Origin of the sequence: Streptomyces cavernae, assembly GCF_004023625.1 — a bacterium.
GTDB classification, from domain to species: domain Bacteria; phylum Actinomycetota; class Actinomycetes; order Streptomycetales; family Streptomycetaceae; genus Streptomyces; species Streptomyces cavernae.
Window position 1 is genome coordinate 1 of sequence record NZ_ML137714.1, and the last position, 57671, is coordinate 57671.

Sequence of the window (57671 nt, forward strand, 5' to 3'; positions counted from 1 at the left end):
GGAACGGACGCTTCCTTTGTACTCACCCGAGAGACTCTCTCGCGGCTTTCCTCCGGGCGCTTCCCTTCGGTCTTGCGTTTCCGACTCTATCAGATCCTTTCGGACCCGATTCCCAGTCGGCGGGATTCTGTTTCCGAATCCAGGTTGCGCTTTCGCGTTTCCCTTTTTCGGTGGCCCCGACTTTATCAGAACATTTTGGGCCGGACGAACCGGCATCCATTTCTGAATCATCAGGAGGGACTTCCCCGGGATCGAGGCCCCAGGAAGCGAGTAGACATCCATATTAGTCGCCGACGCTGAAGCTTGTCCAGCCGCCCCTATGGGCAACTATGTAAATCTACCTCCCCGTCTGGGCTGTGTCAACAGCTCTTCCGGGGCGAAGTACAGGCTAACAGGTCCCCGGCGGTGCTTGCACATCAGGCGGCAGTGGGCACCGTGGCACTGCGTTCGGCCGCCTCGACGTCACCGGTCTCCCCGGCGCGCGCGGCGCGTCCGCCGAGGACGTACACGTACGCGAGGAAGGCCACCTCCGCGAGGATGCCGATGCCGATGCGGGCCCACGTCGGCAGGCCGGACGGTGTCACGAAGCCCTCGATGGCGCCCGACACGAGGAGGACGGCGGCGAGGCCCACGGCCATGCCCAGGGCGGCCCTGCCCTCTTCGGCCAGGGCCGCCCTGCGCGGCCGGGGTCCCGGGTCGATGAGCGTCCAGCCGAGGCGCAGCCCCGTACCGGCGGCGACGAAGACGGCGGTCAGCTCCAGGAGGCCGTGCGGCAGGATCAGCCCCAGGAAGGTGTCCAGCCGGCCTGCCGAGGACATCAGGCCGATGCCGATGCCCACGTTCAGCATGTTCTGGAAGAGGATCCAGATGACGGGTATCCCCAGGAACACGCCCAGGACCAGACACATCGCGGCGGCCTGGGCGTTGTTCGTCCACACCTGGGCGGCGAAGGAGGCCGCGGGGTTGCTGGAGTAGTAGGTCTCGTACTGGCCACCGGGCCGCGTGAGCTCGCGCAGCTCCGCGGGGGCCGCGATGGAGGACTGCACCTCGGGGTGGGTCCCGATCCACCATCCCACGAGGGCTGCCACAACGGTGGAGAGCAGCGCCGTCGGCACCCACCAGTGGCGGCTTCGGTAGACGGCGGCGGGAAAGCCGTGGGCGAAGAAGCGGGTGACGTCACGCCACGAGGCACGGCGGGTGCCTGTCACCGCACTGCGCGCGCGTGCCACGAGCTGGCTCAGGCGGCCGGTGAGCTGCGGGTCGGGAGCGCTGGACTGGATGAGGGAGAGATGTGTGGCGGCGCGCTGGTAGAGGGCGACGAGTTCATCGGCCTCGGCGCCGGTGAGGCGGCGTTGGCGGCGCAGCAGGGCGTCGAGGCGGTCCCATTCGGCTCTGTGGGCGGACACGAAGACATCGAGGTCCATCGGCAGTGCTGCTCCTCGTCCTCTCGTACTGCGTGTCAGCTTTTCCTACTGCGGCGCGGTGTGCCCTCAGCTTGGCAGACTGGCCGGTGTCGCGGGCAGGTCGGGGAAGGGTGGCGGGCGTGAGTGAGCTGGTGACCGGTGAGGCGGTAGCGCTGGAGTTGAGGCCGGCGAAGCTGCCGAGCCGCGGGTTGGCCGTGTTGATCGACTTGGGGGTGGCCATCGCCGCCTATGTCGCCGTCACGCTGGGTCTGGCCGCCTCCGTTGCGTCCCTCGACACCGCCGCGCAGACCGCGGTGTCCATCGCGGCCTTCATTCTCCTGCTGGTGGGCGTGCCGATCGCCGTGGAGACGCTCAGCCACGGCCGGTCGCTGGGGAAGCTGGCATGCGGGCTGCGGGTCGTCCGGGACGACGGCGGGCCGATCCGGTTCCGGCACGCGCTGGTGCGCGGGGCCGTGGGCGTGGTCGAGATCCTGATGACTGGCGGGGTCGTCGCGTGCATCGCGTCGTTGGCCTCGGCGCGCGGGCGGCGGGTCGGGGACGTCTTCGCGGGGACGCTGGTCGTACGGGAGCGGGTGCCCGCGGGGCGTGCGGGGTTCGTCCCTCCGCCGCCGCCCTGGCTTGCGGGGCGGTTCGCCGGGCTGGACCTGTCGGCCGTGCCGGACGGGTTGTGGCTGGCGATCCGGCAGTACCTGACGCGGATGCAGCAGCTGGATCCGCAGGTGGGCTGGACGATGGCGGAGCGGTTGGCCACGGACCTGGCAGAGCGTACGGGTGCGCCGGTGCCTCCCGGTGTCCCGCCCGCGGCGTTCCTGGCGGCGGTGGTCCACGAGCGGCAGGCGCGCGAGGCCCGGCGGACGTTCGGCGGCGCCGCTACGGGGAACGGCGGACCGACCCCCGCGTTCCAGCCCGGGGCCCCGTCGATCCCCACGTCGCCTACGGGCGCATCGCCCTCGACGACGAGCTGGCCGGCTCCCGTCGCGGGCCGGCCGGGTCCCCCAGCACAGACTCCGGCGCAGCAGCCGGTGGGCGTGCATGTGGAGGCCGAGTCCGCACAGGCGACACGGTGGGCGCCGCCGGCTCCACAGGATCAGACGCCTCGAACGCAGGCACCACCGGCTCATGCTCCACAGGATCAGACGCCTCGGACGCAGGCACCGCCGGCTCAGCAGACCCCTTCGGCCCAGTCGTCGGGGGACCGGCAGGACGAGCGTCCCACCACCGGGTTCGTACCTCCCGCGTAGCCGCCTCGCGCGGTCGTCCTGCGGGCGCGCCCGCGGATGCGTCAGCCGAACGCCGACGGCGGTGTTTCGAGGTCTTCGAGCTCGATGCCCGGGGCCGCGAGCACCACGTCGCCGGAGAGGTGCACGGCGTACTGCTCACCGGTGTCCAGGGCCGTGACCTGGTATTCGTCCACGGTCAGCGGGCCGCTGTCACTGGCGTGTGTTTCTCTTCTCACGAGGGCCCAGGACTGGTCGAGGGTGCGCGGGGCGAGGACCGGGCCCGTGAAGGCGACGAGGCGTACGCGGGTCGCGGGGGAACCAGGGGTGAGGCGCAGCAGGCGAGAGGTCGCGACGAGGAAAGCGGGGGATGTGCCGGTGAAGGCGTGGGCGAGGGCGTTGCCTTCGGTGGCGTGGGTTCCGGTGGGGTCGGTGCGGACCCAGGTGACGCCCTCCAGGGCGGCGCCGCGGACCTGCCAGCTCGCGGCGTGCAGTTCAAGACGGATGGGTCGGCCGAGTTCGTCGACGGCGAGGTCGACGGAGCCCGCGTGATCGCCGGCCGGGGTGGTCAGCTGGGAGACGTAGCGCCAGCCGGAGGGGCCCGGTGCGCAGTGGAAGTGCTCTTCACCGAGGGGGGTGCGATCGTGCGGATCATGGAGCGAATAACGGCCGCGGGGCATGGGGGTCCTGGGTCTTGCGGGGGCGGTCCGGCAGCGGGCAGGCCCCCGGCACCGAGGTGCGGGGGCCTGCCGGGGACCTGCTGCCGACGAGCGCGTCAGTGCACGGGCGCACTCGGCACCGCTCGGGTCAGCAAGGTGGTCAGTAGCGGTAGTGGTCCGGCTTGTAGGGGCCCTCGACCTCGACACCGATGTACGCGGCCTGCTCCGGGCGGAGCGTGGTCAGCTTGACGCCGAGCGCGTCGAGGTGGAGGCGGGCGACCTTCTCGTCGAGGTGCTTGGGGAGCACGTAGACGCCGGTCGGGTACTGGTCGGGCTTGGTGAACAGCTCGATCTGGGCCAGGGTCTGGTCCGCGAAGGAGTTGGACATCACGAACGACGGGTGACCGGTGGCGTTGCCGAGGTTCAGCAGGCGGCCCTCCGACAGGACGATGATCACCTTGCCGTCGGGGAAGGTCCAGGTGTGGACCTGCGGCTTCACCTCGTCCTTGACGATGCCGGGGATCTTGGCGAGGCCGGCCATGTCGATCTCGTTGTCGAAGTGGCCGATGTTGCCGACGATCGCCTGGTGCTTCATCTTGGCCATGTCCGAGGCCATGATGATGTCCTTGTTGCCGGTGGTGGTGATGAAGATGTCGGCCTTGTCGATGACCTCGTCGAGGGTCGTGACCTGGTAGCCGTCCATCGCCGCCTGGAGTGCGCAGATCGGGTCGATCTCGGTGACGATCACGCGGGCGCCCTGTCCGCGAAGGGACTCCGCGCAGCCCTTGCCCACGTCGCCGTAGCCGCAGACGACCGCGGTCTTGCCGCCGATGAGAACGTCGGTGGCACGGTTGATGCCGTCGATCAGGGAGTGGCGGCAACCGTACTTGTTGTCGAACTTCGACTTGGTAACGGCGTCGTTCACGTTGATCGCCGGGAACAGGAGGACGCCATCGCGCTGCATCTCGTACAGGCGGTGGACGCCGGTGGTGGTCTCCTCGGTCACGCCGCGGATCTCGGAGGCGAGCTGGGTCCACTTCTGCGAGCCGTCCGTGATGGTGCGGTGCAGGAGCTCGAGGATGACGCGGTGCTCGTCGTTCTCGGCGGTGTCGACGGCGGGCACCTTGCCGGCCTTCTCGTACTCGACGCCCTTGTGGACGAGGAGGGTGGCGTCGCCGCCGTCGTCGAGGATCATGTTCGGGCCGCCGGTGGGCGAGTCCGGCCACGTCAGGGCCTGCTCCGTGCACCACCAGTACTCCTCCAGCGTCTCGCCCTTCCAGGCGAAGACGGGGATGCCCTGGGGGTTGTCCACCGTGCCGTTCGGGCCGACCGCGATGGCGGCGGCGGCGTGGTCCTGGGTGGAGAAGATGTTGCAGGAGGCCCAGCGGACCTCGGCGCCGAGGGCGGCCAGGGTCTCGATGAGGACGGCGGTCTGCACGGTCATGTGCAGGGAGCCGGTGATCCGGGCACCGGCCAGCGGCTGGGCCTCGGCGTACTCCTTGCGGATCGCCATGAGGCCGGGCATCTCGTGCTCGGCGAGGGTGATCTCCTTGCGGCCGAACTCGGCCAGGGAGAGGTCTGCGACCTTGAAGTCCTGTCGGTTTTCGACAGTGGTCATGGAGAGCTGCTCCTCGTGTTGGGTCGAGGTGGGTACGGCTGGTCTGCGCGGCGAAGGGCACAAGGGTGCCCTAGGAGGACACAGGCATGCCCTGGTGCGCGCAGCGCAGTCCGTCGGAGGCCCTCTCTCCCTCGGTGGTCCGCGATGGGACCGCCCGACCGCCATCAGCAGCGACGTCTGGCTCGGTCCCAAGCTACACCTGTCGGCCCGGCCGTCCCCAGTCCGCCCGCGAACACATCGAGCCATTACCGGAGAGGAACAGGGGCGCACAGGACGGGAAGTGGCGGTCCGTTCCCTCTTTTCGTGGTGCCCCCGTTCACCGGGCGGCGGTGGCTGGCGGCTTTTTGGCTCCTCTGGCCGGTATCGGCGTGACCGGGTGCAGGGCAGCCGACGAAGGCCCGAGCCAAAGGCGGCCGACGGCCGACGGGGCCCGCCGAACAACTCGGCGGGCCCCGACGGCCGTGTCGGAAGGCAGGGACGCCTTTCAGTGCTCGGTGGAATGCTGGGCCGGACCCCCCGGAGTGGCCTCCCGGTCGGCGCCCTTGGCGGCCTCCGCCTCGCTGTAGATGTCCGGCTCGAGGTAGATCACGCGGGCGATCGGGACGGCCTCGCGGATGCGGGCCTCGGCGGCGTTGATCGCGACGGCGACCTCCGCGGCCGTGTCCTCGTGCCGGACGGCGATCTTGGCCGCGACCAGGAGCTCCTCCGGGCCCAGGTGGAGCGTGCGCATGTGGATGATGCCCGTGACGGCGTCACCGTCGACGATCGCGGTCTCGATCTTCTTGGTCTCCTCGGTGCCCGCGGACTCGCCCAGGAGCAGCGACTTCGTCTCGGCGGCGAGGACGGCGGCGATCAGGATGAGCAGGACACCGATGCAGAGGGTGCCGATGCCGTCCCAGACGCCCTCGCCGGTGAGGAGCGCGAGGCCGACACCGCCGAGGGCGAGGATCAGACCGACGAGCGCGCCCAGGTCCTCCAGGAGGACGACCGGCAGCTCGGGGGCCTTGGCGTGGCGGACGAACTCCTTCCAGGACTTCTGGCCGCGCAGTGCGTTGGACTCCTTGATGGCGGTGCGGAAGGAGAACGTCTCGGCGATGATCGCGAAGACGAGGACGCCCACCGGCCAGTACCAGTGCGTCAGCTCGTGCGGGTGCTTGATCTTGTCGTAGCCCTCGTAGAGGGCGAACATGCCGCCGACCGAGAACAGAATGATGGAGACGAGGAAGGCGTAGATGTACCGCTCGCGGCCGTAGCCGAAGGGGTGTTGCGGGGTCGCCTCGCGCTGCGCCTTCTTGCCGCCGACCAGCAGCAGGGCCTGGTTGCCCGAGTCGGCCAGCGAGTGCACGCCCTCGGCGAGCATCGAGGACGAGCCGCTGAAGGCGAACGCCACGAACTTCGACGCCGCGATGGCGAGATTGGCGGCGAGTGCCGCCACGATCGCTTTGGTGCCGCCTGACGCGCTCATGAGTGAGAAGTGTCCCTTCCTACGCCGTCCAGGGCTTTGCCCGCGTTTTGCAGTGGGCCATTGTTGCAGCCCCGTGCGAGGGCGCTGTCTCAGGCCACCACAGTCGCCCGGAAGAGCGTTCCGGCCCCGGATACTTCGGCTTTCTCGCCCGCCGGTACGAAGACGGACCGGCCGGGCCGGAGCTGGTGTTCCCCCGCTGCCACCGTGCCTTCGGTGCACAGCAGGATCTGCGGGGTGGCCCGGGTGAGGTCGCGTGGAGCCGCGCCCTCGGCGAGGACGTGGCGCGACAGCCGGAACTCGTCGATGGGTGTCTCGTAGACCTCTTCGCCGTCCGGTCCGGCCTCGGGTCGCAGCACGCCCGGGCCGCTCGCCTCGAAGCGGACGATGCGCAGTAGTTCGGGAACGTCGACGTGCTTGGGGGTCAGGCCGCAGCGCAGGACGTTGTCTGAGTTCGCCATGATCTCCACTCCGAGGCCGCTCAGGTACGCGTGCGGGACGCCCGCGCCGAGGTACAGGGCCTCGCCCGGCTGGAGCCGGACGTGGTTGAGCAGCATGGCGGCGATGACGCCCGGGTCCCCGGGGTAGTGGCGGGCGATCTCGGCGTACGGGGCGTACTCGCCGCCGAGCCGCTCGCAGGCCGCGGCGGCTTCGGCGACGGTGCCGGCCATGTCCGCCCGGTCCGTGCCCAGGACGGCCGTCAGCACCTCCCTGAGCGCGGCGTCCTCGGGGTGCGCGTGCAGCAGGTCGACGTACGGCTTCAGGGAGTCGACCTCCAGCCCGGCCAGCAGCCGGGCGGACTCCCCGGGGAGGCGGAACCCGCACAGTCCGTCGAACGGAGTGAGGGCACAGATGAGTTCGGGCTTGTGGTTGGCGTCCTTGTAGTTGCGGTGCGGGGCGTCGACGGGGACGCCGCGCCGCTCCTCGTCCTCGTAGCCCTCCTTGGCCTGGGCGAGGTCGGGGTGCACCTGGAGGGAGAGCGGGGCCCCGGCGGCGAGGATCTTCAGCAGGAACGGCAGGCGCGGGCCGAACCGGGCGACGGCGCGGGCGCCGAGTTCGCGTTCCGGGTCCGCGTCGATCACCTCGGTCAGGGTGCCGCGGCCGGTGCGCGAGGGCGCGCCGGGGTGGGCTCCCATCCACATCTCGGCCTGCGGTTCTCCGCTCGGCTGCACGCAGAGGAGCCGGGGGATGGCGGTGGTCGATCCCCAGGCGTAGGGGCGGATGGTGTTGTCGAGGCGGTCCATGGGGTTCTCTCTGCTGTTCTCGTCGCGTGAGGCGCTGTGCCCGTCGCCCACGTCGCGGGTTACGGCGCGTACGAAGGCCGGGGCGGATACGAAGGCGGGGGCGGATACAAGGGCCGGGGCGGATACGAAGGTCAGGGCGTCGGGGCCATGATCAGGCCCCGGAAGCGAGAGCGAGGTAAACGGCGGCGAAATCCGTGATGGCGATCAGCTCGGCGAGCGTTTCCAGGTCGCCGCCGTCCTCGGGCTCGAGTTCGCTGATCGGCGTGTCGTGGCTGAGTGCCAGGTCACGGGCGGCGGGGGCGGCGCTGAGACCGCCGATGGGACGGTCCCGCAGCAACACCACGCGCGCGTGCAGGGTGGGCGGGTCCTCGACGCGGTCGCGGAAGAAATCGTCGGGATCGGCTCCCGCGGCCAGCGAGCCGGACAGCAGGACGCTGTGCGCGGCGAGGGCCTCGGGGAGTTCGGCGGTGAGTGCCGGGCGGCCCGCCAGCTCGGCGAGTGCGGCGGCGAACCTGCGGCCCGCGGGGCCGACGGACGAGCCCTCCGTCCAGATCACCGGGAGGGCCTCGGCCAGTTCGGCGGCGAGCGTCTTGGCAGGGTTGTTGTAGGTGGCGATGGCCGGGCCGCAGCGCTCGGCGACGCGGTCGAGGCGGTCGGCGACCCGCTCCAGGGCCTCGGGCGGTGCCGTCAGCAGGCCGGTGCGGTCCAGGAGGGCGAGCAGCGGGGTGAGCAGGGCCCACAGCACGCCCGGGGCGGACGCGGCCAGGGGTTCGTCCTGTTCGTAGGGCGCGGTCGCCATGGGCACGGTCAGGCCGTGGGCGCCCTCCACCGCTTCGGTGACCGGGGTGTGGGTGGGGGCGACGGCGACGACCGTGCAGCCCCGGCGGTAGGCCTGGTCGACGAGGAGCGCGAGGCCCGGTTCGCTGCCGTCGGGGGTGGCGACGAGGAGCAGGTCGACGGGGCCCGCCCAGCCGGGCAGTTCCCAGCGCAGGGCGCCGGCGGCGGGCGCGACGCCGGTGGGGGTGAGCCGGGTGACGGGGCAGCTGGCTCCGGCGAGCGTGCCGAGCAGTTCGGCTACTCCGGTGGCGGCCATGCCGGGACCCGCGATCAGGACGGCGCGCGGGCGGCCGTCCGGCTTCAGCTCCTGCACCCCGGCTTCGGTGGAGTGGCGGGTTGCGGTGCGGACCCGGGCACCCGCCTCGGCGGCGCCGCGGAGCAGTGCCCGCCGGTCCGCCCGGGAGAGAGCGTCGGGGTCGTCGAGCAGTGTTTCGTCGAACATGGGCGTGGCTCCGATCGCCGATGGGGCGGGGTGCGCTTGCGCTCCTTCTGCGCCGCTCTTTGCTCCTTCCGCGCCGCTTACGCGGGGTGGCGAGCCTCGTCGACGAGCAGTACGGGGATGCCGTCCCGGATGGGGTAGACCAGGCCGCAGCTCTCCCCGGTGCAGATCAGTTCCGACTCCTGCTCCTTGAGGGGGGCATGGCAGGCCGGGCAGGCGAGGATCTCCAGGAGGCCGGCTTCCAGCGGCATGTCTAGGTCCCTTCGGAGGGGCGGAGTTGCACTTGTGTGGCCTGGTCAGGGTACCGCCGTGGAGCCCGGGTGGACGGGGGTGGGGCAGTCGGGTCCGTGGGAGCTATCGGTGCCGGTGGGGACGGCGGGTTTTCGAGGCGTCGGTGCTCATGGGGACGGCGGGTTTTCGAGGCGTCGGGTGCTGGTGGGGACGGCGGTTACCGTCCGCTCCGCCGTCACCCGTCCCGTAGAAAAGCTGCCGCCCCCGGCCCCCCGCAGCCCGCGCGGCCTCGTCCTGAAACCCGGGCGGGCTTCACCGCTCAGACTCTGATGATCGCCAATGCCTCGTCCCGCACCTTCGCCATCGTCGCCTCGTCCTTCGCCTCGGCGTTCAGGCGCAGTAGCGGCTCCGTGTTGGACGCGCGGACGTTGAACCACCAGTCCTCGGCGGTGACGGTCAGGCCGTCGAGTTGGTCGAGGGTGACGCCCTCGCGGCCCTCGTAGGCCTCCTTGATCGCCGCCAGGCGGCCCGCCTGGTCGTCGACCGTGGAGTTGATCTCGCCGGAGCCGGCGTATCGGTCGTATGTCGCGACCAGCTGGGACAGCGGGCCCTGCTGGCCGCCGAGCGCGGCCAGGACGTGGAGCGCGGCGAGCATCCCGGTGTCGGCGTTCCAGAAGTCGGCGAAGTAATAGTGCGCTGAGTGCTCGCCGCCGAAGATCGCGCCCGTGGTCGCCATCTCGGCCTTGATGAAGGAGTGGCCCACACGCGTGCGGATCGGAGTGCCGCCGTTCTCGCGGACCACCTCCGGGACGGACCAGGACGTGATGAGGTTGTGGATCACGGTGCCCTTGCCGCCGTGCTTGGCCAGTTCGCGGGAGGCCACCAGGGCGGTGATGGCGGACGGGGACACCGGGTCGCCGTTCTCGTCGACCACGAAGCAGCGGTCTGCGTCGCCGTCGAAGGCGATGCCGAGGTCGGCGCCCTCCTCGCGGACGCGCCGCTGCAGGTCGACGATGTTCTTCGGGTCGAGCGGGTTCGCCTCGTGGTTGGGGAACGTGCCGTCCAGCTCGAAGTACATCGGGACCAGGTCGAGGGGGAGGCCGGCGAAGACGGTCGGCACGGTGTGCCCGCCCATGCCGTTGCCCGCGTCGACCACCACCTTCAGGGGGCGGATGGCGGTCAGATCGACCAGGCCACGCAGATGCGCCGCGTAGTCCTCCAGCGTGTCACGCTGGGTGATCTTTCCCGGGGTGGCGTCCGCGGTGGCCGGGGCGCCGTCCCCGTCCAGCCAGGACTCGACCAGCTCCCGGATCTCCGCCAGACCACTGTCCTGGCCGACCGGGGCCGCGCCGGAGCGGCACATCTTGATGCCGTTGTACTGCGCGGGGTTGTGCGAGGCGGTGAACATGGCGCCCGGCAGGTTCAGCGCGCCCGACGCGTAGTAGAGCTGGTCGGTGGAGCACAGGCCGATCTCGGTCACGTCGACACCGCGCACCGCCGCTCCCCGCGCGAAGGCCCGGGAAAGGCCCGGTGACGAGGGGCGCATGTCGTGTCCGATCACGATGGCGTCGGCGGCGGTCACCTGTGCGAAAGCCGCGCCGAACAGTTCGGCCAGTGGCTCGTCCCACTGGTCGGGGACCACCCCGCGTACGTCGTACGCCTTCACGACCTGTGACAGATCAGCAGCCACGGCAGGCCTCTCCTGGTGTCTCAGCAATTGACCTCAAACTACCTGCTCATACTGACGGTCGGCGAAGGCCCGGCTGTGACGGATCAAGAGTTCGGCCGGAGTTATGGCCGTATCCGATCCCCCACGGCAGCATGCGGTCAACGACCGGTGACCGCCGTGGCCGGGTGCGCGGTCGGAAGTGCTGCGGTCACCTGGATGTGCCGGCGGTCGCCGCCCGCTCCCCTACCGCCACGCGCGCGTGCGCCCTGGGACGGACGTCGTGCACACCCGGCGAGCACCACGAGCGTGCCGCGTCGAGTACCGCGCCTGCCGGCGGGGTCAGTTGTCCGGTGAGCGCAGCACCCGCAAGTGGCCGCGGCGGGCGACCTCCATCGGGTCCGCTCCACGGGCACCGCCTCCGGCCTCCGCGGCACGCTCCTGGGGACGGGCCGCCTCGCGCACCGCGTTGGCGAGCGCTTCCAGGTCGTCGCCGCTGGGGCGGGCGGGGGCCGAACCGTCGATGAGCCGGACGACCTCCCAGCCGCGCGGGGCGGTGAGGCGCTCGGAATGCTCGGCGCACAGGTCGTAGCAGTGGGGTTCGGCGTAGGTGGCGAGCGGGCCGAGGACCGCGGTCGAGTCGGCGTAGACGTACGTCAGCGTCGCGACGGCGGGACGGCCGCAAGCGGTGCGCGAACAGCGACGTACAGGGCTCACGACGTTGGACGGTACCGCACTCTTGAGCGGGCCGCGACGACTCTGCCCCAGGTCACTCCCCCGTGTCGTGCTGTGAAACCGCCCACACGCGGCCCCGGACGGGCGTCGCTGACCTGCGGGGACATCATCCTTCGAAATACCGGACGCAATCGGAACCGATCATCTCTCGGTGCAAACCACGTCAATTGCCAAGAGCTCGGCGGTCCGGGAGGGATACGGAATCGAGCCCAACCTTGGCTGGAATGGTCATCCGGCGACATGCCGTCGGACGGCGGAAATCCCGCGGCGGCACCCCCGCAGCGGTGATCCACGACCCGCGCGGGCCCGGCTCGGGGACTACGCTTCCTCAGTGATGGACAACCCCGTACAGCCCCGCGCCACCGCCCCCGGGCCCCGCCGTCGCGACCGCCACGGCAGGGGGATGCGGGGTCCCGTCGCGCCACCCCAGGTCCCCCTCGCCGCGAGCCGCGCCGAGGTGTTCGCGGATCTGGTGCAGGACTCGGTGGAGCGCCTGGAGAGGCGCTGGCCGCAGCTCGCCGACATCGACTTCGTGGTGCTCGAGGTGCCGCGCCTGGACCACAAGGACGGCTGGCACGACGAAGCGGTGCCCCTGGGCGGCACGATCGCCGCGCGCGACGGCCGCCCCGCCCGGGTCGTCGTCTACCGCCGCCCGGTCGAGATCCGCACCAAGGGACGTGACGAGCGGGCCGCACTGGTCCACGAAGTGGTCGTCGAACAGGTCGCGGAGCTGCTGGGGCTGACGCCGGAGACGGTGGATCCGCGCTACGGCGAGGACTGAGTCCGCCAAGGGCCCCGCGGCCCTACTTCTGCAGCACGGACAGATCCTGGTCGGCCTCCGGCACGGCCACCGTCCCACGGTCGTCCGGGAGGGTCTGGACCGTGAACATCGGGACGCCGTCCTGGGGCAGTGCGAGCGTGCGTGCCGCGTAGACGGGGCCTCCGGAGGACGGCTCCACGGTCAGCGCGTAAGTCCCCTTCAGGCCGCCGGGCGCCAGTGAGGTGATCTGCTGGGTCGTTCCCGCCTTGATGGTGTACTCCTTCGTCACCGCCGTGCCGCCCTCACTGCCCGCGGAGGCCGTGACCTTCACCGTGGCGGCGCCCTGGGGGGCGGTCAGGTCGAGCGTGGAGCTCTTGGAGCGGTTGTCGGCGACCGTCGCGCGCGTGCCCACGGGGAACGTCGCCGGGATGAACGCGGTCTCCTGCTTGCCGGCCTTGCCGCGGACCACGCGCAACGCGGCCACCAAGGGGACCGACTGGCCGGTGGGCGTCAGCACCAGGGAGCCCGCCTCGCCGCGGGTGACGTCCCCCAGGTCGACGGCGGCCGTCATGCCCGCCTTGACGTGCAGCGTCTCGTTGCCGGCCGGGGTGATCAGGCCGGACGGCGAGGCGAGGCGCACCCTCAGGTCGGCGTCGCTGTCGCCGGGCGCGAAGGCGATCAGGCGGACCGCGGTGGCGTCCTTGGGGATGCCGGGCAGGACCAGGTTGTCCGCCGGGTCCGCGGCGGCGGGCAGCCAGTCCCCGCCGAGCTTGTCGTCCGCGGCCTGGACGGCCGCGGCGACCCGGCCGCTGCGGACGCTGACGTGAACCGTGAGGTCGTTCTCGGCGGCGCTGCTGAGGGTGGACAGCAGCACCGGTTCGGTGGAGTTCGCCGGGACCTGGATCCCCTCCCCCACCTCCGACTTGATGGTGCCGCCCTTTCCGTACAGCTCGATGTCCACGACGGCGGTGGCGTCGTCCGGGTTGGTGAGGTGGACGTAGTCCGTGCGGCTGTCGGCGGTGCTGGCCCCCGGGAACCAGAACTCGGTGTCCGGGGCGGTGCAGTTGACGCCGGAGATTCCGCGTCCGTTGCCGGCCGCGACCTCCGTGGTCTGCTGGACGGTCCAGCCGGGTGCGAACCTGCCGTCCGCGGTGCCGACCAGAGCGGGCGAGTCGGCGCCGGAGACGTCGGCGGTGACGGGTTTGCCGGGTTCCTTCGGCGACAGCACGGGCTTGTTCCCGGCGCCCTTCTTCTCACTGCCCTTCTTGTCGCTCGCCGCGCCGCCCTCCGCCGACCCGCCGTTGGCCGCGGTGAGCGTGGCACTACCGTCGCCGTCCGTGCCCTTGGCTGCGGGAGTGAAGGACGTGTAGACGGTGTCCGCGAGGTCCGAGGTGCTCGGCTGCGGGCAGAGCAGGCTGGTGCGCTCCACGGGCAGTTGGGCGGCGGTCCCAGCGGTGCGGGTGGCAGCGCCGGACGGCTCGTTGAGCGTGGCGAACGCGGTGACGGCGGCGAGCGCGGCGACTCCCGCGATCAGGGACAGGGTGGGGCGGTTCACTGCTGGCTCCCGTCGGGGCGCTCACTGTCGGGGCGGTGCGGCTGCTGCGGGGGCCGGTCGTAGGCGGGGTCGTAGGCGGGGTCGTAGGGCTGCCCTCCGTAGGAGGGGTCGTACGAGCCCGCCGGGGTGCCTCCGTAGGCGTAGGGGTCGTACTGGCCGCCCTGGTACGGGTCTTGGTACTGCTGCTGGTCGTATCCACCCGCCTGGTACTGCTGTTGTTGCCCGTCCTGGTACTGGGTGCCGTAGGAGCCGTATTCGGCGCCCGCGTAACTCGGCTGGTCCCAGTCCCCGTAGGACTGCTGCTGCGGGATGGCGACCGGCGTGCCCGGGGCGCCCTCCGGTGGGGCTGTCTGTTCCTGCGGCGCGTCCTCGGTGGACTGTTCGGCTTCCGCCTGGGCGCGCAGCCTGCGTGCCCTGCGGCCCTCACCGGCGAGGGCCTCGGCGGGCACGGCCGCCTGCTCCTCCTCCGGGAGGTCGTCGTCGACGTCCCGGCGGCGGCCCGGCAGTGCGAGTACCACGAGGACGACGGCGAGCGCGCCCTGTGCCCACAGCCAGCCGGTGTGGCTCATCGGCGCGTCGAAGGTGACGTCCAACCGGCCGCCGGACGCGGGCAGTTCGAAGCCCTGGGCCCAGCCGTCGACGGTGGTCCGGGTGAGCGGCCGGCCGTCCAGGGTGGCCGTCCAGCCCGCGTCGGCGGTGTCGGCAAGGCGCAGGGTCCGGCCCGCGGAGCCGTCCGGAACCGTGGTGTGCAGTTCGACGGGGCCGGCGGCGACGGGCCGCGGCTCGCCGCCCTTCCCGGTGACGATCGCGGCGCGGGAGACCTGCCGGTCCACGCGCCACAGGGCGCTGCCATCCTGCTGGCTGAGCCGGGTCAGGCCCGGGGTGGCGTCCAGGACGCGGCTGACCTGGCGGGGGGCGCCGTCCCGGACGAGGACGTAGCGGACGGCGAAGCCGCCGAGCTGGTCGGCCTGGTCGGCGCCGGAGCCTGCCACGAGGTTGGCGACGACCTTGTCGAGCCGCTGGTTCTCGCCGCCCGCGGCGGCGAGTTCGGCGTCACCGAGCCGGGCTCCGGAGCCGCGGACCAGGGTGTAGTCGACCTCGGCGGGCGATCTGCTGTCGAGGACGAGGGTGCGGGCCTGGTCGCGGGTGCCGCTCTCCTCGGCGACGAACGCGGGCACCTGTACCGGGTCGCGGCGCTCCAGCGGGCCGTCGGCGCCGCGGATCATCCAGCCGGCGGCGACGAGCAGCGGGCCCGCCGCCGCGGCGAAGGCTACGAGCGCGGCCACCGGCTGCCGCCAGCCGAAGTTCTGCTCGGCCACGCGTGCGCGTGCTCCGTCGGCGCCGAGGACGGCGGCGGCCAGGAGGGCGATGCCGTAGACGAGGGTCGCGGGGCCCGCCCAGGCGGACGCGTTCGACAGGACGGCGAAGACGAGCCCCGTCAGGGCGGCGGTCCAGGCGACGCGGATCCCCAACTGGCGCTCCGCGCGCAGGAGTGCGGCCAGCGCGGCGAGAACGATGCCGATGAGCAGCAGCCCGCTGACGGTCCCGGGACCGCCGGGGCTCGCGCCGAGCAGGTCGGCGGCGGAGGCGGTGGCCTCGCCGAACTCGAGACCTGCCTCCTTGAGGAAGCCGAACGGCAGCAGGGTCAGTGACCAGGGCGCGAGAACCAGCAGCGGGGTGCCGAGCTGGGCCAGGAAACGCAGTCCGTAGCCGACGGTCTCCTGGCGGCGCACCACCAGGACGCCGCCGCCGAGGACGAGGGCGATGGGCCACACGATGGGCGTGAAGGCGGTGGCCAGCGTGAGCAGCAGCGCGTACGCCCAGGTGGCGCGCCAGCTGCCGCGTGGCCCGCCCGTGCCGCCCGCGAGCCCGCTCGCGGCGACGCCCGCGCGCGCGATGAGCGGGAGCAGGACGGCGAGGACGGCGGTGCCGATGCGGCCGCCCGCGAGTGCGCCGGCGGTGGCGGGCAGGAAGGCGTACGCCACGGACGCCCAGGCGCGCAGCAGCCGGGACTGGACCAGTGGCCGGGAGGCGAAGTAGGCGGCGAACCCGGCCAGCGGCACGGAGCCGATCAGCAGCGCGGTGACCGCGAGACCGGTCGAGCCGAGCAGCATCGTGGCGAGTGTCGCGAGGACGGCCAGGTACGGCGGCGCCGGCTGGGTGCCGCCGGCGCCGACCGGGTGCCAGCCGTCGGCGTAACGGGCCCACAGGTCGGAGGCGTCCGCGGGGGCGGGGAGCAGTGCTCCGCCCGCGAGCGCCCCACCGCCGAGCAGCGCGCGGCACGCGACGAGCGAGACGAGCAGGAGCGCCGTGAAGAGCACCGGGCCTGGTTTGCGGGCGATGCGCTTGAGGCGGGCGAACTGCTCGATCTCCAGGAAGTCGGCGTCGTCGCCGCCGGGTCCGGACTCGACGGCGCCGCCGTGCCGGCCGGCCGCGCCGATCTCGGGGTCGGAACGGCCCACGAGATTGCTCGCGGCCTGCTCGACGGTGAGCCGCACCGTCGCGCCGGGCGGCGGGAACAGGGGCCGCAGTTCGGCCGCCTCGACGGCCGGCCTGCCGCGCGAGCTGCGGGCGGAGAGGATCCGCCCGGGGCGCAGCAGCACCCCGAGCAGGCCGGTGATCTCGTCGAACGCCTGCCCGGGCACCTTGCCGACGAGGTAGGTGACGGTGCGCAGGAGGGTGCCGACGACGAGCCGCAGCAGCACCCATGCCAGCGCTTTCCCGCGGGTGTTGGCGAGCAGGGTGTAGACGGCGCCCGCCTTGTCGACCTTGTGCGGGGAGGTGGCGGTGCGGCCCACGCAGTCGACGGTGCGCCGCTCGCGGGAGGCGGCCTCGGCGTGCCGTACGACGGCGTCGGGGGCGACGAGGACGCGGTGGCCTGCGGCCTGTGCGCGCCAGCACAGGTCGACGTCGTCACGCATCAGGGGGAGCCGGCGGTCGAACCCGCCGAGTTGTTCGAAGACGTCGCGCCGGATCAGCATGCCCGCTGTGGAGACGGCGAGCACCGGACGTACGTGGTCGTGCTGGCCCTGGTCCTGCTCGCGGCGGTCCAGGCCGGTCCATCGGCGGCCGCTGTTGGCGATGGTGACGCCGACCTCGAGGAGCTGGCGGCGGTCGTACCAGCCGCGCAGTTTGGGGCCGACGACGGCGACGTCCTTGCCCAGTTCGCGTTCGTTCTCCACCACGCGCAGCAGTTGCGCCAGGGCGTCGGGGGCGGGGGCGCAGTCGTCGTGCAGCAGCCACAGCCACTGAACGGGCTCGCCGTACGGCAGCTCAGGCATGTCGTACGCGTCGTCGCGCCAGCTGCGGGTCACCGGGTCCCAGCCGCTGGGGCGCTTCAGATAGGGCAGGTCGTCCGGGGTCAGTACGCCGGCGGTGCGGTTGGCCTCGTCGACCGCCTGGCCGAAAGCGGTACGGCGGGCCAGGTGCAGCACGCGGTCGTCGCCGAGGGCCTCGGTGAGCAGTCGGGCGGAGTCGTCCGCGCTGCCGGTGTCGGCCGCCACGGCGTTCTGCGCGGGGCGCTCCTGGCCGAGCAGCCCGGCGAGCGCGTCGGGGAGCCAGCGGGCGCCGTCATGGGAGACGAGGACCGCGGTCACCACGTGACGCGGGAACTCGGGCGGGCGGGCAGCGTCGTGGTGGGCTGCCCTGTGGCTGTGCACGGACATCGAGGTACGGGCCCCGGTTCGGTGGTCTGAGGTCGACGCCTGTGTCCGGCGGGGACAGCGGGACGTCTCGGACGAGGGCCCACACTAACGGCTGAGCAGCACGGCGGCCCGCCGCCTGTGGACAACCTGCGTGCGACGGGCCGTTCGTTACGTAAGGGATGTGTGCGGTTCGCTCATCGGCACGCATGCGCTCGTGCCGTGGAATTCCGACTGTTGATCTTTGGCGGTGCTCGTCAGCTGTGCTCTTCGGATGCTCGGGCTGCTTCGGCTGTGCTCATTGACTGTGCTCTGCGGCTGTGCTCTTCGGGTGCGGACGGCGGCCTTCCCCGGAGAAGGGTCCTGGGCGGCGGCCCGCTTCGGTCGGACGCCGTCTTCGGTAGGCGGCCTTCTCAGACAGCGGCCTTCTTCAGACGGCGCCGTTCGCGCTCCGACAGGCCGCCCCAGATGCCGAAACGCTCGTCGTTGGCGAGCGCGTATTCGAGGCACTCGGAGCGGACCTCACACGCGAGACAGACCTTCTTGGCCTCGCGGGTGGAGCCGCCCTTCTCGGGGAAGAAGGACTCGGGATCGGTTTGGGCGCACAGCGCGCGCTCCTGCCAGCCGAGTTCCTCATCCGCGTCCTCGACCAGCAGTTGCTGGAACAGCTCGGTCATGTGCGCCCCTCGTCTGTTTTCGAGTCCCCGTGATGCTGCCGTTACCTGTTCCGGCTGAACGACACGAGTGAAATTACAAGTGTGCAGCTCCGGGCGAGTCAAGCCGAGATCTGCTATTGGGCCCCTTATTCACTCTGCGGAACCAAGGCAATGCAGAAAGTGTTCAAATCGGCATAAACAGTGACACACCGCTGGATCGAACCCTGAACTTCCAACCCCTACGAGGAAGGACGTCCGGAAGTTCGATCACGTTCCGAGGTCGACGCGAAGGGAACCGGATCACATTCCGATCACAGGACGGCAACGGGGCCCGACCACCCGGATGTGCGCCATGTGTCCCCAACTCGGCAGGGCAAACCTTTCATCGCGCAGGGCGACCGGATGGGGTGAATCGGCGCCCACATGGCGGACATCAAGTTGACAGAGGAAGTGTGAGCCGATGTCCTTGTGGGCATGCTCGCGAACTTGGCGCCCACTTCGACCCGCATCGCCGGGTCCCTCGGTGCTGCCCGTTCCCGCTGTAGCTGTTGCTGTAGCTGTTGTCGTTCCTGCTGTTGAGCCGTACCGCGCTCCGGCCGCTTCTCCCCCAGCCCGTATCCGGCGAACGCACCGCCCCCACCAGGGCGGACGCCCCTCGACGGGCGACCTGCCCCGTCCGTGACCCGGGCGTCCGCCCCGTTCCCCACGACTCTCCGCCGAGGAACCACCGCACCCCATGAACAGCGACAGCGACCTCCAGATCGCCGGCGACATCCTCGAGGTACCGCACCTGCTCCAGGCGCCGCGCCAACACCCGGTCACCGTGGCCGAGTTCGCCGGTCTCGCGCGCTCCATCGCCGCCGACCGCTCCCAGTGGGAGCACCTCGTCGAGTACGACGCCACCACCCGCTGGTACCACCGGCTGCGCACCGGACCGGGCTACGAGGTGTGGCTGCTGTCATGGGTGCCCGGCCAGGGCAGCGGGCTGCACGACCACGGACGTTCGTCGGGCGTGCTCACCGTCCTCGGTGGCGAACTGACGGAGCGCACCGAGCGGAGTGCGCGGGTGTTGCGCGCCGGAGCACAGCGGGTCTTCGCACCGGGCTACGTGCACGAAGTGGTCAATGACGCGCTGGAACCGGCCATAAGTCTGCACGTCTACTATCCGGGTCTGACCGAAATGACCATGCACGCGGTCAGTTGCGCGGCACGGGGTTCCGAGCGGGGGTCCGCGACCGCAGGGGTCTGAGCGGACCGCACGACGCGCTGTCACAGCCGCCTGCAAGACTGCCCTCATGCGCATTGTGGTTCTGGCAGGCGGCATCGGCGGTGCCCGGTTCCTGCGGGGTCTGAAGCAGGCCGCGCCGGACGCGGACATCACCGTCATCGGCAACACCGGGGACGACATCCACCTCTTCGGGCTGAAGGTCTGCCCGGACCTCGACACGGTGATGTACACGCTCGGCGGCGGCATCAACGAGGAGCAGGGCTGGGGCCGGGACGACGAGACCTTCCACCTCAAGGAGGAGCTAGCGGCGTACGGGGTGGGCCCGGAGTGGTTCGGGCTCGGCGACCGCGACTTCGCGACGCACATCGTGCGGACGCAGATGCTCGGCGCGGGATATCCGTTGAGCGCGGTGACCGAGGCGCTCTGCGACCGCTGGAAGCCGGGCGTCCGGCTCATCCCCATGACGGACGACCGCGTGGAGACGCACGTGGCCGTCACCCTGCCCGACGACGCCTCCGCCGAGGGCCCCGGCGAGCGCAAAGCGATCCACTTCCAGGAGTACTGGGTGCGGCTGCGGGCCTCCGTACCGGCCGAGGCCGTGGTGCCGGTCGGCGCCGAACTCGCCAAGCCCGCGCCCGGGGTCCTGGAGGCCATCGCCGAGGCGGACGTCGTGCTGTTCCCGCCGTCCAACCCCGTCGTCTCGGTGGGCACGATCCTCGCCGTGCCCGGTATCCGCGAGGCGATCGCCGACGCCGGGGTCCCGGTGGTCGGCCTGTCCCCGATCATCGGGGACGCGCCCGTACGCGGCATGGCGGACAAGGTGCTGGCGGCGGTGGGCGTGGAATCGACGGCGGCGGCGGTCGCCGAGCACTACGGCTCCGGACTGCTGGACGGCTGGCTGGTCGACACCACCGACGCGGGCTCGGTGGAGCGGGTCGAGGCGGCGGGCATCCGCTGCCGCGCCGTCCCCCTGCTGATGACGGACCTCGAGGCGACCGTGCGGATGGCCGACGAGGCACTGGCGCTGGCGGAGGAGGTGCGCGGCGCGTGAGCAGCGAGAGAGCAGTGGGTGAGGAGACCCCGCGCCGCGGGACCACCGCCGCCGGCGGCGACACGCACACAGGCCGGGCCGGGCGGACCGCCGGCCGAACCGGGCAGGGCCCCGGATACCGCGTCTGGGCCGTGCCCGGCCTTCCCGAGATCCGCCGGGGAGACGACCTCGCCAAGCTCATCGCCGTCGCCGAGCCGGGACTCGTCGACGGGGACGTGCTGCTCGTCACCTCGAAGATCGTCTCCAAGGCCGAGGGACGACTCGTGGAGGCGGCCGACCGGGAGGCCGCCATCGACGCCGAGACCATACGGGTGGTGGCCCGCCGCGGCCCACTGCGCATCGTCGAGAACCGGCAGGGCCTCATCATGGCCGCGGCCGGGGTCGACGCCTCCAACACCCCCGCGGGCACAGTGCTGTTGCTGCCCGAGGACCCCGACGCATCCGCGCGCGCCATCCGGGACGGACTGCGGGACGCCCTCGGGGTCGACGTCGGCGTCGTCATCACGGACACCTTCGGGCGCCCATGGCGGACGGGGCTGACGGACGTCGCCATCGGCGCCGCGGGCGTGCGGGTCCTCGACGACCTGCGCGGCGGCACGGACGCGCACGGCAACCCGCTGAGCGCCACCGTCGTCGCCACCGCCGACGAGCTCGCCGCCGCCGGCGACCTGGTCAAGGGCAAGGCCGCGGGGCTGCCCGTCGCGGTCGTACGCGGGCTGGCGCACATGGTGTCCGAGGACGACGGCGAAGGCGCGCGGGCGATGGTGCGGGGCGCACGCGACGACATGTTCCGGCTGGGCACCTCCGAAGCGGTACGGGAAGCCGTGACCCAGCGGCGCACGGTACGGGCTTTCACGGACGAGCCCGTGGACCACGCCGCCGTACGACGCGCGGTCGCCGCGGCCGTCACCGCGCCGGCACCGCACCACACGACCCCCTGGCGCTTCGTCCTGCTGGAGTCCGAGGAGTCGCGCACCCGGCTGCTGGACGCGATGCGGGACGCGTGGATCGCGGATCTGCGCGGGGACCGCAAGACCGAGGAGTCCATAGCCAAACGGATCAGGCGCGGCGACGTGCTGCGCAACGCGCCGTATCTCGCCGTGCCCTGCATGGTCATGGACGGGTCCCACACCTACGGGGACCCTCGGCGTGACGCGGCCGAGCGCGAGATGTTCGTGGTGGCGACCGGGGCCGGGGTGCAGAACTTCCTTGTCGCGCTGGCCGGGGAGCGACTCGGTTCGGCCTGGGTGTCGTCCACGATGTTCTGCCGGGACGTCGTACGCGAGGTGCTGGGGCTGCCGGACACCTGGGATCCGATGGGTGCCGTGGCCATCGGTCATCCGGCCGGGGAACCGAGGCCGCGGCCGGAGCGGGATGCCGGGGTGTTCATCGAGGTGCGCTGAGGCGCCCGCGTTCGACGTCTACGCTCATGCCTACGCTCATCCCTGACTACGCCCATCCGTCACGCCTACGCTCATAGGGCATCCCGAGCTCCAAGGACCTCACTCGTGGCCGGACGCTTCGCCCCCCGTACCACGCGGACGACCGTGCGCGGTGGACAGGTCGCCGTGCCCGGGTCCGTGCCTGCCGCAGCCGTGCCGCCCGGGACGGTGCCGTCCGGAGCTGTGCCGCCCGGGACTGTGCCGCGGCAGGCCTCGGCGCCGGGGCGGGTGCGGCGGTGGACACCGCCCTGGCCGCTCGACCTCGGGCTGGTGCTGGGACCGTTGCGGCGCGGGGCGGCGGACCCCACGTTCCGGGCCACCTCGGACGGTGCCGTGTGGCGGGCCTGCCGGACCCCGGCGGGAATCGGAACGCTGCGCGTAACGCTGCGGGCCGGGATGGCCGAGGGCAGGGCATGGGGACCCGGAGCGGACTGGCTGCTGACCCGGCTCCCGGAACTCCTGGGCTCGTTGGACGACCCCGCGGCCTTCGTACCGCGGCACCGTCTGCTCGCGCTGACCCGGCACCGGCGACCGGGACTGCGGCTGACGCGGACCGGTCTCGTCATGGAGTCCCTGATCCCCTCGATCCTCGAACAGAAGGTCACCACGGACGAGGCATACCGGGCGTGGCGGCTGCTCGTCCGCGGATACGGGGATCCGGCGCCGGGCCCCGCGCCCGGCGGGATGTACGTCATGCCCGCGCCGCGCACCTGGGCGCTGATCCCGTCCTGGGAATGGCACCGCGCCGGAGTGGACGACAAGCGCGCGTCGACGATCCTGCGGGCGGTACGGGTCGCCGGGCGACTGGAGGAGGCCGTGGGCATGGAGCCGGAGCAGGCGCAGGCCCGGCTGGAGCTGGTGCCCGGGATCGGGCCCTGGACGTCGGCGGAGACGGTGCAGCGCAGTCACGGGGCGGCGGACTCGGTGACGGTCGGCGACCTCCACCTGCCCGGCATCGTCGGGTACGCCCTCGCGGGGGACCGCGACGCGGACGACGCGGCGATGCTGGCTCTGCTGGAACCGTACGCGGGACAGCGCCACCGGGCGGCGCGCCTCATCCTCCTCTCAGGGCGCACGCCTCCCCGGCGGGTGCCCCGGATGCCGCGGGGGGACATCGGGCGGCTGTGAGGCCCTCTTGCCGGGCGGGGAAGCAGCAGACCCCCTTGCCGGACGGGGAAGCAGCAGACCCCCTTGCCGGACGGGGAAGCAGCAGACCCCCTTGCCGGACGGGGAAGCAGCAGACCCTCCTGCCGGGCGAGGAGGCAGCAAGCCTTCCTGCGGGCGAGGAGGCAGCAAGCCTTCCTGCGGGCGGGGAGGCAGCAAGCCTTCCTGCCGGGCGGGGAGGCAGCAAGCCGCCGGACGGGAAGGCAGCAAGCCCCCTCACCGGACCGGAAACAGCCGGCCCTCCTGCCGGGCGGGAAGGCAGCAGGCCCTCTCACCGGATAGGTCTCCGCCGCTCCCGCCGCTCTGACCGTTCCTGCGGGTCCCGAGCCCGGGGGCTTCGCCCCCGGACCCCCCTTTCGGCCCCGCGGCCTCGTCTTCGATCGCGCCGGGCGGGCTGAGCGCTACTGGTCGGAGGAGAAGCGCACGGCCCCCGCGGGCAGCAGCGCGTCGCACCACACCCGCACGCCCTCCCGGAGTTCGTTGTCCGCCCCCACCCGTGCCCCGTCCCCGATCACCGCGCCCGTGACGACCGTGCGGGCCCCGACCACCGACCGCGCCCCGATCAGCGAGTCGGTGATCACGGCGCCGGGCTCCACCACGGCCCCCGCGAGGATCGTGCTCCCGAAGATGCGAGCCCCCTCGCCGACCACGGCACGCTCGCCCACCACCGTGCCCCCGGTCACCTTCGCGTCGTACGCCACCAACGCGGTGGGAAGGATCAGGCGGTCCCCGCAGCGGCCGGGCACGGCGGGCGACGGGGCCCGGCCCAGGACCAGGTCCGCCGAGCCGCGTACGAAGGCGGCCGGGGTGCCGAGGTCCAGCCAGTACGTGGAGTCGACCATGCCCTGAAGATGGGCGCCCGCCGCGAGCAGCCCCGGGAACGTCTCCCGCTCCACCGAGACCGGCCGGCCCGCCGGGATCGTGTCGATGACCGACCGGCGGAACACGTACGCCCCGGCGTTGATCTGGTCGGTGACGATCTCCTCGGGCGTCTGGGGCTTCTCCAGGAACGCGGTCACACGGCCCGTGTCGTCGGTGGGCACCAGACCGTAGGCCCGGGGATCCGACACCCGTGTCAGATGCAGCGAGACGTCCGCCCCCGACGACTCGTGCGTCGCCACGAGTGCCCGGATGTCCAGGCCCGTCAGGATGTCCCCATTGAAGATCAGCACCGGATCGGAGGGTCCCGACCGCAGTCGGGACGCCACGTTCCGGATGGCGCCGCCGGTGCCGAGGGGCTCCTCCTCGGTTACGTACTCGAGGTGGAGCCCTAACGACGAACCGTCGCCGAAGTGCGGTTCGAAGACCTCGGCCAGGTAGGACGTGGCGAGCACGATGTGCTCGACCCCCGCCGCTCTCGCCCGCGCCAGTTGATGCGTGAGGAACGGAACCCCGGCCGCCGGGACCATCGGCTTCGGTGTGTTCACCGTCATGGGCCGCAACCGCGTGCCCTTGCCGCCGACCAGGAGAATCGCTTCTGTCACCTTCGTCTCTGCTTCCTGCTGGGGCCGGCCGATCTATCTCGGCGGGCCAGTGTATGCAGACTGTTCGATGGCGCGTTCGAAGTCTCGCGACCCGCCCGAAGATTGCCGTCCTCCCGCCGGGGCAATTTCTAACGCCCTTGATAGCGGGCCGACTTGGAGCGGGCCGTTCCGAGCTTGGCGTACAGACGGCTCCCCGGGCAGTCGGTGGCGAACCCGTCCCGATGGCCGGAGATGACATTCAATCGTACTTTTGTGCCTTTTTTGTACCGATTACCTCCGCCGGATGTCAGAGACGCCTTGCCCTTCGGATTGCCCCCGTACAGTCCGAGTTTCCACGCCGTCAATCTGGCGATGGCGTCCACCGACTTGGCGGCCGGATTCGTGGCGGAGAAGCTGCCGAGGACGGCGATGCCCATGCTGTCGTTGTTGAAACCGAGCGTGTGTGCGCCCATGACCGCCTTGGCCACGCCACCTGCGCGGCCTTCGTAGATGTTGCCGCACTTGTCGACGAGGAAGTTGTAGCCGATGTCGCGCCAGCCACTGCTCACCACGTGGTAGCGGTAGATACTGCGAATGACCGATGAAGCTTGTGCACAGCTGTAGTTGTTGCCCGAGCCGCTGTGGTGGACGAAGGCCACCCTGACCGCCTTGGTGTAGCGGAAGTCGCGCTCGCGCAGCGATTCGTCGGCACCCCAGCCTCTGCGGGTGACGATGCGGGGGCGGGGGCCGATGTACGGGGTTCTGAGGGCGCTGTCCTCGGCGCTGGTCTCGACGCTGTCCTTGGTTCCGTCTTTGGTGCCGTCGTCGGTACCGTCCTCGGTGCTGTCCTCGGCACCGTCGTCCGTGCCGTGCTCGGCGATGAACAGTTCTGCCTCGGTCTGCTTCTTGTCCAGTGCGGGGATGGCGTCGACACCCAGTGGCGCCAGTTCGGCGTTGACGGCGGACGCGGCGGCGGACTCGGGGGTGAGCGCGGCGGCCTGCGGTCCGTCGCCTTCCGCTCCCCGCAGGGGTTCGGCGCCGGGGTCCACCAGTTCGAGGCGCATACCGCGCGGAAGCGCCTCCTCCCCGCCGGCCCGGCTGTCCACCGCCGTCTCGACGCGGACCTCGATGCCGTTCGACTCGCCGACCCACAGCGGGGCGGTGGCGCCGCGCAGACGCCTCGACGTGCCCTCGGCGCTGTCGAGGTCGGCGGCGTGGGCGTGGTTGTGCGTGTCGAGGTCCTGCCAGTCGGACCACTCTCCGGTCGCGACGGAACGGGTGCGGACCTGGACCTGACCGTGCAGTTCGACGGCAGGGTCGTCCCAGACGACGCCGACCAGGGAGAAGGACCGTACATCACGCTTCGTCAGGCCCTGGGCGGGGGCGGGAGAGCGGTCGGTGGAGAGGGGGGCGAGGGGGAGGGACTGGGTGCTGCCGGGGATGCCCGGGTCGGGTGCTGCGGCATGGGAGGGAAAGGCGAGCGGGAGGGCAAGAGCCGCCGTGCAGGCGACACCGATCGAAGAAGAAATCAATCTACGCATGCCAAAGATCTTGGACATAGTCATACATATATGTCCATCTGGGAATTGACGGGGCGTCGGCTGCGTCCTCCGAACGGTGGCCCCCGCCGTCGGGCCGGCGTGTGGTCGGCAGCGCGCCACGACTGCGCCCCCGCGTACGCTTGCGCGCGTGAACCCCAACGACCGCACCCCTGCCGACCTGCTGCGATCCGCGCTCGCCGTGGATCCGGCGCGCCCTCTGGTGACCTTCTACGACGACGCCACCGGCGAACGCGTCGAACTGTCCGTGGCCACCTTCGCCAATTGGGTGGCCAAGACCGCGAACCTGCTCCAGGACGGACTGTCCGCCGAGCCGGGTGAGCGGGTCGCGCTGCTGCTGCCCGCGCACTGGCAGACGGCGGTGTGGCTGATCGCGTGCTCGTCGGTGGGTGTGATCGCGGACGTCGGCGGGGACGCGGCCCGCGCGGACCACGTGGTCGCCGGGCCGGACGCCCTCGACGCGGGGCTCGCCTGCTCCGGCGAGCGGATCGCGCTGTCGCTGGCGCCACTGGGCCGCCGCTTCCCGACGCCGCCCGCCGGGTACGCCGACTACGCCGTCGAGGTGCCCACCCAGGGGGACCGCTTCACGCCGTACGTGCCCGTGGACCCGGAGGCGCCTGCACTGGTCGTCGCCGGGGCGGAGTACACGGGGGCCGAGGTGGTCGAGCGGGCCCGGGCGGACGCGCCGGTCCTCGGGCTCACCGGACCGGGCTCACGTCTGCTGTCGGCTTTGCCGTACGACACCTGGGAAGGGCTCGGCGCCGGGCTGTACGCGCCGCTGGCAGCCGGGGGCTCCGTGGTGCTGTGTCGGCATCTTGACCGGCTGGGCGAGGAAGGGCTGGCGAAGCGGATCGAGAGTGAGCGGGTTTCGGCTACGGCTCGCTGAGGTTGGCGCTCGGTGGCTGCCGCCGGTATGTGGTGGGCGCGGTCGCGTCTGCCGGGCCGGCCGCCGTGCGCGGTCGCGTCTGCCCGGCCGGCCGCCGTGCCGGTCGCGTCTGCCGGGTCGGCCGCCGTGCGCGGCTGCGGGAGCACTGGGGCTTGGCGCGCAGTTCCCCGTGCCCCCGAACCAAGGAACGCCACCCCGCAAACCACGACCCACCGCTCCACCACCGCCCGCCCAGCCGGGCCGGCCGCCGTGCGCGGTCGCGTCTGCCGGGCCGGCCGCCGTGCGCGGCTGCGGGAGCACTGAGGCTTGGCGCGCAGTTCCCCGCGCCCCTGAGCGGGCTCGCCATTCTCCGTCCAGGGAAACCCCGGCGCCCGGCAGTCCGCACGCGACGGCCCGGATGCGGGGCGCCCGCCAGGACCGCCGTCCCGCCGGCCCGGACCGCCCCGTCGGGGACATGCCTGGGCGTCACCCGTTCGGCTCATCCCCGGCCGCCTCCGGGGGCTCGGTGGAGGCATCGTCGTAGGAGGTCCGGCTCCTATGGCGTGGAGGGGGTGGTTACAGCGGTGAGCAGACGCAGAGGTGTGGTTCCGGCAGGGATGCTCGGGCCCGGGGCGGGGGCCAGCCCCCTGGGGGCGGGTGTGCGGCGGAGGCGGCGGCGCTGGGTGCGCCGGGGGGGTGTGGGGGTTGCCGTCCTGCTCGTGGGGGCCGTGGGGGCGGGGTGGGTCGTGTACGAGAAGCTGGACTCCAACATCACCGCGGACAATGACGCCGCCGACGAGCTTGCCCGGTACGAGAAGGAGCGTCCCACCGCGCTCGTGCGTGACGCGCAGAACATCCTGCTGATCGGTTCCGACTCGCGCTCGGGGGACGGCAACAGCGCCTACGGCCGGGACTCGGGTACCGAGCGCTCCGACACGACGATCCTGCTGCACCTCGCGGCGGACCGGAAGAGCGCCACCGCCGTGTCGATACCCCGGGACCTGATGGTGAACGTGCCCAGCTGCCGCAGACCGGACGGGACCCGCACGGCGCCGAGGTTCGCGATGTTCAACTCCGCCTTCCAGGTGGGAGGTTCGGCGTGCACGATCCGAACGGTCGAGAAGCTCACGGACATTCGGGTGGATCACCACATCGTCGTCGACTTCCGCGGCTTCAAGGAGATGGTCGACGCAGTGGACGGCGTCGAGGTGTGTCTGACGGAGCCGATGAACGACCCCGCCGCCAAGCTGACGCTCGCCGCCGGCAAGCACACCCTCAACGGCGAGCAGGCCCTCGGCTACGTACGCGCCCGCAAGAGCCTCGGCAACGGCAGCGACACCGGCCGCATCGACCGCCAGCAGCGCTTCCTCGCCGCGCTCGTCAACAAGGTGCACAGCAACGACGTTCTGCTCAATCCGACCAAGCTCTACCCACTCCTCGACGCCGCCACATCTTCGCTCACCACGGACCCGGATCTGGCGAGCCTGCGCGGTCTCTACCAACTTGTGCGGGGTGTGCGCCACATTCCCATGGAACGGGTGCAGTTCCTGACCGTTCCCCGGCGCGCGTACGTCCACGACCCCAACCGCGACCAACTCGTGGAACCCGACGCGCAGCGGTTGTTCACCCGGCTGAGACTGGACGAACCGGTGGCGGTGGCCAAGGACGGATCGGACACCGGGTCCACCGCGCCCTCCAACGAGCCCTCCGGACAAGGGAGTCGGACCTCGGGTGATGGTTCGCACACAACACCGGACGGCAGCCCGGCGGAACGCACCGAGCGGCCGGCGGGAACCGCGACCGACACCGCGCAGTCCTCCCGATCCGCCTCGCCACCTCCTGATCCGGTGCCCACGTTCCGCGGAAACACCGCCGCGGAGGACGGCTGCGGGTAAAGCGATTGCCAAGCGGAAGGAAGTCCCTACTTAAAAATAGGGGGAATTGCCCAGTTGTAGGGACGTGCAATTTGTCACCGTGGCTGCTTGACGTCGAAGTGGGCGGATAGTGTGAGCGATCCGGTGACTCGGGCCGCCAGGCTTATGCCTAGGGTCGAGCACTGCTTGACCGACTGACCGAGCGTCTTCGATGGGGGCGAAGGCGCCGCGTGGCCCCGACGGAGGACTCAGACAACCGTGGACGCGCTAGGCCGTGGGCGGGCGGACGATATCGACCCCGCAGACCAGTGGGTACTGAACCCGAATACCGGCGACTACGAACTGCGACTGCAGCCCTCCGCACCGCAGTCGACCGTACCGAGGCCCCGGAGAACCGCCACCGTCAACAGGTCGGTGGGGACAACCGTTCCCCCGCACATCGACCCGGGCGCGGTGCCCGGGCCGCGCCGCCGTCGCCCCCTCGAGGAACCGCCGAGCCGCCGCAAGGTCAGGCCCGAGAAGTCCAAGGGCAAGAAGGTGCTGCTGTGGACGGGCGGCGCCATGGCGTTCGTGCTGGTCGGGGTGAGTGGCGCGGGCTATCTCTACTACCGGCACCTGAACGGCAACATCACGTCCGTCTCGGACGACGGCGCCGGAACGGGCGGCTTCAGCAAGGACCGTGCCATCAACATCCTGCTGATCGGCACGGACAAGCGCACGGGAGCGGGCAACGCGGGCTACGGCGACAGCGGCAGCCCCGGCCACGCGGACACGACGCTCGTGCTGCACGTCTCCAAGGACCGCTCCAACGCGACGGTGCTGAGCATCCCCCGCGACCTGATCACCGACATCCCGGACTGTCCCACCACACAGGAGGACGGCTCGCAGAAGGTGATCACAGGGGAACGCACACGGTTCAACAACAGCCTCGGCCAGAAGGGCCGGACGCCGAGTTGCACCATGCGGACGGTCACCGAACTCACCGGCCTGAAGATGGACCACTTCATGGTGGCCGACTTCAACGCTGTGAAGACGCTGACGACGGCGGTGGACGGTGTCACGGTCTGTCTGGCCAAGGACGTCAACGACCCGCAGTCCAAGCTCAATCTGAAGGCGGGCAACCGCAAGATCGAGGGCGAGACCGCGCTGGCCTTCGTCCGCACCCGGAAGAGCTTCGGCAACAGCGGCGACCTGGACCGCATCAAGGTCCAGCAGCAGTTCCTCGCCGCGTTGATGCGCAAGCTGAAGTCCAACGACACCCTCACCAGCCCGACGAAGCTGCTGGATCTGGCGGAGGCGGGCACCAAGGCGCTGACCGTCGACTCCAAGATCAGCTCCATCAACAAGCTCCGCGCCCTGGCCATGGAACTGGGCAAGCTCGACACCAAGAACCTGTCGTTCACCACGGTGCCCGTCGCCGACAACCCCGCCGAGAAGGTCAAGGTCACGGTGGTCCTGCAGGAGCCCCAGGCCCAGCAGCTGTTCTCCACCATCAAGGGCGACGTGTCGCTGACCGAGGTCAAGCAGCAGCAGAAGAAGAAGGAGAAGGCCGCGGTCGCCGCCCGCCTCAAGGGCTCCCGCTCCGCCGCCTCCGACGTCCGGGTGAACATCTACAACGGCGGTGCCCCCGGCGGATCCGCACAGGAGACTCTCAACTTCCTGCAGATCGAACAGGGCGTGACAAAGTCCAGTCAGCTCGGCAACGCGGACGAAACGCTGGCGAAGACAACTCTGGAGTACTCTCCCGATCAGGCCCCGCAGGCGCGCAAGCTCGCCGACATCATGGGGCTGCCCGCGTCGGCGCTGAAGCCGGGCCAGAGTGAGCAGAGCGCTCAGGGGCTGCCCGCGATGATCCTGACGCTGGGGGAGGACTACCAGGGGGCCGGGGTCTCTCTGTCCGCTCCGACGACAGCGCCGGAGGGCATCGAGAAGGCCACGGCAGACAAGGCTGTGTGCGCCAAGTAACCCAAGGGGTCCGTCGTGCGTCTAACTGACGTACGACGGATTCCTTCGTTTGAGGCGCAGGGGTGGGGAGGCAGGGATGGTGCGGAGCAGTGTGCGTGGGGACGGGACGCGACCAGGCGTCCAGCACGCCGCTGAACGGGGAGGGCACGGGGGTTCGCACGCGGGAGCGGAGCCGGAAGGGAGTGGTGACGGCAACAGCCGTCATGGCAGACCTCGGCGCCGCCGTAAACACCGGATACTCCGCTGGTCGGCCACGGCCGTCGCGATCGTGGTACTCGGTACGGCCGGCGCCGGCTATCTCTACTACCAGCACCTGAACGGCAACATCCGCAAGGGCCAGCGCAGCAGCGGCGCCTCCAAGGCCGAGAAGGCCGCGCCCAACGCGGCCGGCCAGACGCCGCTGAACATCCTGCTCATCGGCTCGGACAGCCGTAACTCGGCGGAGAACCTGAAGCTCGGCGGCAGCAAGCAGAGTGTCGGGTCGAAGCCACTGGGCGACGTCCAGATGCTGATCCACCTGTCCGCGGACCGCAAGAGCGCCGCCGTCGTGAGCATTCCGCGCGACACCCGGGTGGACATACCGAAGTGCACGGACCCGGAAACCGGCGACATCTATCAGGCGACCAACGACATCATCAACACGTCGCTGCAGCGCGGCGGCGCCGGCTGCACCCTGGCCACCTGGCAGAACCTCACCAAGGGTGTCTACATCGACCACTGGATGACGATCGACTTCGCGGGCGTGGTGCGGATGGCGGACGCCGTGGGAGGCGTCGAGGTCTGTGTGCAGCAGAACGTGCACGACCGTCCGCTGCCCAGGGTGCCCGGCGGCTCCGGTCTGAAGCTGACGGCCGGCAAGAAGAAGGTGACGGGCAAGCAGGCGCTGCAGTGGCTGCGTACCCGGCATGCCTGGGGCAGCGACATCCAGCGCGCCAAGGCCCAGCACATGTACATGAACTCGATGATCCGCACACTGCGGGAGCAGAACGTCTTCACCGACAGCGGCCGGCTGATGAAGCTGGCCGAAGCGGCCACGAAGTCGCTCAAGGTCTCCGAGGAGATCGGCTCGGTCAAGAAGCTGTACGACCTGGGCATGCAGCTCAAGACGGTGCCGACCAACCGGATCACCATGCTCACCATGCCGACGGCCGAGGACCCGCTCGACGCGAACCACCTGATCCCGGCGGCGGGGGCCGACAAGATCTGGGCGATGATCCGGGACGACGTGCCCTTCGACAAGAACGGTGACGCGAGCAAGAAGAAGGCCACCGCATCCGCGGTGCGCACGTCCGAGGACCTGGCCGCCGCGGACGGCGAGATCGGCGTGGTGGTGCAGAACGCGACGGGTGCCGAGGGCCAGGGCGCGGTCAACGGACGCGCGAACGCGGTCACCGCGGTGCTCACCGGGAAGGGGTTCGCCCGGGCGACGGCCGATCGGACCACGGCGACGGGGCAGGCGAAGACGGTCGTCCGTTACCCGAGCGCCGAGTTGGCGGGCGACGCCCTGGCGGTCGCCAAGGCACTGGGGATTCCGACGAGTTCGGTGGAGAAGACGACGGCGGTCTCCGGTGTCACGGTGATCGTGGGCGCGGACTGGCGCTCGGGGAGCACGTACCCGAAGCAGACCACTCCGAAGGCCGGGGACGTCCCCGCGGGCAGCGACGCCCTCAACGGTGCGAAGACGGACGCCTGCATGCCCGTGTACGCGCCGTACCGGTTCTGAGCACAGTCCCGCGGCGACCGCACGCACAACGGCCCGCTCCCCGGGGGAGCGGGCCCTTGGTTCAGTCCCCGCTGTGTTGAGGCCTTGCCGTGCTCAGGGGTCCTTGCACTATGAGCGTCCGATGAGGTCGCGTGGTCTGGTGCCGTGCATCGCAAGGCGCCGGAGAGCCCTGGATGGGGGTGCCCCCTGCTCGAGCGGAGCCGAAGCTTGGGGGAGGAGCTACCTGGGCTTTTCGGCAACGCGGCGATGGGGGTGCCCCCTGCTCGAGCGCAGCCGAGAGCTTGGGGGAGCGGTGCCAGGCCGCGCGACCCGGGCGGGCATAGTGCAAGGACCCCTCAGGCCCCGCTCGTGTCGAACACCGCCCTGCTCAGGCCCCGCTCGTGTCGAGCACCGCCGGCCTCCGCGAGGAGATGACCCGCTTGGCCAGCGAACGAGGGCTCGTCAGGAAGCCGAAGCCCCAGGACATGTGCATCGTGGCGAGCGCCACCGGAATCTGCAGCCGGGCCTTCAGCGGCAGACCCCGGCCCGCCGGAACCGAGCCCGCGGTGATCGCCGCGAGGTAGCCCCCGGGGATCACCAAGGCCCACGGTGTGAGGGTCGCGCCCACCACGATGCCCGCCGCTATCGCACAGACCGCCGTCGGCGGGGCGAGGTAGCGCAGGTTGATGGAGCCCTCGTGGTAGCGGGCGACGACGTGCCGCCAGCGGCCGTAGTCCTTGTACTGCTTGGCCAGCGCCTTCACGCTCGGCCGCGGGCGGTACGACACCTTCAGCTCGGGCGAGAACCAGATCAGTCCGCCCGCCTCCCGGATCCGGAAGTTCAGCTCCCAGTCCTGGGCGCGGATGAACTCCTCGTTGTAGCCGCCCTGCTGTTCCAGGGCCTCGCGGCGGAAAACGCCCAGGTAGACCGTCTCGGCGGGGCCGGCCGCGCCGCCCGTGTGGAAGACCGCGTTGCCCACGCCGATCTTCGACGTCATCGCCGCGGCGACCGCGTGCTCCCAGTCGTTCTCGCCCTCGGCGTGCATGATGCCGCCGACGTTCTGCGCGCCGGTCTCCTCCAGGAGGCGTACCGCCGTGGCGATGTAGTTCGGCGAGAGCATCCCGTGGCCGTCCACGCGAACGACGATCGGGTGCCGGGACGCCTTGATCGCGGCGTTCAGCGCGGCGGGGGTGCGCCCCGTGGGGTTGGGCACGGTGTGCACCCGCGGGTCCTCGCGTACGAGCTCCGCGGCGATCTCGTCGGTGCGGTCCGTGGACGGACCGAGCGCGATCACGACCTCCATCTCACCGGGGTACTCCTGGGCGAGGATGGCGGCGACGGCTCCCCGCAGATGCCGCTCCTCGTTGAGGACGGGCATGATCACGGAGACCGGGGTGGGCTGGACGTCAGGCTTGGCGTTCATAGGGGGCTCACGTTACCGCGAACGGGGGACACGGCTGCGCGCCGCCGGGTTCCGTGGCCCGGTCAGGAGATCGTATGGGCCTACGGTGCTCATACCCCCTGCCCACCCCGCGGAGGTAGCTGCCGTGCCCACGCCGACCCGCTCGCCGCGCCGCGCCAGGCTCGTGCCCCCGCGCGGCGCACCGCCGGCTCCCGCCCGGCGCCTTCGGGCCCGCCGCTGGGCCGCGCGACTGGCGACAACGCTGTCGGTGGTGGTGCTGGCCTCGTCCGGGATCGGGCACGTGGTGGTCAGCAGCCTCGACGGGGACATCGCCCGTATCGACCCCTTCAAGGACATGAAGAACCGTCCGCGGGCAGGGCACGGCATGAACGTCCTGCTCGTCGGCACCGACGGCCGGGACGGGGTCACGTCCGAGGCGCGGCACAAGTACCGGCTGGGCGGGGCTCCCTGCAACTGCACCGACACGATCATCATCGTGCACGTCTCGGAGGGCCGGGACCGCGCCAGTGTGGTGAGCCTGCCGCGCGACTCGTACGCGGAGATCCCCCCGCACACCAACCGGACCACCGGCCGCGACCACGGCAGGCACCGGACGAAGCTGAACGCGGCGTACGCGGAGGGAGGGCCGCAGCTGACCGTACGGACGATCGAGCACATGACCGGGGTGAAGATCGACCACTATCTGGAGGTGGACTTCACCAGTTTCATGAAGACGGTGGACGTGCTCGGCGGGGTGCAGATCTGTACCGCCCAGCCGCTGAAGGACTCCCACACCGGTTTGAACCTCGCGGCCGGTACGCACGACCTCGACGGCGGGCAGGCGCTGCAGTACGTGCGCTCCCGGCACGTCGACGCGGCGGGCGACCTCAGCCGGATGCAGCGTCAGCAGCGGTTCCTGGCGGCGCTGGTGGAGCGGGCGACCTCCTCCGGAGTGCTGCTGAACCCGGTCACGTTCCGTGAGGTGGGCCGGGCCGTGCTCGGGTCGGTACGGGCGGACGAGGGGTTCGGGATGGACGAGATGCTGGAACTGGGCCGCGCCCTGCGGGACTTCTCGCCGTCCTCCTCCGAGTTCACGACCGTGCCGCTCGCATCGGACGGGCGCACGGTGAAGGGCATCGGCTGGACGGTGAAGTGGGACCGGGAGAAGTCCCGGGAACTGTTCCGGGCCCTGCGCGACGACCGGCCGCTGACACCTCCGCAGCAGCGGGCCCGGGTGGTACGGGTGGACGTGGCGCCGGAGCGGATCCGGGTGCGGGTGGAGAACGGCACGACCACGGAGGGACTGGGCAGGCGCGTCGACAGCGGGCTGCGCGGCGTCGGCTTCCGTACGACGGGCAGGCCCCGGAACGCGGTCGATCGCGAGGTCAAGCGCACGGTCGTCGCCTACGACCCGCGCTGGGACCGCTCCGCCAGGTCCCTGGCGGCGGCCCTCCCCGGAGCGGAGCTCCGCGAGGCTCCGGGCCAGGGCCCCGTGCTGCGGGTGATCGCCGGGGCGGACTTCAAGGGGGTCACCCGGGTACGCGCCCGGACACCGGAGCAGGAACAGGAGGAGAACCGCTTCGAGCCGGTCACCGGGGACCAGGTGACCTGTTAGGACGGACGCCCCCCGTCTCCGCGCTCCGCTCAGTCCTCCCTACGTTGTTGATGGACGTCCGGCCGGTCCAGTCGACCTGGGCCTTCACATGGACGAGGTCGCCGACACGAACCGGCTCCAGGAACGCCATCTCGTCCATGGAAGCGGTGACGGCCGGACCTCCGGAGTGCCGGCCGGCCAAGGCGCCCGCCGCCTCGTCCACCAGCTTCATGATCACGCCGCCATGCACGGTCCCCAGGAGGTTCGTGTCGTTGTGGGTCATGATGTGGCTGAGCGTGGTCCGGGACGCCGAGGTCGGCTTGCCCGGAATTTCTGGTTCCGGTATGGGGGCCTGGTCTGTCATGGCGTCGACCTTATGCTGGTGGACGAATTGGGTGTTTTGCATCAGCCTTGCAACAGCCCTGGTGTGATTTTCCGCCCACTCTGTATGGGCGCGACCTGGGCACTGCACACTGGGGCGCATGAGCGATTGGCCCGAGGGATGGTCCGGCGACAACAGCCGATACGGACGCGGTAGCGCGAGCGCACAGCCTGAGGGCGCCCGTGTGATGCGGCAGGTACAGCGCGGCAGAGGACAGGGCGGCCCCGGAGGCTACTCCGCTCCGCCGCGCGGTGGGGTCCCACCGCAGCAGTCGTACGACGACTCGTACGACCAGTACGGCTCCTCCCAGGACGGGTACGACAGCGGCTACAACACCGGCCAGGTCTACGGCGGGGGTGGACCCGGTGCGGCGATGCGCGAACCCCGGCCCGCGCCGAACTGGGGCAAGCGGATCAAGCTGACCGCGATCACCCTGGTCACGCTGCTGGTCGTGGTCTCCGTCAGCACGTACTTCTGGGCCGATTCCAAGCTGCGGCGCGAGGTCGACCTGTCGAAGGTGATCGACCGGCCGTCCGAGGGCGAGGGAACGAACTACCTGATCGTCGGCTCGGACAGCCGGGAGGGCATGTCCGCCGAGGAGAAGAAGAAGCTGCGCACCGGCTCGGCCAAGGGCAAGCGCACCGACTCGATGATGATCCTGCACGTCGGCGACAACGGCAACACGCTGATCTCGCTGCCGCGCGACTCCGACGTGGAGATCCCGACGTTCGTCGGTTCCGAGTCGGGCAAGACGTACAAGGGCACCGGCCGACATGTGAAGCTGAACGCGGCATACGCGGAGGACGGCCCCGAACTCCTCGTGCGCACCGTCGAGTTCAACACCGGTCTGCGCATCGACCACTACGCCGAGATCGGCTTCGCCGGCTTCGCGAAGATCGTCGACGCGGTGGGCGGTGTCGAGATGGACATCCCCAAGGCGTTCAAGGACTCCAAGTCGGGCGCCGACTTCCAGGCGGGCAAGCAGACCCTGAACGGCGAGCAGGCGCTGGCCTTCGTCCGCACCCGCTACGCCTTCGCGGGCAGCGACCTGGACCGTACGAAGAACCAGCAGAAGTTCCTCGCGGCCCTGGCCGGCCAGACCGCGACCCCGTCCACGGTCATAAACCCCTTCAAGCTCTACCCCGTGATGGGCGCCGGTCTGGACACCCTGACCGTCGACAAGGACATGAGCCTGTGGAACCTGGCCTCCATGTTCTGGGCGATGAAGGGCGTCACCGGCGGCGACGGCAAGTCCATGAACATGCCCATCTCGGGCTCCTCCGGCGGCAACCTCGTCTGGGACAAGGCGAAGGTGAAGACGCTGGTGGAGCAGCTGCGGAACGACGAGAAGGTGACTGTCTCGGGGAACTGACACCTCGTGGGACGCGCGGGGCTGAGCAGGAGCTGATCGCCACACAGGGGCCCGCCGGTTCGACCGGCGGGCCCCTCGGTCTGCGCGGTCGGCGGTCGCGCACCTCCGTGGACCGGACGACTGAGTCCCCCGAAAACAGACGGCTGAGTGCCCCGCGCGGCCGAGTCCGCCGTGCTCCGGACCGCTACCGGTCTCTCGCCGGTCGATCGCCGGTCGATCACGGGTCGATCCTGCAAAGGCAGAACGGGTGTCCGGCCGGGTCCGCGTACACCCGGAAGTCCCGCTTGCCTCCGTCGTCGTCCAGGTCGAGCGGTCGGGCGCCCAGCGCGAGGGCCTTCTCCTGGGCGGCCTCCAACTCCTCGATGGTGCTGCCGGCGTCGAAGTCGAGATGGAGCTGCTGGGAGTCGTCGGCCCGCGGCCACGCCGGGGGCACGTATCCCGGCGCCTTCTGGAAGGCGATCTTGTAGCTGCCGGGCACGTCCAGATCTACCCACTCCCCCTCGCCCCGGACCGTGCCACCGAGCAGCCGCGCGTAGAACTCGGCGAGGGCACTCGGGTCGGGGCAGTCGAGCACGACGGAATGCATGCGTACGACGGGCTCCACCATGTCTCCTTCATATCGTCAGCAGGCGCACAGGCAGAACGGGTGCCCTGCCGGGTCGGCGTAAACGCGCCAGCTACGCGAACGGTCACCGGCATCCAGGGGTTTCGCGCCGAGGGCCAGCACGCCCCGCTCGGCCGCGTCGAGGTCGTCGACGGTGAGGTCCAGATGGAACTGCTGCGAGGCATCAGCGGCGGGCCACCTCGGCGGTACGTGGCCGGAGGCGGCCTGGAAGGCGAGCGACGGGCCGCCGGGGACCTCCAGGTCGACCCAGTCGCCTTCGCCCTTGACGGTGCCGCCGAGCACCTCGGCGTAGAACCCGGCGAGGGCGCCGGGGTCGGGACAGTCCAGGACGACGACTCCGAATGTGGCGAGCGCCATGAGCTTCTCCCTTGGTTTCCGGATCCGACGTTACCCATAGAAGGCCGTAACAGGTAACGGTTACTGCATGGTCCCGCATTGGAGGTAACGTCGCAACCATGAATGCCAGATCGCCCGCACCCGGAGGGCTCGCGCTTGTGGAAGCCCTGGTGAACACGCTGGATCTGGCGTCGGGCGCCGACCGGCTGGACACGCCGGAGGGGCGGGCCGCGTTCGGCCTGACGGAGGAGGAGCTGGCGGAGACACGCGAGCTGCGCGAGGCACTGCGGGTGACGTGCCTCGCCCACGCGGGGCATCCTCCGCACCGGGAGGTGACGCCGCTCGGGGAACTGCTGGCACGGGCACCGCTGCTGGTGACGGTGGACGCCGCGGACGGCTCGGCGGGCCTGACGCCCGCGGACCCGGCCCCGCTGCGCTCCCGTGTGGCGGCGGCGGTGGCGGAGGCGCTCGCGGCGGGCACCTGGCTCCGCCTCAAGGCATGCGAGCTGCCGGAGTGCCACTGGGCGTATTACGACCGGAGTCCCGCGGGGCGGGGTCGGTGGTGCGACATGCAGGTGTGCGGGGCGCGGGCGAAGATGCGGGCTTACCGGGCACGGAAGGGTTAGGGCGCCGCGGGCCGGCGGGCGGAAGGTCAGGTCGCCGAAAGACCGGCACACGGACAGGCCACGGCGCCGAACCGCCGGCACGCGGACGCGCCTCGACAACCACAAAGGCCCCGCACGCGGACGGGCTACGACACCGAAGCCCCGCAGGCGGACAGGCCACGGCGCCGAAAAAGACCGGCGGGCGGAAAGTCAGGGCGCGCGCCCCGGCAGTGCGCTCAGGCGTTCGGCCGGCCCATCGCGCGGTACGTCCAGCCCGCCTCCCGCCAGACCGTACCGTCCAGGGCGTTGCGCCCGTCCAGCAGGACACGGCGCGAGACCACCGAACCGAGCCGGGCGGGATCCAGCTCGCGGAACTCCTGCCACTCGGTCAGGTGCAGGACCACGTCCGCACCGCGCACCGCGTCCAGCGCGGTGTCCGCGTAACCGAGCGTGGGGAAGACCCGCCGCGCGTTGGTCATGCCCTTCGGGTCGTAGACCGTGACCTGCCCGCCCTGGAGGTGGATCTGCCCCGCGACGTTCAGCGCCGGGGAGTCCCGTACGTCGTCGGAGTCGGGCTTGAACGTCGCGCCGAGCACCGCGACGCGCTTGCCGAGGAAGGGACCCCCGCCGAGCGCGTGCCGGGTCAGCTCCACCATCTGTCCGCGCTGCCGCATGTTGATGGAGTCGATCTCACGGAGGAAGGTCAGGGCCTGGTCGGCGCCCAGTTCGCCGGCGCGTGCCATGAAGGCCCGGATGTCCTTGGGCAGACAGCCGCCGCCGAAGCCGATCCCGGCCCGCAGGAACTTCTTGCCGATCCGGTCGTCGTAGCCGATCGCCTCGGCCAGCTTGGCGACGTCGCCGCCGGCGGCCTCGCACACCTCCGCCATCGCGTTGATGAACGAGATCTTGGTGGCGAGGAAGGAGTTGGCGGAGGTCTTCACCAGCTCGGCGGTCGGGAAGTCGGTGACGACGAAGGGAGTGCCCTCCGCGATCGGCGTGGCGTACACCTCGCGCAGCAGCTTCTCCGCGCGCTCGCCGCGCACGCCGGCGACGATCCGGTCGGGGTGCAGGGTGTCCTGGACGGCGAAGCCCTCGCGCAGGAACTCCGGGTTCCAGGCCAGCTCCACCTGGTCCGCCGCCGGAGCGAGTTCGGCGAGCCGCGTGGCCAGCCGTTCCGCGCTGCCCACTGGAACCGTCGACTTGCCGACGACCAGGGCGGGACCGTTCAGGTGCGGGGCGAGCGAGGCGAAGGCGGAGTCGACGTACGACATGTCGCAGGCGTACTCGCCGTGCCGCTGCGGGGTGTTGACGCAGACGAAGTGGACGTCGCCGAAGGCCCCCACCTCGGCGTAGTCCATGGTGACGCGGAGCCGCCCGGTGGAGCCCTCGATGCCTGCGACGTGCTTGCGCAGCAACTCCTCGAGCCCCGGCTCATACATCGGGGCCTCGCCCCGCTTCATCATCGCGATCTTCTCGGGGACGACATCGAGGGCGAGCACCTCGAAGCCCAGTGCGGCCATGGCGGCGGCGTGGGTGGCGCCGAGATAGCCGGTTCCGATCACCGTGATCTTCAAGGCCATGGGTGCTCCAGAAAAGTCGGGCGTGGGTGCGGCCCCGAGCATAGTCGGGGCTCTTGGGGGGCACGTTTCCCGCTGTCACCAAGCTCACGTACCCGCCTGGTCGACGGGCCCCTAAAATCTGAGTTACTTAACGGTAGTTAGCGTCAACGTGACAGCGTCTTGGAGCGTGAGAGACCGTGGCCGGATCGGCTGATTTCGACCTGTACCGTCCGTCCGAAGAGCACGAGATGCTCCGGGACACGATCCGTTCGCTGGCGGAGGCGAAGATCGCCCCGTTCGCCGCCGCGGTGGACGAGGAATCCCGCTTCCCGCAGGAAGCCCTCGACGCGCTCGTCGCCTCCGACCTGCACGCGGTACACGTACCCGAGAGCTACGGCGGCGCGGGCGCCGACGCGCTGGCGACCGTCATAGTCATCGAGGAGGTGGCGCGGGCGTGCGCGTCCTCCTCCCTGATCCCCGCCGTGAACAAGCTCGGCTCGCTCCCCGTGATCCTCTCCGGTTCCGAGGACCTGAAGAAGAAGTACCTGACACCGCTCGCGAAGGGCGACGCGATGTTCTCGTACTGCCTCTCCGAGCCGGACGCCGGATCGGATGCGGCGGGCATGAAGACGAAGGCGGTCCGGGACGGCGACCACTACGTCCTGAACGGCGTGAAGCGCTGGATCACCAACGCGGGTGTGTCCGAGTACTACACGGTGATGGCGGTCACCGATCCCACCAAGCGCTCCAAGGGCATCTCCGCCTTCGTCGTCGAGAAGTCGGACGAGGGCGTCTCCTTCGGCGCCCCGGAGAAGAAGCTCGGCATCAAGGGCTCCCCGACCCGCGAGGTCTACCTCGACAACGTCCGCATTCCCGCGGACCGCATGATCGGCGACGAGGGCACGGGCTTCGCGACGGCGATGAAGACGCTGGACCACACCCGCATCACCATCGCCGCACAGGCCCTCGGCATCGCCCAGGGCGCCCTCGACTACGCCAAGGGCTATGTCCAGGAGCGCAAGCAGTTCGGCAAGCCCATCGCCGACTTCCAGGGCATCCAGTTCATGCTCGCCGACATGGCCATGAAGATAGAGGCCGCCCGGCAGCTCACGTACGCGGCCGCCGCCAAGTCCGAGCGCGGCGACAGCGACCTCACCTTCCAGGGCGCCGCCGCCAAGTGCTTCGCCTCGGACGTGGCGATGGAGGTCACCACGGACGCGGTCCAGCTCCTCGGCGGCTACGGCTACACGCGGGACTACCCGGTGGAGCGCATGATGCGTGACGCCAAGATCACCCAGATTTACGAGGGCACGAATCAAGTGCAGCGGATCGTGATGGCGCGCAACCTGCCGTAAGTCGCGCCTGTCCGACGAACAGCCGCCCCTCCGTCCGACTTCGGGCAGAGGGGCGGAGCGTTCCGGAGTACGGCGCCGGTTCGCTCAGTCGTGGTAGTGGTACCGGGCCTTGAGGATCTTCACTTCTTTGTCGTCCGCTCGGTAGACCAGCCGGTGCTCGTCGTCGATCCGACGGGACCAGTAGCCGGAGAGATCACCTTTAAGCGGTTCTGGCTTACCGATACCGGCGAACGGGTCGCGCTGGATCTCGCCGATCAGCCGGGTGACCCTTCGGGCCATCTTCCGGTCCGCGCCCAGCCAGTACAGGAAATCCTCCCAGCCGTCTGGATCGAAATGGACGCTCCTCACTCCTCGCCCGCCAGCGCTTCCAGTTCCTCCAGAGTCTTCGGAACCGCGGCGGCGCCAGTCTTGTCACGGGCGACGGCCTCCATCAGGCGCCGGGCATTGGCAGGGGAGCGCAGCAGGTAGATGGTCTCCTGCCAGGATTCGTAGTCGTCCGCGGACATCAGAACGGCGTCGCCACCCTTGGAGCTGATCCGGATGGGCGTGTGATCGTCATTAACACGCTTGATGAGGGGAAACAGGTCCCGGCGTGCCTCACTGGCGCTTATGGTCATCTGCCGTCACCTCTCATGCGAACGTACCGGAAGATCGTACCATACTGGTACGACTTTCCGGTACCGGTCAGTCGGCCGTCAGCCGTCCAGTTGATCCAACGTCGCGTTCGACGGCCCCCGGAGCGCCTGCTGTTCCCGGGCCACGTCCTCCGCCGCGCCCAGCACCCGGACCGCGTTCTGCCAGGTCAGCTTGGCGAGGTCCGTGGTGGACCAGCCGCGGGTGAGGAGTTCCGCGATCAGGTTGGGGTAGCCGGAGACATCGCTGAGGCCGTCGGGGGTGAAGGCCGTGCCGTCGTAGTCGCCGCCGATGCCGATGTGGTCGACGCCCGCGACCTCACGCATGTGGTCGAGGTGGTCGGCGACCGTCGACACCGTGGCGACCGGGCGCGGGTGCTGCTCCTCGAAGGCGCGGTGGACCTTCATCGCGTCCGCGGTGGTGTCGAGGTGGTGGAAGCCGTGCGCGCGCATGTTCTCGTCCGCCGCGGCCGTCCAGTCCACCGCCTCCTGCAGCACGAACTTCGGCACGAAGGTGACCATGGCGATGCCGCCGTTGCCCGGGAGGCGTTCCAGGACGTCGTCGGGGATGTTGCGCGGGTGGTCGCAGACCGCGCGGGCCGAGGAGTGGGAGAAGATCACGGGCGCGACGGAGGTGTCCAGCGCGGCGCGCATCGTCGTCGCCGCCACATGGGAGAGGTCCACCAGCATGCCCAGGCGGTTCATCTCTCGCACCACCTCGTGGCCGAAGGCCGTCAGCCCCCCCACCCGCGGCTCGTCCGTCGCCGAGTCCGCCCACGGGATGTTGTCGTTGTGGGTGAGGGTCATGTAGCGCACGCCCAGCGCGTACAGCCCGCGCAGCGCGCCGAGGGAGTTCTCGATGGAGTGGCCGCCCTCCGCGCCCATCAGCGAGGCGATGCGGCCCTCCGAGCGAGCCGCCTCCATGTCGGCCGCGGTCGACGCGGCCCGCAGATCCTTCGGGTGACGGTCGATCAACTGCCGTACGCAGTCGATTTGTTCGAGCGTCGAGGTGAGCGCGCCGGGCAGGTCCGCGCGGACGTACACCGACCAGTACTGCGCCCCGACCCCGCCCGCGCGCAGCCGCCGCAGGTCGGTGTGGAGGTGGGCGCTCTGGTCGGCGGCGATGTCGCGCGCGTCCAGGTTGTAGCGGACCTGCTCGCGCAGTGCCCACGGCAGGTCGTTGTGGCCGTCGACGATGGGGAAGTCGGCCAGCAGGTTCAGGGCCTCGGAGAGGGACATCCGCGTCAGCTCCCCGCGCCGAAGCCGAAGCCGGAGCCCGCGGCGCCCTCGACCTTGGCCCGCAGCCGCTTGCCCTTCTCCCGGGCCTGGTCACCCAGGTCCTGCTGGAACTCCCGCATTCTCACCAGGAGTTCCTCGTCGTGTGCGGCGAGCATCCGGGCGGCGAGCAGCCCGGCGTTGCGGGCCCCGCCGACCGAGACCGTCGCCACCGGGACGCCGGCCGGCATCTGCACGATGGAGAGCAGACTGTCCATGCCGTCCAGGTGCTTCAGCGGGACGGGCACACCGATGACCGGCAGCGGGGTGACGGAGGCCAGCATGCCCGGCAGGTGGGCCGCGCCGCCCGCGCCCGCGATGATCGCCTTCAGTCCGCGCTCCGCGGCCTGCTCGCCGTACGCGATCATCTCGTGCGGCATCCGGTGCGCGGAGACCACGTCCACCTCGTACGGGATCTCGAACTCGTCCAGGGCCTTGGCCGCGGCCTCCATGACGGGCCAGTCGGAGTCCGAGCCCATGACGATGCCCACCAGGGGGCCGACTTCGGTGGTCATTCGGTGATGGTGCCTCTCAGATAGCCGGCAGCGTGACGGGCGCGGTCCAGCACGTCGTCGAGGTCGTCGCCGTAGGTGTTGACGTGGCCGACCTTGCGGCCGGGCTTCACGTCCTTGCCGTACATGTGGATCTTGAGTTGTGGGTCGCGGGCCATGCAGTGCAGGTACGCGGAGTACATGTCCGGGTAGTCGCCGCCGAGGACGTTGACCATGACCGTCCACTTCGCGCGCGGGCGCGGGTCGCCGAGCGGGAGGTCGAGGACGGCGCGGACGTGGTTGGCGAACTGGGAGGTGATCGCCCCGTCCTGGGTCCAGTGGCCGGAGTTGTGGGGGCGCATGGCGAGTTCGTTGACGAGGATGCGTCCGTCGCGGGTCTGGAACAGCTCGACCGCGAGATGGCCGACCACGCCGAGTTCCTTGGCGATGTTGAGGGCCAGCGCCTCCGCCTTGAGGGCGAGTTCCTCGTCGAGGCCGGGCGCCGGGGCGATGACCGTGTCGCAGACGCCGCCGACCTGCTGCGACTCGACGACGGGGTAGGCGACCGCCTGCCCGTGGGGGGAGCGGACGACGTTCGCGGCGAGCTCGCGCACGAAGTCGACCTTCTCCTCCGCGAGGACCGGGACGCCCGCGCGGAAGGGGTCGGCGGCCTCCTCGGCCGAGTCGACGACCCACACGCCCTTGCCGTCGTAGCCGCCGCGGACGGTCTTGAGGACGACCGGGAAGCCGTCCCCCTCCGCGGCGAACGCGGCGACGTCCGCCGGGTCGCTCACGATGCGGTGCCGCGGGCAGGGCACGCCGATCGCGTCGAGCTTCGCGCGCATCACGCCCTTGTCCTGGGCGTGCACCAGCGCGTCGGGGCCGGGACGCACGGGGATGCCGTCCGCCTCCAGGGCCCGTAGGTGCTCGGTGGGTACGTGTTCGTGATCGAAGGTGATCACGTCGCAGCCCTGCGCGAAGGCACGCAGCGTGCCGAGGTCGCGGTAGTCGCCGATGACGACGTCGCTGACCACCTGCGCCGCGGAATCCTGCGGGGTGTCACTGAGGAGCTTGAACCTGATGCCGAGCGGGATGCCCGCCTCGTGGGTCATACGAGCGAGCTGGCCCCCGCCGACCATGCCGACTACCGGGAACGTCACGCACCCAGGGTATCGGCCCCGTCGGGGCCGGTTCCCTGCCCCGCCCCCGGACCCCGCTCGTCGCACGCCGGAGGGGCCGAAATGCTCCCCGTCGAGGAGAACCTCCGGCGAACCCCACAGGAATCAGCAATTCCGGGGCGGTTTCCGCTCAAAATTCGTCACAAGCGAGCCACATCCGAGCTGTCTCCACCGGCGCACCCGGGAACCGCTGGTTAGCATGGCCCCACTGACGTATTCGAACGGACGGGGGCCGACAGACCATGAGCAGGGGTTCCTCGGGGCTTCATGCGCGGCCCCCCAGCGCCGTCCGGCAGCGGATGGACCGGCTCATGCGCGAGGTGGCCAAGTTCGGCGCGGTCGGCGGCGCGGGGGTTCTCGTCAACTTCCTCGCGTTCAACCTGGTACGGAGCGTCACTGACCTGCAGGTGGTCCGCGCCAGCGTCATCGCCACGGTCGTCGCCATCGTCTTCAACTACCTCGGCTTCCGTTACTTCACCTACCGTGACCGCGACCGCGGCAGCCGCACCAAGGAGATGACGCTCTTCCTGGTCTTCAGCGCCATCGGCCTGGTGATCGAGAACGGCGTCCTGTACGTGGCCACGTACGGCCTCGGCTTCGACAGCCCGCTGCAGAGCAATGTCTGGAAGTTCCTCGGCATGGGCATCGCGACACTGTTCCGCTTCTGGTCGTACCGCACCTGGGTCTTCCGCGCGCTCCCGGCCCGGGAGACCGTCGTCAGGGCCGAATCGTTCCTCGAGGAGGCCCGCACACCGCGCCAGCAGCGGCAGCGTGTGCGCAGCTGAGCCGCCGGGCGGGCTTCCGCGCGGCATTGGCAGGAGTACCGCAGGGCGCTGAGCGAGCTTCCGCCGGGCGCTGAGGGGGCTTCCGCAGGGCGCTGAGCGGGCTTCCGCATGACGCTGAGCGGGCTTCCGCATGACGCTGAGGGAATCCCCGCAGGGCGCTGAGCGGCCTTCCGCAGGGCGCTGAGCGGCCTCAGCGCACCGTACGGTCCGAATGATCGTCCTTCGCCGCGGATTTCTTTCTGATGGGCGTGCGTGACAGGAACAGGCCGAAGACCGGTGGCTTGGCCTGGAGCATCTCGAGTCGGCCGCCGTCCGCCTCCGCGAGGTCCCGGGCGACCGCGAGCCCGATCCCGGTGGAGTTGCGGCCGCTGATGGCGCGCTCGAAGATACGGGCGCCCAGCTCGGCGGGCACACCAGTCCCCTCGTCGGTGACCTCGATGACCGCCTGGTTCCCGGTGACCCGGGTACGCAGCGCGACCGTCCCACCACCGTGCATCAGGGAGTTCTCGATCAGTGCGGCCAGCACCTGGGCGACCGCGCCCGGTGTGCCCACGGCCTGCAGATGCCGCTTGCCGGAGCTGACGATGGCACGGCCGGCGCTGCGGTAGGCGGGGCGCCATTCGGCGAGCTGTTGTTTGATGACCTCGTCGAGGTCGAAGGAGACCGCGGAGCCGGTGCGCGGGTCGCGGGAATTGGTCAGCAGCCGCTCCACCACGTCCGTGAGCCGCTCGACCTGGGCCAGCGCGATGGTCGCCTCCTCCTTCACCGTCTCCGGGTCGTCGGTGACGGTGATCTCCTCCAACCGCATGGAGAGCGCGGTGAGGGGCGTGCGCAGCTGGTGGGAGGCGTCCGCGGCCAGTCGGCGCTCGGCGGTGAGCATGCGGGCGATCCGCTCGGCGCTGCCGTCCAGCACATCGGCGACCCGGTCCAGCTCGGGGACCCCGTAGCGCCTGTGGCGTGGGCGGGGATCGCCGGAGCCGAGCCGTTCCGCGGTCTCCGCGAGGTCCGTGAGGGGGGACGCGAGCCGGTTGGCCTGCCGTACGGCGAGCAGGACGGCGGCGATCACGGCGAGCAGCGCGACCGCGGCGATGATCAGGAGGGTACGGCCCACTTCGCGGGTGACCGAGGAGCGCGACTCCTCGACGAGGACCGTCTCGCCCTCCTCCCCGTCGGCCTCGAACCGGATGACGTCGCCGCTGGGCCGGTCACCGATCTCGATGGGCCGCTGGCCGGGGATCTCGATGCGCGCGTAGCGACTGTCGGCGACCTGGTCCCTCAGTATGTCGGCGCTGATCCGCTCGTCCTCGAGCAGTCGGCTGTCCACGATGCCGGCCAGCCGCAGCGCCTCGGACTCCACGCGCTCCTGGGCACTGTTGCTGATCGTGCGGGTCTCGACGATGACGAGGGAGATGCCGAAGACGGCGATGACCACGAGCACGACGGCGAGCGTGGACTGGATGAGACGGCGACGCACGGGGCCCTCCGGGCAAGTGGTGTACGTGGACCAGTGTGCCTCGTGCGCGTGCCGAGTCCGTCGACCCTCAGCTCTTCTCGAAGCGGAAGCCCACGCCTCGCACGGTGGCGATGTAGCGCGGGTTCGCGGCGTCGTCGCCCAGCTTCTTGCGGAGCCAGGAGATGTGCATGTCGAGGGTCTTGGTGGAGGACCACCAGGTGGTGTCCCAGACCTCGCGCATCAGCTGGTCGCGGGTGACGACCCGGCCCGCGTCCCGCACCAGAACCCTTAGGAGGTCGAACTCCTTTGCCGTGAGCTGGAGTTCCTCGTCGCCCATCCAGGCGCGGTGCGACTCGACGTCGATCCGCACGCCGTGGGTGGCGGGCGGCTGCTGCGGCTCGGTGGCGCCGCGCCGGAGCAGGGCCCGAACGCGGGCGAGCAGTTCGGCGAGGCGGAAGGGCTTGGTGACGTAGTCGTCCGCGCCGGCGTCCAGGCCGACGACGGTGTCCACCTCGTCGGCGCGGGCGGTCAGGATGAGGATCGGCACCGCATGCCCCTCGGCGCGCAGCCGACGGGCCACTTCGAGGCCGTCCATCCCGGGCAGCCCCAGGTCCAGTACGACGAGGTCGACGCTGCCCTGCAGCCCCGCGTCGAGCGCGGTGGGGCCGTCCTCGCGGACCTCGACCTCATACCCCTCCCGGCGCAGGGCGCGAGCGAGGGGCTCCGAGATGGACGCGTCGTCCTCGGCGAGCAGTACACGGGTCATGGGGTGATGGTAGTCCGACCTGCGCCAGGGCTGGCTAGTGATCGGCAAGGGCCCACTTAGGAGAGCGGTGAGAACTTTCGCCGCTCACACCCCTCGCAGCACTGTGGACGCAACTCCGGCAACCGCAACGAAGGGGCACAGCGTCCACATCCCTTCCAAAGGCTCCGAAGTCCCCATGGACGGCGGACAGTTCACACAGGGCCCGGGCGTGACATCCGTGCGTACGAAGTTGTGACAAAACTTGGTGACCTGGGCCGACCGGCCTTCGACGGAAGCCTATAAACCTTGCGTATACATCCGGCGTATACGCCATACGTATAGTCGTGGCCATGTCCATCGGCACCACATCGCCCGGGCTCCAGGAGCCCGGGCGTCGCCTCGGCCACGACTGGCCGGCGACTCACGAGAAGCCGGCCGCGGATCGGCACCGGCAGGAAGCGACGGCCGCCCGCCCGGACGGGCCCACCATGGAGGTACGCGGATGAATGCCGCCGGTTCCCTGCTCACCGCCCACGACCTGCGCAAGACATACGGGTCGACGCCCGCCCTGGACGGCGCGGAGTTCTCCGTCCACGCCGGCGAGGTCGTCGCCGTGATGGGCCCGTCAGGCTCCGGCAAGTCGACCCTGCTGCACTGTCTGGCCGGGATCGTCACCCCCGACTCCGGCACCATCACCTACGCCGGCCGCGAGCTGTCCGCGATGAGTGACACCGAGCGCAGCGCGCTGCGCCGCAGCGACTTCGGCTTCGTCTTCCAGTTCGGCCAGCTCGTACCGGAGTTGACCTGCGCGGAGAACGTCGCCCTCCCGCTGCGCCTGAACGGCACGAAGCGCGCCGACGCCGAACGCGCCGCGCTCTCCTGGATGGAGCGGCTGGAGGTCGCCGACCTCGGCAACAAGCGGCCCGGCGAGGTCTCCGGCGGGCAGGGCCAGCGGGTCGCCGTCGCCCGCTCGCTGGTCACCCGCCCCAAGGTGCTCTTCGCCGACGAGCCCACCGGCGCCCTGGACTCCTTCAACGGCGAGCGCGTCATGCAACTGCTCACCGACGCGGCCCGCTCCACCGGCGCCGCGGTCGTGCTGGTCACGCACGAGGCCCGGGTCGCTGCCTACTCCGACCGCGAGATCGTCGTACGCGACGGAAAGTCCCAGGACATGGAGCGGGCCGCATGAGCAGCCGACTGACCCATCCCGATACGGACCTGGCCACTGCCGCCACCGAGCCGGACCCCGGACCCACGGCCAAGGGCACCACCTGGTTCCAGGACCTCCTCATGGGCGCCAAGTACGCCGTCACCGGCGGCAAGGAGGGGTGGATCCGGACCGTCCTGACCGCCGTCGGCGTCGGCCTCGGCGTGGCCCTGCTGCTGTTCACCACCGGCCTTCCCGGCGCGCTCGACGCCCGCGACCAGCGCGGACGCGACCGCATGATCGCCGAGACAGCCGAACGCAAGGGCCCCGACACCCTGTTGACGAGGGAGGAGAACACCCTCTTCAGGGACCACAGCATCTCCGGCACGGTGCTGCGGCCGGAGGGTCCCGACGCCCCGCTGCCCCCGGGCGTCGCCCGCTTCCCGGGACCGGGCGAGATGCTGGTCTCCCCGGCGCTGGCCGCACTCCTCGACTCCCCGGACGGCAAGGAACTGCTCGTCCCCCGGATCCCGTACAAGCGGGTCGGCACCATCTCGGACGCCGGCCTGATCGGGCCCGTGGATCTGGTGTTCTACGCCGGTTCCGACGACATCGAGGGATTCGCGGAGGTCCGGGTGACCGCCTTCGGCGACAAGTCCCCCGCCGCACCGTGGGACCCGATCCTGCTGCTCCTGATCACGGTCATCTTCGTGGTGCTGCTCACCCCCGTGGCCGTCTTCATCGCCACCGCCGTCCGCTTCGGCGGCGAACGCCGCGACCGGAGACTGGCCGCACTGCGGCTGGTCGGCGCCGACGCGGGGACCACGCGCAGGATCGCCGCGGGCGAGGCCGCGGCGGGCGCACTGTTCGGGGTCTTCGTCGGCCTCGCGTTCTTCCTCGGCGTACGGCAGCTCGTCGACGACGTCGACCTGGGGATCCCGACCCGGTTCTTCCCCTCCGACTTCGCCGTGAACCCGGCCCTCGCCCTGCTGGTCGTGCTCGCCGTGCCCGCCGCCGCCATCGTCGTCACGCTGCTCGCGATGCGCGGCGTGGTCGTCGAACCGCTGGGCGTGGTCCGCACCGCCAAGGCCGCCAAGCGGCGGCTGTGGTGGCGGCTGATCCTGCCGCTGGCCGGTCTGGCGATGCTCTACCCGATGATCGGGCAGGGCTCGGACCGCGGCGAGTTCAGCGAGTGGATGGTCACCGCCGGTGTGCTCCTGCTGCTGGTGGGCGTGACCGCGCTGCTGCCCTGGCTGGTGGAGATGGTGGTGCGGCGGCTGCACGGCGGCCCGGTCGCCTGGCAACTGGCGGTCCGCAGGCTCCAGATGTCCAGCGGCGCCGCGACCCGCCCCGTCAACGGCATCGCGGTCGCGGTGGCCGGTGCGATCGCCCTGCAGACCCTCTTCACCGGGGTCCAGGACGACTTCACCAAGGACACCGGGAAGGACACCAGTCGCGCGCAGCTCGCGGCGTTGATTCCGCAGCACATCGACAATGCCCGGCTACCCGAGATCACGAAGACGATCAGCGAGGCGAAGGGTGTCAAGAAGGTCACCACGCTGGGAAGCGTGGAGGCCGCCCCGGCCGACGACCCGCAGGAGGGATACATCTCGCTGACCGTCGGCGACTGCGCCGCGCTGGCCTGGGTCGCCAAGCTCGACAAGTGCTCCGACGGAGACCTGTTCCTGCTTCCCCCGGACAACGCCGACGACACCTCGGGCAGCGAGGTCAAGGCCGGCCAGGAGGTACTGATCACCCCCACGGGGAACGAGAGCGACGAGCCCGTCAAGCCGGTCCGCTGGACCGTCCCGGCCGACACCAAGACCGTCGCGGCCCGGCTCGACCCCAACGGTCAGCTGCTTACCGGCATCGTCGCCACCCCGGGCGCACTGCGGAACATCGAAACGGGCAGCCTCAATTACCACGCCTACATCACCCTCGACCTGAAGGTTCCGGACGTCCAGGAGCACGCCCGGAACGCGATCTTCAAGGCCGATCCGTCGCTGTACGCGATGCGGATCATGGACATCAGCACGAACGATCGCTTCGCGGCGGTGGCCAGGGGCCTGGTGGCCGGCTCCGCGGCGGTGATGATCCTGATCGGCATCAGCCTCCTGGTCTCCCAGCTTGAGCAACTGCGGGAACGCAAGAAGCTGCTCGCCGCGCTCGTCGCCTTCGGCACCCGCCGCCGTACCCTCGGCCTCTCGGTGCTGTGGCAGACGGCCATACCCATCGCCCTCGGCATCACCCTCGCCACCGCCACCGGTCTTGCCCTCGGCACGGTCCTGCTCAAGATGGTCAAAGAGCCCGTGCGGTTCGACTGGGCGGCGATCGGCGTCATGGCCGGTGTCGGCACGGGCGTCGTCGTCCTGGTGACCGCGCTGAGCATGCCCCCGCTGTGGCGCATGATGCGGCCGGAGGGTCTGCGCACGGAGTAGGCGAGTAACAGGCTGCAAGAGCGCGCCGCGCGCCGGGTGGGTCCGAGGACTCGCCCGGCGCGCGGCGGTCTTGCGCACTCGGACTTGGAAAAGGCCAGGCCCTGGAAACGCTCAGGCATTGCCCTTCGTCGTCGGACTGCCCTCCGGCGGGGCCGCGGGGAGCGGGCCGCCACCGGCACGGGGCGTGGGGGACGGATCGTCGGTGTCCGGGGCGAACCACGGCAGAGTCGAAGCGGTACCCGCCCGGGGGCCGGTCGCGGCCGAGCCCTCCGGCTTGGGCAGGCGGAAGGCGAAGTCGGGCATCCGCAGCCCCCGGTGACGGCCGTTCGCCCGGTACGGCCCGACGCGCTCGACCACGGCCATCCCGATGCGGAACACCGCGCCCGGGACGACGAGGCACAGCAGGATCCAGAAGAGGGTCACCCCCCAGGGACGGCCGACGCCCCACGGCTGTTCGGCGAGGACCTTGCCACCGGACTTCAGCGAGACCGTGTAGTCCCCGTGGGCGCCGGCCGCGAGTTCGACGGGCAGCTCGATGCGCTGCTTCCCGCCGGGCTTTATGGCGCCACGCCACTGCTGCTCCTGCCACTGCGGGGCGAACACACCATGGGAGGTGCCGACTTGGAACACGGGGTCCTTCACCGCGGCCTGCCCTATGTTGCGGACGGTGAACACCAGCTCGCGGGCGGGCGCCGCTCCGAACCAGGTGAGCAGCCCGCTGGAGCCCACCAGCCTGGTGTCGCCGAGCACCGCGAGACGGCCGTCGCCGACCCGTTGCGGAAGCGGCTCGACCGGGTGACCGGCGACCTGGAAGACGGCGTCCGCCTCGGCCTTCGGGCCGGTGATGGTGGCCACGTGCACCACGCACGGGCACGGCTGGGGCGGCTCGGCGACCGGCAACTCCCTGCTGAAGTCACCCTCCTTGCCGGTCGTGACGGTCCGGCCGTCCGCGTTGGCACAGGAGTTGGTGCCACCGGTCACGCCCGTCGACGGTAGGGACTGACCACAGATCAGCAGCATGAGAATGGTGTCCGGACGCCACCCGGTGCCGGTCACGGTGATCGAACCACCCGTACCCGCCTGGGACTTGGAGAGCTTGACGGTGGGTCCGTCCGCCGCGGCGGCGCCGGGCGCACCCGGTAGCAGCAGGGCCGCCACCAGGGCCAACACGGCAGCGGCCCCGGGCACTCGCCCGCTCCCCCACCCCCACACCGCTTTCTGGGACCCGCTCACGACACCGCTCCCGTCAACTCGACCTCCGTGACACGGCCGCCCGGACCCGCGCCCGCTAACGCATGGCGCGTTGCTGGTTGCGCCGGGTCAGCCACAGCACACCGGCAGCCCCGGCCAGCAGGACCGTCCCGCCGAGTGTGCCCAGTGCCACCGCGGAGTCCTCAGGACCCGTCTGCGGCAGCTCTCCCCCACCCGCGGGCGAGCCCTGACCCGAACCGGAACCCCCGCCGCCGCCGGCTGCCTCGACGTCGAGGGTCAGCGACGCCTCGGGGCTGTTGGTGGGCGTGCAGGTGGTCGTCGTGCCCAGCGCCTTGATGGTCAGAACGCCTGCCGTGAAGGTCACCTCGCCGGTCTTCGACGGGGTGTAGGTACCGCTCAAGTCACTGATTTTGATGGGGGTGTTGGCGGGGATCGCGGCCTCGTTGGCCGGCCCCGTCACGGTGAGCGTGCCGCTCTCGGCACCGCCCAGTTTGATGGTGGCGCTCGGGTTCATCGCGCCCTTGCCCAGTTCCACCGGGCTGGACGAGACGCCCTTCTGCCAGGACATCGTGATCTTGTAGCCACTGCCGCTCTCGGCGGCCTTGATGTCGATCGGCGAGACGGCGGACTTGTCACCGATCGGCGTCTTGCACTGGTAGCTGACGTCGACGACCTCGGCCTGGGCAGCCGTGGCGGCCATCAGCACCGCCGAGCCGGCCAGGGCCGCGGCGAACGCGAGCGCGGCGGTTCGTTTCTGGTACGTCCGGTACGGCACGGCTCCCTCATTCCTGACGGCACATCAGATGGGCCGTCAAGGTACGCCCGGTGCCTTGCCGAGGGAAGACAAAGTGCACGCCGGATCCGTGAGGATCCGGCGTGCACCCGGTGATGACCGAACCTCGGGTAACCCCTCACCGTGGGGCCCGGGTTGGTTCTCCGCCCCCGTCGCTACCGGTCCCAGGCGGAGGGGCGCGACCCGTCAGTGCGTGTGAGCATGTCGCCGGGGCGCGCCCGCCGGAGGACGGCGAGCGCGCACCACGGTGGCCCTGACGCGCTGCCGGTGGCAACGCCCACGATCCCCCCGGGGCGCCGGCCCCTCATTCGTTCAGCGCCCGCCGGCGACGGCTCCCTCGCGCAGTTCCAGCCGGGAGCCGGTGAACCGGGCCCGCATCCGACGGTCGTGGGTCACCAGGACGAGCGCGCCCGCGTAGGCGTCCAGAGCCTCCTCCAACTCCCCCACCAGTGCCGGCGACAGGTGGTTGGTGGGCTCGTCCAGCAAGAGGAGGTCCACCGGTTCACTGACCAGCCGCGCCAGCTCGATGCGCCGCCGCTGCCCGTACGACAGCTCCCCCACCCGCAGCCGCAGCGCCTCCGGTTCGAACAGGCCGAGCGACAACAGCCGGTCGGCATGCTCGTCCCGGTCACCGGGGCGGCCGTGGGCGAACGCCTCCAGCAGGGTCAGCCCCGGTGGCCATGGAGTCTCCTCCTGCCGCAGATGCCCGACCCGCCCGGCGACGCCCACGGTGCCCGCGTCCGGCCGCAGCTCCCCCGCCAGGACCCGCAGCAGGGTGCTCTTACCCGCCCCGTTGGGGCCGGTGACCAGCAGCCGCTCGGCCGGGCCGAGCCGCAGCCGGGGCACCTGCAGCCGGCCCGCCACGACAAGGCCGTCGAGCTGTACGGCCGGTGTCCCGCCCGAGCCGTCCGCGGTCGCGATACGGGCCGTGAGGGACAGCGGCTCCGGCGGCGGCGCCACCGGATTCGCGGTGAGCCGCTCGACCCGCTCCTTGGCGTTGCGGATACGGCCCATCGCGCCATGCGCACGCGCTCGCATCCGGAAGGCGCCGTGGCCGAAACAGGCCTTCGGCGCCTTGCGGGGGATGCCGTCCAGGCGCGTCACACCCGCCTCGGCGAGCCGACGGCTCCGGTCGAGTTCCGCACGCCACTCGTCGTACCGCTGCTGCCGACGCCGGCGTTCGGCAGCCTTGGCGGCGCGGTAACCGGCATAGCCGTTGCCGTGGCGGGAGACAGAACCGCCGTCGACCTCCAGAACGGTGGTGGTGACGCGCTCCAGGAACACCCGGTCGTGGGTGACGGCGACGACGGTTCCGCGATGGGCCCGCAGATGCTCCTCCAGCCAGCCCACTGCCTGGTCGTCGAGGTCGTTGGTCGGTTCGTCGAGCAGCAGTAGCTCCGGCTGGGACGCCAGCGTCGCGGCCAGCGCCAGTCGCGACCGCTCGCCGCCGGAGAGTGTGCCCAGCCGTCGGCGCCGGTCCAGCCCCGGCAGGCCGAGCCCGTGCAGCGCCGCATCCACGCGGGCATCGGCGCCGTACCCGTCGCGGGCCTCGTACTGCTCGGTCAGCCGGGCGTACCAGGCGAGGGCATCATCCAGCGCCGCGCCCTCGGGAGCCTCGGCCAGCGCGGCCTCGGCCCGCCGCAGCGCCGCCTCGAGCGCACGAAGCTCCGCCAGCGCGAGATCCACGGCGTCCTGGACGGTGGCCCCCGGGGGCAGGCTCAGCGTCTGGGCGAGGTATCCGGTTCCGCCGGGCGCGGCGACGGTCACCTCACCCGAGTCGGGCCGTTCCTCGCCGGCGAGGAGACGGAGCAGTGTGGACTTCCCGGCCCCGTTGTCACCGACGACGCCGGCTTTCTCACCGGGGGTGAGGCTGAAGGAAACCTGGTCGAACACGGTGCGGTCGCCGTACCGCTTGGTGACCCCGTGCACGGAAAGCTGTGAGGAACGTACGGAAAGTGACGAATATGGCGCACGCATGCGAAAGCCCCTGTTCTCGGCCATGCCGACAGAACGGATTCGTGAGGACGAATGAGCGCTACGACGGCGGAGCAGAGCTCTACGCGGTCGTGCGCGGGGCGATCACAGAGTTCCCATGCCGGTCACCGTACGCGACTACCCACCACCGGGCCAAGCGTTTTCCGGCCGATCGCAGCCGTTCATATGGCTGATGTCTTACGCATGCCTGCCTGCTCGCTCACCCGTACGGAGCCACTCGCATACTCAAAGCCCTGGTCCAGGATGATGGCGCCCACCACACCGGCAGGCGCAGACACACACGGGCGGTAGCGGCACAACGGCAACCCACCACGAAGCACTCACCACCAAGCAACCCGCCACCAAGCAGTCCCATCACCAAGCAACCCGCCACCAAGCAGTCCCATCACCAAGCAACCCGCCACCAAGCAGTCCCATCACCAAGCAACCCGCCACCGGACAGGCGCAGCTCGCGGCGCGGTGCTCCGATGCGGAGCATCGAGCCGGCGCGGTGCTAAGCCGGAGCCCCCAGCTCCGCCCAGACGGTCTTCCCCGCCACCCCGGGTGTCCGCAGCACTCCCCAGTCCAGGCACAGCCGCTGCACGATGAACATCCCGTGCCCGCCGGGCCGGCCCGCGCGATGCGGCGTGCGCGGGGCGGGCTGACCGCTGCCCCGGTCGGACACCTCGACCCGCAGCACCTTCCCGTCGCACGCGATCCACATCTCGTCCGGCCCCTCGGCATGCAGGCACGCGTTGGTGACCAGTTCGGAGACGACCAGCAGCACGTCCTCGGCCGCCGCCCGCCGATCGGCGGTGGTGGACGGCAGCCAACCCCAGTCGTGCAGCGCCTGACGGGTGAAGTCGCGCGCGAGCGGGACGACCGCCCCCTGGTCGTCGAAGCTCAACCTGCGCGCCTGGCGGCCGTAGCGCGCTAGTGCGCCGCCCCGGGGCACCCCGGGGGCGCCGTCGGCGCCCGGCTCCTGGCCGCGGTCGCCCGGCGGGTAAGGCCGGGTGGTGCTCATCAGCGCTTCACCTCACCGATTCACCGGTTCACAATTCAAGACTCAGTACGTCGGGACTCGATACTTCAAAATTCGGTACGCCGAAACTCGGTACGTGGAAATCCAGCACGTTCAACATTTTTCCGGCGCCCCACCGCCGCTCCAGCCTGCCGACATGTTCAGATGTCTCCTGCCCGAGCGAACGGACAGAACACCCACTGATTCGGCACCGAAGCCGTAATGGTTGTAACGAGCAGATAACGCCGGGCCCGCCGGGGAGTAACATCCGCCGGTCGGGCTACTCGGCGAGGGCCGAGTCGAGGGTTTCGTGCACGGTGAAGACGGCATCGGCCCCGGTGATCTCGAAAACCCGCGCGACCACCGGCTGCATGCCGACCAGATGCACACCACCACCGGCGGCTTCGGCCTTCAGACGGGCGCCGAGAAGCACGTTGAGACCGGTGGAGTCACAGAACTCAAGCCGCGAGCAGTCCACGACGAGACGGGACCGCCCCTCGGCGAGGCAGCCCTCGAGCGGCTCCCGCAACAGATCGGCGGTGTGGTGGTCCAGCTCACCCGCCGGGGTGACGACGGCGCTGGCGCCCTCGTTTCGCACTTCGACCAGTAGTCGACCCGACTGTGCGCTGCCGACCGTCCCGCGGTCCATGCCGTCACTCGCTTCCGACCGTCCGTGGCTGCTCTCTGACGCTCGAACATTACGCCCTCCGCGCGCCCTTCGACACCCGGAGAAAGGCTCAAAATTGGACAATTGCCCATTAAATGCACTTGCGGGAGGCCACGGAAAGCGGGTAGGGCTAGTAAAGACAGCTACCGAAACGGCCGGCTTTGGAGGCGCCG

48 protein-coding genes and 1 pseudogene are annotated in these 57671 nt (G+C 70.8%); 18 read left to right on the forward strand and 31 right to left on the reverse strand.

What is annotated here, in order from left to right; translation table 11 throughout:
* Positions 1-416 precede the first annotated feature (416 nt).
* The gene (locus EF387_RS07980; RefSeq protein ID WP_128375806.1) at positions 417-1424 is read right to left on the reverse strand and encodes a stage II sporulation protein M; all 1008 of its coding nucleotides are present in this window, start codon (positions 1422-1424) and stop codon (positions 417-419) included.
* Between the two features lie 119 nt (positions 1425-1543).
* Between EF387_RS07980 and EF387_RS07985 the strand changes: the two genes are divergently transcribed.
* Positions 1544-2665, forward strand: coding sequence for an RDD family protein (locus EF387_RS07985; RefSeq protein ID WP_128375807.1), 1122 nt, complete (start codon positions 1544-1546; stop codon positions 2663-2665).
* Between the two features lie 41 nt (positions 2666-2706).
* On the opposite strand, the gene EF387_RS07990 is transcribed toward EF387_RS07985, so the two are convergent.
* The 8 genes from EF387_RS07990 to EF387_RS08030 all read right to left on the reverse strand — a co-directional run bounded on the left by EF387_RS07990 (position 2707) and on the right by EF387_RS08030 (position 11514).
* A complete protein-coding gene (locus tag EF387_RS07990) occupies positions 2707-3321 on the reverse strand; it encodes a hypothetical protein (protein WP_128375808.1) in 615 nt (204 codons plus the stop codon).
* A 139-nt stretch (positions 3322-3460) separates the two neighbouring features.
* Positions 3461-4918, reverse strand: coding sequence for an adenosylhomocysteinase (ahcY, locus tag EF387_RS07995; protein WP_128375809.1), 1458 nt, complete (start codon positions 4916-4918; stop codon positions 3461-3463).
* A 484-nt stretch (positions 4919-5402) separates the two neighbouring features.
* A complete protein-coding gene (locus EF387_RS08005) occupies positions 5403-6383 on the reverse strand; it encodes a cation diffusion facilitator family transporter (RefSeq protein ID WP_128375810.1) in 981 nt (326 codons plus the stop codon).
* 89 nt (positions 6384-6472) lie between these two features.
* On the reverse strand, positions 6473-7624 hold the full coding sequence (gene manA, locus EF387_RS08010; protein WP_128375811.1) for a mannose-6-phosphate isomerase, class I: 1152 nt from the start codon (positions 7622-7624) through the stop codon (positions 6473-6475).
* 151 nt (positions 7625-7775) lie between these two features.
* The gene (locus tag EF387_RS08015) at positions 7776-8903 is read right to left on the reverse strand and encodes an SIS domain-containing protein (protein ID WP_128375812.1); all 1128 of its coding nucleotides are present in this window, start codon (positions 8901-8903) and stop codon (positions 7776-7778) included.
* Positions 8904-8980: 77 nt separating this feature from the next.
* A complete protein-coding gene (locus tag EF387_RS08020; protein WP_128375813.1) occupies positions 8981-9151 on the reverse strand; it encodes a Trm112 family protein in 171 nt (56 codons plus the stop codon).
* A 299-nt stretch (positions 9152-9450) separates the two neighbouring features.
* Positions 9451-10821 carry a phosphomannomutase/phosphoglucomutase gene (locus tag EF387_RS08025; protein ID WP_128375814.1) on the reverse strand — a complete coding sequence of 457 codons (1371 nt, stop codon included), beginning with the start codon at positions 10819-10821 and terminating at the stop codon, positions 9451-9453.
* 318 nt (positions 10822-11139) lie between these two features.
* On the reverse strand, positions 11140-11514 hold the full coding sequence (locus EF387_RS08030) for a DUF3499 domain-containing protein (RefSeq protein ID WP_202918175.1): 375 nt from the start codon (positions 11512-11514) through the stop codon (positions 11140-11142).
* Positions 11515-11866: 352 nt separating this feature from the next.
* Between EF387_RS08030 and EF387_RS08035 the strand changes: the two genes are divergently transcribed.
* Positions 11867-12313, forward strand: a complete 447-nt coding sequence (locus EF387_RS08035; RefSeq protein ID WP_128375940.1) for a metallopeptidase family protein — start codon at positions 11867-11869, stop codon at positions 12311-12313.
* Positions 12314-12335: 22 nt separating this feature from the next.
* Here EF387_RS08035 and EF387_RS08040 read toward each other — a convergent pair whose 3' ends face one another.
* From EF387_RS08040 to EF387_RS08050, 3 genes are all read right to left on the reverse strand, one after another.
* Entirely contained in the window at positions 12336-13847 is a 1512-nt protein-coding gene (locus EF387_RS08040) for a DUF5719 family protein (RefSeq protein WP_128375816.1), read from the reverse strand.
* Positions 13844-17512, reverse strand: a complete 3669-nt coding sequence (locus EF387_RS08045) for a glycosyltransferase family 2 protein (protein ID WP_128375817.1) — start codon at positions 17510-17512, stop codon at positions 13844-13846. The genes EF387_RS08040 and EF387_RS08045 overlap by 4 nt, the downstream gene beginning before the upstream one ends.
* 389 nt (positions 17513-17901) lie before the next feature.
* Positions 17902-18165: a WhiB family transcriptional regulator gene (locus EF387_RS08050; RefSeq protein ID WP_017945871.1), complete on the reverse strand. Its 264-nt coding sequence runs from the start codon at positions 18163-18165 to the stop codon at positions 17902-17904.
* A 715-nt stretch (positions 18166-18880) separates the two neighbouring features.
* Here EF387_RS08050 and EF387_RS08060 point away from each other — a divergent pair.
* From EF387_RS08060 to EF387_RS08075, 4 genes are all read left to right on the forward strand, one after another.
* Positions 18881-19393 (forward strand): cysteine dioxygenase, encoded by a 513-nt coding sequence (locus EF387_RS08060; RefSeq protein WP_128375818.1) that lies wholly within the window; start codon positions 18881-18883, stop codon positions 19391-19393.
* Positions 19394-19439: 46 nt separating this feature from the next.
* Positions 19440-20423: a 2-phospho-L-lactate transferase gene (gene cofD / locus EF387_RS08065; RefSeq protein WP_128375819.1), complete on the forward strand. Its 984-nt coding sequence runs from the start codon at positions 19440-19442 to the stop codon at positions 20421-20423.
* Positions 20420-21826 (forward strand): coenzyme F420-0:L-glutamate ligase, encoded by a 1407-nt coding sequence (locus EF387_RS08070; RefSeq protein WP_274388926.1) that lies wholly within the window; start codon positions 20420-20422, stop codon positions 21824-21826. The genes cofD and EF387_RS08070 overlap by 4 nt, the downstream gene beginning before the upstream one ends.
* Positions 21827-21931: 105 nt before the next feature.
* On the forward strand, positions 21932-22993 hold the full coding sequence (locus EF387_RS08075) for a DNA-3-methyladenine glycosylase family protein (protein WP_128375820.1): 1062 nt from the start codon (positions 21932-21934) through the stop codon (positions 22991-22993).
* 437 nt (positions 22994-23430) lie between these two features.
* On the opposite strand, the gene manB is transcribed toward EF387_RS08075, so the two are convergent.
* Together manB and EF387_RS08085 are read right to left on the reverse strand one after the other, a co-directional pair.
* Complete coding sequence (manB, locus tag EF387_RS08080; protein WP_128375821.1) at positions 23431-24513, reverse strand: mannose-1-phosphate guanylyltransferase; 1083 nt, start codon at positions 24511-24513, stop codon at positions 23431-23433.
* A gap of 128 nt (positions 24514-24641) precedes the next feature.
* Positions 24642-26033 carry a peptidoglycan recognition protein family protein gene (locus EF387_RS08085; RefSeq protein WP_128375822.1) on the reverse strand — a complete coding sequence of 464 codons (1392 nt, stop codon included), beginning with the start codon at positions 26031-26033 and terminating at the stop codon, positions 24642-24644.
* A gap of 148 nt (positions 26034-26181) precedes the next feature.
* Here EF387_RS08085 and EF387_RS08090 point away from each other — a divergent pair, with 148 nt between their 5' ends.
* The 4 genes from EF387_RS08090 (at position 26182) to EF387_RS08105 (ending at position 32478) form a co-directional block, all read left to right on the forward strand.
* A complete protein-coding gene (locus EF387_RS08090; protein ID WP_128375823.1) occupies positions 26182-26937 on the forward strand; it encodes a TIGR03089 family protein in 756 nt (251 codons plus the stop codon).
* 596 nt (positions 26938-27533) lie between these two features.
* Positions 27534-28811, forward strand: a complete 1278-nt coding sequence (locus EF387_RS08095) for an LCP family protein (protein ID WP_128375942.1) — start codon at positions 27534-27536, stop codon at positions 28809-28811.
* A gap of 237 nt (positions 28812-29048) precedes the next feature.
* Positions 29049-30755, forward strand: a complete 1707-nt coding sequence (locus EF387_RS08100; RefSeq protein ID WP_128375824.1) for an LCP family protein — start codon at positions 29049-29051, stop codon at positions 30753-30755.
* Positions 30756-30831: 76 nt separating this feature from the next.
* Positions 30832-32478, forward strand: a complete 1647-nt coding sequence (locus EF387_RS08105) for an LCP family protein (protein WP_128375825.1) — start codon at positions 30832-30834, stop codon at positions 32476-32478.
* A 367-nt stretch (positions 32479-32845) separates the two neighbouring features.
* On the opposite strand, the gene EF387_RS08110 is transcribed toward EF387_RS08105, so the two are convergent.
* Positions 32846-33880: a glycosyltransferase family 2 protein gene (locus EF387_RS08110; RefSeq protein ID WP_128375826.1), complete on the reverse strand. Its 1035-nt coding sequence runs from the start codon at positions 33878-33880 to the stop codon at positions 32846-32848.
* Between the two features lie 124 nt (positions 33881-34004).
* Between EF387_RS08110 and EF387_RS08115 the strand changes: the two genes are divergently transcribed.
* A complete protein-coding gene (locus EF387_RS08115) occupies positions 34005-35474 on the forward strand; it encodes an LCP family protein (RefSeq protein ID WP_238431395.1) in 1470 nt (489 codons plus the stop codon).
* A gap of 49 nt (positions 35475-35523) precedes the next feature.
* On the opposite strand, the pseudogene EF387_RS08120 reads toward EF387_RS08115, so the two are convergent.
* Positions 35524-35817: pseudogene (locus EF387_RS08120) on the reverse strand (acyl-CoA thioesterase); the annotation flags it as partial.
* Positions 35818-35935: 118 nt separating this feature from the next.
* On the opposite strand from EF387_RS08120, the gene EF387_RS08125 reads away from it, so the two are divergent.
* Positions 35936-37207 (forward strand): LCP family protein, encoded by a 1272-nt coding sequence (locus EF387_RS08125; RefSeq protein ID WP_128375828.1) that lies wholly within the window; start codon positions 35936-35938, stop codon positions 37205-37207.
* 217 nt (positions 37208-37424) lie between these two features.
* Here the strand turns inward: EF387_RS08125 and EF387_RS08130 are convergent, their stop codons facing one another.
* The gene (locus tag EF387_RS08130; protein WP_128375829.1) at positions 37425-37814 is read right to left on the reverse strand and encodes a VOC family protein; all 390 of its coding nucleotides are present in this window, start codon (positions 37812-37814) and stop codon (positions 37425-37427) included.
* Between the two features lie 15 nt (positions 37815-37829).
* A complete protein-coding gene (locus EF387_RS08135) occupies positions 37830-38189 on the reverse strand; it encodes a VOC family protein (protein WP_128375830.1) in 360 nt (119 codons plus the stop codon).
* A gap of 98 nt (positions 38190-38287) precedes the next feature.
* Here EF387_RS08135 and EF387_RS08140 point away from each other — a divergent pair, with 98 nt between their 5' ends.
* A complete protein-coding gene (locus tag EF387_RS08140) occupies positions 38288-38794 on the forward strand; it encodes a CGNR zinc finger domain-containing protein (protein ID WP_128375831.1) in 507 nt (168 codons plus the stop codon).
* Between the two features lie 215 nt (positions 38795-39009).
* On the opposite strand, the gene EF387_RS08145 is transcribed toward EF387_RS08140, so the two are convergent.
* The gene (locus EF387_RS08145) at positions 39010-40353 is read right to left on the reverse strand and encodes a UDP-glucose dehydrogenase family protein (RefSeq protein WP_128375832.1); all 1344 of its coding nucleotides are present in this window, start codon (positions 40351-40353) and stop codon (positions 39010-39012) included.
* Between the two features lie 176 nt (positions 40354-40529).
* On the opposite strand from EF387_RS08145, the gene EF387_RS08150 reads away from it, so the two are divergent.
* Positions 40530-41687 (forward strand): acyl-CoA dehydrogenase, encoded by a 1158-nt coding sequence (locus tag EF387_RS08150; RefSeq protein ID WP_128375833.1) that lies wholly within the window; start codon positions 40530-40532, stop codon positions 41685-41687.
* An 84-nt stretch (positions 41688-41771) separates the two neighbouring features.
* Here EF387_RS08150 and EF387_RS08155 read toward each other — a convergent pair whose 3' ends face one another.
* The 5 genes from EF387_RS08155 to EF387_RS08175 all read right to left on the reverse strand — a co-directional run bounded on the left by EF387_RS08155 (position 41772) and on the right by EF387_RS08175 (position 45245).
* The gene (locus EF387_RS08155; protein ID WP_128375834.1) at positions 41772-42035 is read right to left on the reverse strand and encodes a Txe/YoeB family addiction module toxin; all 264 of its coding nucleotides are present in this window, start codon (positions 42033-42035) and stop codon (positions 41772-41774) included.
* Positions 42032-42304: a type II toxin-antitoxin system Phd/YefM family antitoxin gene (locus EF387_RS08160; protein WP_128375835.1), complete on the reverse strand. Its 273-nt coding sequence runs from the start codon at positions 42302-42304 to the stop codon at positions 42032-42034. The genes EF387_RS08155 and EF387_RS08160 overlap by 4 nt, the downstream gene beginning before the upstream one ends.
* A 78-nt stretch (positions 42305-42382) precedes the next feature.
* Positions 42383-43558 carry a dipeptidase gene (locus tag EF387_RS08165; RefSeq protein WP_128375836.1) on the reverse strand — a complete coding sequence of 392 codons (1176 nt, stop codon included), beginning with the start codon at positions 43556-43558 and terminating at the stop codon, positions 42383-42385.
* A 5-nt stretch (positions 43559-43563) separates the two neighbouring features.
* On the reverse strand, positions 43564-44109 hold the full coding sequence (gene purE / locus EF387_RS08170; protein ID WP_128375837.1) for a 5-(carboxyamino)imidazole ribonucleotide mutase: 546 nt from the start codon (positions 44107-44109) through the stop codon (positions 43564-43566).
* Positions 44106-45245 (reverse strand): 5-(carboxyamino)imidazole ribonucleotide synthase, encoded by a 1140-nt coding sequence (locus EF387_RS08175; RefSeq protein ID WP_128375838.1) that lies wholly within the window; start codon positions 45243-45245, stop codon positions 44106-44108. The genes purE and EF387_RS08175 overlap by 4 nt, the downstream gene beginning before the upstream one ends.
* A gap of 260 nt (positions 45246-45505) precedes the next feature.
* On the opposite strand from EF387_RS08175, the gene EF387_RS08180 reads away from it, so the two are divergent.
* Positions 45506-46048, forward strand: a complete 543-nt coding sequence (locus tag EF387_RS08180) for a GtrA family protein (protein ID WP_128375839.1) — start codon at positions 45506-45508, stop codon at positions 46046-46048.
* 190 nt (positions 46049-46238) lie between these two features.
* Here the strand turns inward: EF387_RS08180 and EF387_RS08185 are convergent, their stop codons facing one another.
* Positions 46239-47522: an ATP-binding protein gene (locus EF387_RS08185; RefSeq protein WP_128375840.1), complete on the reverse strand. Its 1284-nt coding sequence runs from the start codon at positions 47520-47522 to the stop codon at positions 46239-46241.
* 67 nt (positions 47523-47589) lie between these two features.
* The gene (locus EF387_RS08190) at positions 47590-48267 is read right to left on the reverse strand and encodes a response regulator transcription factor (RefSeq protein ID WP_128375841.1); all 678 of its coding nucleotides are present in this window, start codon (positions 48265-48267) and stop codon (positions 47590-47592) included.
* A gap of 329 nt (positions 48268-48596) precedes the next feature.
* Here EF387_RS08190 and EF387_RS46620 point away from each other — a divergent pair, with 329 nt between their 5' ends.
* The 3 genes from EF387_RS46620 to EF387_RS08200 are packed head-to-tail and all read left to right on the forward strand — an operon-like array spanning position 48597 to position 51831.
* A complete protein-coding gene (locus EF387_RS46620; protein ID WP_155589747.1) occupies positions 48597-48752 on the forward strand; it encodes a hypothetical protein in 156 nt (51 codons plus the stop codon).
* Entirely contained in the window at positions 48749-49435 is a 687-nt protein-coding gene (locus tag EF387_RS08195; protein ID WP_128375842.1) for an ABC transporter ATP-binding protein, read from the forward strand. The genes EF387_RS46620 and EF387_RS08195 overlap by 4 nt, the downstream gene beginning before the upstream one ends.
* Positions 49432-51831, forward strand: a complete 2400-nt coding sequence (locus tag EF387_RS08200; protein WP_128375843.1) for an FtsX-like permease family protein — start codon at positions 49432-49434, stop codon at positions 51829-51831. Before EF387_RS08195 ends, EF387_RS08200 begins: the two co-directional genes overlap by 4 nt.
* A gap of 111 nt (positions 51832-51942) precedes the next feature.
* Here EF387_RS08200 and EF387_RS08205 read toward each other — a convergent pair whose 3' ends face one another.
* From EF387_RS08205 to EF387_RS08225, 5 genes are all read right to left on the reverse strand, one after another.
* A complete protein-coding gene (locus EF387_RS08205) occupies positions 51943-53019 on the reverse strand; it encodes a hypothetical protein (RefSeq protein ID WP_128375844.1) in 1077 nt (358 codons plus the stop codon).
* A gap of 100 nt (positions 53020-53119) precedes the next feature.
* Positions 53120-53818 carry an LPXTG cell wall anchor domain-containing protein gene (locus tag EF387_RS08210; protein WP_128375845.1) on the reverse strand — a complete coding sequence of 233 codons (699 nt, stop codon included), beginning with the start codon at positions 53816-53818 and terminating at the stop codon, positions 53120-53122.
* 330 nt (positions 53819-54148) lie between these two features.
* The gene (locus EF387_RS08215; protein WP_128375846.1) at positions 54149-55813 is read right to left on the reverse strand and encodes a TlrC/CarA/OleB/SrmB family ABC-F type ribosomal protection protein; all 1665 of its coding nucleotides are present in this window, start codon (positions 55811-55813) and stop codon (positions 54149-54151) included.
* 511 nt (positions 55814-56324) lie between these two features.
* Positions 56325-56834 carry an ATP-binding protein gene (locus EF387_RS08220; RefSeq protein WP_128375847.1) on the reverse strand — a complete coding sequence of 170 codons (510 nt, stop codon included), beginning with the start codon at positions 56832-56834 and terminating at the stop codon, positions 56325-56327.
* Between the two features lie 277 nt (positions 56835-57111).
* On the reverse strand, positions 57112-57480 hold the full coding sequence (locus tag EF387_RS08225) for an STAS domain-containing protein (protein WP_128375848.1): 369 nt from the start codon (positions 57478-57480) through the stop codon (positions 57112-57114).
* Between the last annotated feature and the right edge of the window lie 191 nt (positions 57481-57671).

Bases quoted from the DNA above. Each gene is read 5' to 3' on its own strand.
- cofD (WP_128375819.1), top strand. From the start codon at position 19,440: ATGCGCATTGTGGTTCTGGCAGGCGGCATCGGCGGTGCCCGGTTCCTG.
- EF387_RS08130 (WP_128375829.1), bottom strand. From the start codon at position 37,814: ATGGTGGAGCCCGTCGTACGCATGCATTCCGTCGTGCTCGACTGCCCC.
- EF387_RS08005 (WP_128375810.1), bottom strand. From the start codon at position 6,383: ATGAGCGCGTCAGGCGGCACCAAAGCGATCGTGGCGGCACTCGCCGCC.
- manA (WP_128375811.1), bottom strand. From the start codon at position 7,624: ATGGACCGCCTCGACAACACCATCCGCCCCTACGCCTGGGGATCGACC.
- EF387_RS08035 (WP_128375940.1), top strand. From the start codon at position 11,867: ATGGACAACCCCGTACAGCCCCGCGCCACCGCCCCCGGGCCCCGCCGT.
- EF387_RS46620 (WP_155589747.1), top strand. From the start codon at position 48,597: ATGTCCATCGGCACCACATCGCCCGGGCTCCAGGAGCCCGGGCGTCGC.
- EF387_RS08045 (WP_128375817.1), bottom strand. From the start codon at position 17,512: ATGTCCGTGCACAGCCACAGGGCAGCCCACCACGACGCTGCCCGCCCG.
- EF387_RS08020 (WP_128375813.1), bottom strand. From the start codon at position 9,151: ATGCCGCTGGAAGCCGGCCTCCTGGAGATCCTCGCCTGCCCGGCCTGC.
- EF387_RS08145 (WP_128375832.1), bottom strand. From the start codon at position 40,353: ATGGCCTTGAAGATCACGGTGATCGGAACCGGCTATCTCGGCGCCACC.
- EF387_RS08110 (WP_128375826.1), bottom strand. From the start codon at position 33,880: ATGAACGCCAAGCCTGACGTCCAGCCCACCCCGGTCTCCGTGATCATG.
- purE (WP_128375837.1), bottom strand. From the start codon at position 44,109: ATGACCACCGAAGTCGGCCCCCTGGTGGGCATCGTCATGGGCTCGGAC.
- EF387_RS08165 (WP_128375836.1), bottom strand. From the start codon at position 43,558: ATGTCCCTCTCCGAGGCCCTGAACCTGCTGGCCGACTTCCCCATCGTC.
- EF387_RS08050 (WP_017945871.1), bottom strand. From the start codon at position 18,165: ATGACCGAGCTGTTCCAGCAACTGCTGGTCGAGGACGCGGATGAGGAA.
- EF387_RS08085 (WP_128375822.1), bottom strand. From the start codon at position 26,033: ATGCGTAGATTGATTTCTTCTTCGATCGGTGTCGCCTGCACGGCGGCT.
- EF387_RS07990 (WP_128375808.1), bottom strand. From the start codon at position 3,321: ATGCCCCGCGGCCGTTATTCGCTCCATGATCCGCACGATCGCACCCCC.
- EF387_RS08200 (WP_128375843.1), top strand. From the start codon at position 49,432: ATGAGCAGCCGACTGACCCATCCCGATACGGACCTGGCCACTGCCGCC.
- EF387_RS08135 (WP_128375830.1), bottom strand. From the start codon at position 38,189: ATGGCGCTCGCCACATTCGGAGTCGTCGTCCTGGACTGTCCCGACCCC.
- ahcY (WP_128375809.1), bottom strand. From the start codon at position 4,918: ATGACCACTGTCGAAAACCGACAGGACTTCAAGGTCGCAGACCTCTCC.
- EF387_RS08180 (WP_128375839.1), top strand. From the start codon at position 45,506: ATGAGCAGGGGTTCCTCGGGGCTTCATGCGCGGCCCCCCAGCGCCGTC.
- EF387_RS07980 (WP_128375806.1), bottom strand. From the start codon at position 1,424: ATGGACCTCGATGTCTTCGTGTCCGCCCACAGAGCCGAATGGGACCGC.
- EF387_RS08215 (WP_128375846.1), bottom strand. From the start codon at position 55,813: ATGCGTGCGCCATATTCGTCACTTTCCGTACGTTCCTCACAGCTTTCC.
- EF387_RS08220 (WP_128375847.1), bottom strand. From the start codon at position 56,834: ATGAGCACCACCCGGCCTTACCCGCCGGGCGACCGCGGCCAGGAGCCG.
- EF387_RS08195 (WP_128375842.1), top strand. From the start codon at position 48,749: ATGAATGCCGCCGGTTCCCTGCTCACCGCCCACGACCTGCGCAAGACA.
- EF387_RS08105 (WP_128375825.1), top strand. From the start codon at position 30,832: ATGGTGCGGAGCAGTGTGCGTGGGGACGGGACGCGACCAGGCGTCCAG.
- EF387_RS08160 (WP_128375835.1), bottom strand. From the start codon at position 42,304: ATGACCATAAGCGCCAGTGAGGCACGCCGGGACCTGTTTCCCCTCATC.
- EF387_RS08190 (WP_128375841.1), bottom strand. From the start codon at position 48,267: ATGACCCGTGTACTGCTCGCCGAGGACGACGCGTCCATCTCGGAGCCC.
- EF387_RS08140 (WP_128375831.1), top strand. From the start codon at position 38,288: ATGAATGCCAGATCGCCCGCACCCGGAGGGCTCGCGCTTGTGGAAGCC.
- EF387_RS08015 (WP_128375812.1), bottom strand. From the start codon at position 8,903: ATGTTCGACGAAACACTGCTCGACGACCCCGACGCTCTCTCCCGGGCG.
- EF387_RS08225 (WP_128375848.1), bottom strand. From the start codon at position 57,480: ATGGACCGCGGGACGGTCGGCAGCGCACAGTCGGGTCGACTACTGGTC.
- EF387_RS08125 (WP_128375828.1), top strand. From the start codon at position 35,936: ATGAGCGATTGGCCCGAGGGATGGTCCGGCGACAACAGCCGATACGGA.
- EF387_RS08095 (WP_128375942.1), top strand. From the start codon at position 27,534: ATGCTCGGGCCCGGGGCGGGGGCCAGCCCCCTGGGGGCGGGTGTGCGG.
- EF387_RS08060 (WP_128375818.1), top strand. From the start codon at position 18,881: ATGAACAGCGACAGCGACCTCCAGATCGCCGGCGACATCCTCGAGGTA.